Origin of the sequence: Pseudomonas putida W15Oct28 (assembly GCF_000708715.2) — a bacterium.
Classification (GTDB): Bacteria; Pseudomonadota; Gammaproteobacteria; order Pseudomonadales; family Pseudomonadaceae; genus Aquipseudomonas; species Aquipseudomonas putida_R.
The window spans coordinates 1-57,134 of the sequence record NZ_JENB01000029.1; the positions used below are offsets into that span (position 1 = coordinate 1).

The 57,134-nt window shown below is 60.9% G+C and carries 51 protein-coding genes and 1 pseudogene (1 of these 52 running past the window's edge); 29 read left to right on the top strand and 23 right to left on the bottom strand.

The features are described 5' to 3' along the window. The 3 genes and pseudogenes from AK81_RS19270 to AK81_RS19280 all read left to right on the top strand — a co-directional run. Positions 1–2,410, top strand: a 2,410-nt coding sequence (locus AK81_RS19270) for a GH36-type glycosyl hydrolase domain-containing protein (RefSeq protein ID WP_043201481.1), incomplete at its 5' end; no start/stop codon positions are given. 64 nt (positions 2,411–2,474) lie between these two features. Next, positions 2,475–3,200, top strand: coding sequence for a Crp/Fnr family transcriptional regulator (locus AK81_RS19275; RefSeq protein ID WP_043201482.1), 726 nt, complete (start codon positions 2,475–2,477; stop codon positions 3,198–3,200). Next, a pseudogene (locus tag AK81_RS19280) lies at positions 3,193–3,468 on the top strand (hypothetical protein); the annotation flags it as partial. The gene AK81_RS19275 and the pseudogene AK81_RS19280, both read left to right, overlap by 8 nt. A 21-nt stretch (positions 3,469–3,489) precedes the next feature. Here AK81_RS19280 and AK81_RS19285 read toward each other — a convergent pair. The 7 genes from AK81_RS19285 to AK81_RS19310 form a co-directional block, all read right to left on the bottom strand. Beyond that, positions 3,490–4,026 (bottom strand): DUF3833 domain-containing protein, encoded by a 537-nt coding sequence (locus AK81_RS19285; protein ID WP_043201488.1) that lies wholly within the window; start codon positions 4,024–4,026, stop codon positions 3,490–3,492. Positions 4,027–4,028: 2 nt separating this feature from the next. Continuing rightward, positions 4,029–4,565, bottom strand: coding sequence for a chalcone isomerase family protein (locus AK81_RS19290; protein WP_043201595.1), 537 nt, complete (start codon positions 4,563–4,565; stop codon positions 4,029–4,031). 406 nt (positions 4,566–4,971) lie between these two features. Further along, on the bottom strand, positions 4,972–5,490 hold the full coding sequence (locus tag AK81_RS28545; protein WP_081042108.1) for a GNAT family N-acetyltransferase: 519 nt from the start codon (positions 5,488–5,490) through the stop codon (positions 4,972–4,974). A gap of 191 nt (positions 5,491–5,681) precedes the next feature. Next, complete coding sequence (locus AK81_RS19295; protein WP_069375856.1) at positions 5,682–6,482, bottom strand: aminoglycoside phosphotransferase family protein; 801 nt, start codon at positions 6,480–6,482, stop codon at positions 5,682–5,684. 220 nt (positions 6,483–6,702) lie between these two features. Beyond that, positions 6,703–7,257: a GNAT family N-acetyltransferase gene (locus AK81_RS19300; RefSeq protein ID WP_225874378.1), complete on the bottom strand. Its 555-nt coding sequence runs from the start codon at positions 7,255–7,257 to the stop codon at positions 6,703–6,705. A gap of 75 nt (positions 7,258–7,332) precedes the next feature. Beyond that, positions 7,333–8,907, bottom strand: coding sequence for an EAL domain-containing protein (locus AK81_RS19305; RefSeq protein ID WP_043201493.1), 1,575 nt, complete (start codon positions 8,905–8,907; stop codon positions 7,333–7,335). 124 nt (positions 8,908–9,031) lie between these two features. After that, positions 9,032–9,889 (bottom strand): LysR substrate-binding domain-containing protein, encoded by an 858-nt coding sequence (locus tag AK81_RS19310; RefSeq protein WP_043201495.1) that lies wholly within the window; start codon positions 9,887–9,889, stop codon positions 9,032–9,034. A gap of 111 nt (positions 9,890–10,000) precedes the next feature. On the opposite strand from AK81_RS19310, the gene phnD reads away from it, so the two are divergent. The 8 genes from phnD to AK81_RS19350 all read left to right on the top strand — a co-directional run bounded on the left by phnD (position 10,001) and on the right by AK81_RS19350 (position 18,803). Continuing rightward, positions 10,001–10,870: a phosphonate ABC transporter substrate-binding protein gene (gene phnD, locus AK81_RS19315; protein ID WP_043201498.1), complete on the top strand. Its 870-nt coding sequence runs from the start codon at positions 10,001–10,003 to the stop codon at positions 10,868–10,870. Then, the gene (gene phnC / locus AK81_RS19320) at positions 10,867–11,661 is read left to right on the top strand and encodes a phosphonate ABC transporter ATP-binding protein (RefSeq protein ID WP_043201500.1); all 795 of its coding nucleotides are present in this window, start codon (positions 10,867–10,869) and stop codon (positions 11,659–11,661) included. Before phnD ends, phnC begins: the two co-directional genes overlap by 4 nt. A 2-nt stretch (positions 11,662–11,663) precedes the next feature. Next, positions 11,664–12,482, top strand: a complete 819-nt coding sequence (phnE, locus tag AK81_RS19325; protein WP_043201503.1) for a phosphonate ABC transporter, permease protein PhnE — start codon at positions 11,664–11,666, stop codon at positions 12,480–12,482. 192 nt (positions 12,483–12,674) lie between these two features. Next, positions 12,675–13,763 carry an iron-containing alcohol dehydrogenase PsrA gene (psrA, locus tag AK81_RS19330; RefSeq protein ID WP_043201505.1) on the top strand — a complete coding sequence of 363 codons (1,089 nt, stop codon included), beginning with the start codon at positions 12,675–12,677 and terminating at the stop codon, positions 13,761–13,763. 87 nt (positions 13,764–13,850) lie between these two features. Then, the gene (locus AK81_RS19335; protein ID WP_043201507.1) at positions 13,851–15,146 is read left to right on the top strand and encodes an MFS transporter; all 1,296 of its coding nucleotides are present in this window, start codon (positions 13,851–13,853) and stop codon (positions 15,144–15,146) included. Between the two features lie 51 nt (positions 15,147–15,197). Then, positions 15,198–16,064: a LysR substrate-binding domain-containing protein gene (locus tag AK81_RS19340; RefSeq protein ID WP_043201509.1), complete on the top strand. Its 867-nt coding sequence runs from the start codon at positions 15,198–15,200 to the stop codon at positions 16,062–16,064. Between the two features lie 77 nt (positions 16,065–16,141). Further along, positions 16,142–16,969, top strand: coding sequence for a phosphonoacetaldehyde hydrolase (gene phnX / locus AK81_RS19345; protein ID WP_043201510.1), 828 nt, complete (start codon positions 16,142–16,144; stop codon positions 16,967–16,969). Positions 16,970–17,180: 211 nt separating this feature from the next. After that, a complete protein-coding gene (locus AK81_RS19350) occupies positions 17,181–18,803 on the top strand; it encodes a sensor domain-containing diguanylate cyclase (RefSeq protein WP_043201513.1) in 1,623 nt (540 codons plus the stop codon). 337 nt (positions 18,804–19,140) lie between these two features. Here AK81_RS19350 and AK81_RS19355 read toward each other — a convergent pair whose 3' ends face one another. The 3 genes from AK81_RS19355 to AK81_RS19365 all read right to left on the bottom strand — a co-directional run bounded on the left by AK81_RS19355 (position 19,141) and on the right by AK81_RS19365 (position 22,115). After that, positions 19,141–19,920, bottom strand: coding sequence for a MetQ/NlpA family ABC transporter substrate-binding protein (locus AK81_RS19355; protein ID WP_043201515.1), 780 nt, complete (start codon positions 19,918–19,920; stop codon positions 19,141–19,143). Next, a complete protein-coding gene (solA, locus tag AK81_RS19360; RefSeq protein WP_043201516.1) occupies positions 19,917–21,092 on the bottom strand; it encodes an N-methyl-L-tryptophan oxidase in 1,176 nt (391 codons plus the stop codon). The genes AK81_RS19355 and solA overlap by 4 nt, the downstream gene beginning before the upstream one ends. Before the next feature lie 147 nt (positions 21,093–21,239). Beyond that, positions 21,240–22,115, bottom strand: coding sequence for a LysR family transcriptional regulator (locus AK81_RS19365; RefSeq protein ID WP_043201518.1), 876 nt, complete (start codon positions 22,113–22,115; stop codon positions 21,240–21,242). A gap of 121 nt (positions 22,116–22,236) precedes the next feature. Here AK81_RS19365 and AK81_RS19370 point away from each other — a divergent pair, with 121 nt between their 5' ends. From AK81_RS19370 to AK81_RS19380, 3 genes are all read left to right on the top strand, one after another. Beyond that, entirely contained in the window at positions 22,237–23,343 is a 1,107-nt protein-coding gene (locus tag AK81_RS19370; protein ID WP_043201520.1) for a tRNA-dihydrouridine synthase, read from the top strand. A gap of 230 nt (positions 23,344–23,573) precedes the next feature. Then, the gene (locus AK81_RS19375) at positions 23,574–24,167 is read left to right on the top strand and encodes a GNAT family N-acetyltransferase (protein ID WP_043201522.1); all 594 of its coding nucleotides are present in this window, start codon (positions 23,574–23,576) and stop codon (positions 24,165–24,167) included. Then, positions 24,164–24,523, top strand: a complete 360-nt coding sequence (locus AK81_RS19380) for a cupin domain-containing protein (protein ID WP_043201523.1) — start codon at positions 24,164–24,166, stop codon at positions 24,521–24,523. The genes AK81_RS19375 and AK81_RS19380 overlap by 4 nt, the downstream gene beginning before the upstream one ends. 321 nt (positions 24,524–24,844) lie before the next feature. Here the strand turns inward: AK81_RS19380 and AK81_RS19385 are convergent, their stop codons facing one another. After that, complete coding sequence (locus AK81_RS19385) at positions 24,845–25,978, bottom strand: aminotransferase class V-fold PLP-dependent enzyme (protein ID WP_043201524.1); 1,134 nt, start codon at positions 25,976–25,978, stop codon at positions 24,845–24,847. Positions 25,979–26,200: 222 nt separating this feature from the next. Here AK81_RS19385 and AK81_RS19390 point away from each other — a divergent pair, with 222 nt between their 5' ends. After that, positions 26,201–26,971, top strand: coding sequence for a response regulator transcription factor (locus AK81_RS19390; RefSeq protein ID WP_043201525.1), 771 nt, complete (start codon positions 26,201–26,203; stop codon positions 26,969–26,971). Here AK81_RS19390 and AK81_RS19395 read toward each other — a convergent pair. Then, positions 26,899–28,857: an ATP-binding response regulator gene (locus AK81_RS19395; protein WP_043201526.1), complete on the bottom strand. Its 1,959-nt coding sequence runs from the start codon at positions 28,855–28,857 to the stop codon at positions 26,899–26,901. The two genes, AK81_RS19390 and AK81_RS19395, sit on opposite strands and share 73 nt — an antisense overlap. Positions 28,858–29,208: 351 nt before the next feature. Between AK81_RS19395 and AK81_RS19400 the strand changes: the two genes are divergently transcribed. Further along, a complete protein-coding gene (locus AK81_RS19400; protein ID WP_043201527.1) occupies positions 29,209–29,442 on the top strand; it encodes a hypothetical protein in 234 nt (77 codons plus the stop codon). A gap of 278 nt (positions 29,443–29,720) precedes the next feature. Here the strand turns inward: AK81_RS19400 and dapA are convergent, their stop codons facing one another. Further along, complete coding sequence (gene dapA, locus AK81_RS19405) at positions 29,721–30,590, bottom strand: 4-hydroxy-tetrahydrodipicolinate synthase (protein ID WP_043201528.1); 870 nt, start codon at positions 30,588–30,590, stop codon at positions 29,721–29,723. Between dapA and AK81_RS30165 the strand changes: the two genes are divergently transcribed. Then, positions 30,589–30,834, top strand: coding sequence for a hypothetical protein (locus AK81_RS30165; RefSeq protein ID WP_162491981.1), 246 nt, complete (start codon positions 30,589–30,591; stop codon positions 30,832–30,834). The genes dapA and AK81_RS30165 overlap by 2 nt on opposite strands. 210 nt (positions 30,835–31,044) lie before the next feature. Further along, complete coding sequence (locus AK81_RS19415; protein WP_043201530.1) at positions 31,045–32,901, top strand: ABC transporter ATP-binding protein; 1,857 nt, start codon at positions 31,045–31,047, stop codon at positions 32,899–32,901. 339 nt (positions 32,902–33,240) lie between these two features. Here AK81_RS19415 and AK81_RS19420 read toward each other — a convergent pair whose 3' ends face one another. After that, the gene (locus tag AK81_RS19420; RefSeq protein WP_043201531.1) at positions 33,241–34,068 is read right to left on the bottom strand and encodes an IclR family transcriptional regulator; all 828 of its coding nucleotides are present in this window, start codon (positions 34,066–34,068) and stop codon (positions 33,241–33,243) included. 249 nt (positions 34,069–34,317) lie between these two features. Here AK81_RS19420 and AK81_RS19425 point away from each other — a divergent pair, with 249 nt between their 5' ends. Genes AK81_RS19425 through AK81_RS19455 form a run of 7 tightly spaced genes read left to right on the top strand, consistent with a single transcriptional unit; the run spans position 34,318 to position 40,835 of the window. Beyond that, positions 34,318–35,337 carry an ABC transporter ATP-binding protein gene (locus tag AK81_RS19425; protein WP_043201532.1) on the top strand — a complete coding sequence of 340 codons (1,020 nt, stop codon included), beginning with the start codon at positions 34,318–34,320 and terminating at the stop codon, positions 35,335–35,337. Next, positions 35,334–36,203, top strand: a complete 870-nt coding sequence (locus tag AK81_RS19430) for an ABC transporter permease (protein ID WP_043201535.1) — start codon at positions 35,334–35,336, stop codon at positions 36,201–36,203. Before AK81_RS19425 ends, AK81_RS19430 begins: the two co-directional genes overlap by 4 nt. A gap of 4 nt (positions 36,204–36,207) precedes the next feature. Then, on the top strand, positions 36,208–37,002 hold the full coding sequence (locus AK81_RS19435) for an ABC transporter permease (protein WP_043201537.1): 795 nt from the start codon (positions 36,208–36,210) through the stop codon (positions 37,000–37,002). Positions 37,003–37,016: 14 nt separating this feature from the next. Beyond that, complete coding sequence (locus AK81_RS19440) at positions 37,017–37,307, top strand: (2Fe-2S)-binding protein (RefSeq protein WP_043201539.1); 291 nt, start codon at positions 37,017–37,019, stop codon at positions 37,305–37,307. Continuing rightward, the gene (locus AK81_RS19445; protein ID WP_043201540.1) at positions 37,304–38,662 is read left to right on the top strand and encodes an NAD(P)/FAD-dependent oxidoreductase; all 1,359 of its coding nucleotides are present in this window, start codon (positions 37,304–37,306) and stop codon (positions 38,660–38,662) included. The genes AK81_RS19440 and AK81_RS19445 overlap by 4 nt, the downstream gene beginning before the upstream one ends. Next, positions 38,659–39,795: an NAD(P)/FAD-dependent oxidoreductase gene (locus AK81_RS19450; protein ID WP_043201542.1), complete on the top strand. Its 1,137-nt coding sequence runs from the start codon at positions 38,659–38,661 to the stop codon at positions 39,793–39,795. Before AK81_RS19445 ends, AK81_RS19450 begins: the two co-directional genes overlap by 4 nt. Beyond that, complete coding sequence (locus tag AK81_RS19455) at positions 39,792–40,835, top strand: polyamine ABC transporter substrate-binding protein (protein ID WP_043201544.1); 1,044 nt, start codon at positions 39,792–39,794, stop codon at positions 40,833–40,835. The genes AK81_RS19450 and AK81_RS19455 overlap by 4 nt, the downstream gene beginning before the upstream one ends. 89 nt (positions 40,836–40,924) lie before the next feature. Here the strand turns inward: AK81_RS19455 and AK81_RS19460 are convergent, their stop codons facing one another. Next, complete coding sequence (locus AK81_RS19460) at positions 40,925–41,695, bottom strand: IclR family transcriptional regulator (RefSeq protein WP_043201547.1); 771 nt, start codon at positions 41,693–41,695, stop codon at positions 40,925–40,927. 152 nt (positions 41,696–41,847) lie between these two features. On the opposite strand from AK81_RS19460, the gene AK81_RS19465 reads away from it, so the two are divergent. The 4 genes from AK81_RS19465 to AK81_RS19480 are packed head-to-tail and all read left to right on the top strand — an operon-like array spanning position 41,848 to position 46,416. Then, entirely contained in the window at positions 41,848–42,657 is an 810-nt protein-coding gene (locus AK81_RS19465; RefSeq protein WP_043201548.1) for a shikimate dehydrogenase family protein, read from the top strand. Positions 42,658–42,661: 4 nt separating this feature from the next. After that, a complete protein-coding gene (locus AK81_RS19470) occupies positions 42,662–44,395 on the top strand; it encodes an FAD-dependent oxidoreductase (RefSeq protein ID WP_043201550.1) in 1,734 nt (577 codons plus the stop codon). Continuing rightward, positions 44,380–44,700 (top strand): NIPSNAP family protein, encoded by a 321-nt coding sequence (locus tag AK81_RS19475; protein WP_016500295.1) that lies wholly within the window; start codon positions 44,380–44,382, stop codon positions 44,698–44,700. The genes AK81_RS19470 and AK81_RS19475 overlap by 16 nt, the downstream gene beginning before the upstream one ends. Before the next feature lie 42 nt (positions 44,701–44,742). Continuing rightward, positions 44,743–46,416: an FAD-dependent oxidoreductase gene (locus AK81_RS19480; protein WP_043201553.1), complete on the top strand. Its 1,674-nt coding sequence runs from the start codon at positions 44,743–44,745 to the stop codon at positions 46,414–46,416. A 68-nt stretch (positions 46,417–46,484) separates the two neighbouring features. Here AK81_RS19480 and AK81_RS19485 read toward each other — a convergent pair whose 3' ends face one another. From AK81_RS19485 to AK81_RS19520, 8 genes are all read right to left on the bottom strand, one after another. Beyond that, positions 46,485–47,651 carry an OmpA family protein gene (locus AK81_RS19485; RefSeq protein WP_043201555.1) on the bottom strand — a complete coding sequence of 389 codons (1,167 nt, stop codon included), beginning with the start codon at positions 47,649–47,651 and terminating at the stop codon, positions 46,485–46,487. A gap of 21 nt (positions 47,652–47,672) precedes the next feature. After that, positions 47,673–48,113, bottom strand: coding sequence for a type VI secretion system baseplate subunit TssE (tssE, locus tag AK81_RS19490; protein WP_043201558.1), 441 nt, complete (start codon positions 48,111–48,113; stop codon positions 47,673–47,675). 4 nt (positions 48,114–48,117) lie between these two features. Further along, positions 48,118–48,654 (bottom strand): type VI secretion system lipoprotein TssJ, encoded by a 537-nt coding sequence (tssJ, locus tag AK81_RS28560; protein WP_081042110.1) that lies wholly within the window; start codon positions 48,652–48,654, stop codon positions 48,118–48,120. Beyond that, positions 48,635–49,732 carry a type VI secretion system baseplate subunit TssG gene (gene tssG / locus AK81_RS19500; RefSeq protein ID WP_043201564.1) on the bottom strand — a complete coding sequence of 366 codons (1,098 nt, stop codon included), beginning with the start codon at positions 49,730–49,732 and terminating at the stop codon, positions 48,635–48,637. Before tssG ends, tssJ begins: the two co-directional genes overlap by 20 nt. Beyond that, on the bottom strand, positions 49,696–51,465 hold the full coding sequence (gene tssF, locus AK81_RS19505; protein ID WP_043201567.1) for a type VI secretion system baseplate subunit TssF: 1,770 nt from the start codon (positions 51,463–51,465) through the stop codon (positions 49,696–49,698). The genes tssG and tssF overlap by 37 nt, the downstream gene beginning before the upstream one ends. A gap of 23 nt (positions 51,466–51,488) precedes the next feature. Next, positions 51,489–53,075, bottom strand: coding sequence for a type VI secretion system protein TssA (gene tssA / locus AK81_RS19510; RefSeq protein WP_043201570.1), 1,587 nt, complete (start codon positions 53,073–53,075; stop codon positions 51,489–51,491). Then, positions 53,072–56,257, bottom strand: a complete 3,186-nt coding sequence (locus tag AK81_RS19515) for an ImcF-related family protein (RefSeq protein ID WP_081042111.1) — start codon at positions 56,255–56,257, stop codon at positions 53,072–53,074. Before AK81_RS19515 ends, tssA begins: the two co-directional genes overlap by 4 nt. A 124-nt stretch (positions 56,258–56,381) precedes the next feature. Next, on the bottom strand, positions 56,382–57,134 hold the 3' portion of the coding sequence (locus tag AK81_RS19520) for a hypothetical protein (protein WP_043201573.1). 381 nt of this gene lie beyond the right edge of the window; 753 of the gene's 1,134 nt are visible here — the last part of the coding sequence; its start codon lies off the right edge, out of view; the stop codon is at positions 56,382–56,384.

The window sequence follows — 57,134 nt, forward strand, 5'->3', positions numbered from 1 at the left end:
GTTCAGCGCCGATGGCCGCGAATATGTCATTTCGCTGATACCCGGCACACCGCCACCGGCGCCGTGGGTCAACATCCTGGCCAACCCACGTTTCGGCTGCGTGGTTTCCGAGGCCGGCAGCGCTTACACCTGGTACGAGAACGCCCACGAGTACCGCTTGACGCCCTGGCACAACGACCCGGTCTGCGACCCCAGCGGCGAAGCCTTCTACCTGCGCGACGAGGACAGCGGCGAGTACTGGTCACCGACCCCGCAGCCCTCCCCAGGCCCTGGCCGTTACCGCACCCGCCACGGTTTTGGCTACAGCGTGTTCGAATATGCCGATGACGACCTGCGCAGCGAGCTGTGGGTGCATGTGGCGCTGGATGCCCCGGTCAAGTTCAGCCGCCTCATACTGCACAACACCTCGGCACGGGTACGCCGGTTGTCGGTGACCTGCTTCGTCGAGTGGGTGCTGGGCGACCTGCCCAGCAAAACCGCCATGCATGTGGTCAGTGACAGCGACCCGGTGAGCGGCGCGCTGTTTGCCCGCAACAGCTACGCCGTGGAATTTTCCACGCAAGTGGCGTTTCTCGATTGCGACCTGCCGTTGCAGGGCCAGACCTGCGATCGCGGCGAATTCCTCGGGCGCAACGGCGATTGCCAGGCGCCCCTGGGCATGCGCCAGGCACGGCTGTCGGGGCGCACCGGCGCAGGCCTGGACCCGTGCGCGGCGCTGCAAGTGGCGCTGCAACTGGAGCCCGGTGAAAGCCGCGAAGTGGTGTTTCGCCTGGGCGCCGCCCAGGACGCCACCGCCGCCACCCGCTGCGTCCTGCAATACCGGGGCCTGCAGGCCGCCATGGACGAGCTCGACAAGGTCAACAGCTACTGGCGCCGCACGCTCGACACCGTGCAGATCGAAACGCCAGAACCTGCACTGGACGTGCTGGCCAACGGCTGGTTGATGTACCAGGTGATCGCCTGCCGGTTCTGGGCGCGCAGTGGTTTCTACCAGTCCGGCGGTGCCATCGGTTTTCGCGACCAGCTGCAGGACAGCATGGCCATGCTCCATGCTGCCCCCGGTGCGGCGCGCCAACACCTGCTGGCCTGTGCTGCGCATCAGTATGCCGAAGGTGACGTGCAGCACTGGTGGCACCCACCGCTGCAACGCGGGGTGCGTACCCGCTGCTCGGACGACCTGTTGTGGCTGCCGCTGGCCGCCAGCCGCTACGTAGAGGTTACCGGGGACTACGCCGTGCTTGACGAGCCGGCCGGCTATCTGGAAGGCCGTGCACTCAATGCCGGTGAAGAGTCCTACTACGATTTGCCCGCTCAATCGCCCCTGACCGAGAGCCTGTACCAGCATTGTCAGCGTGCCCTCGGCCACGCCCTGCAGTGCGGCGCCCATGGCCTGCCGTTGATGGGCAGCGGCGACTGGAACGACGGCATGAACAGGGTTGGCGAACAAGGGCAAGGCGAAAGCGTGTGGCTTGGCTTCTTTGGCCACGAGGTGCTGCGGGCATTCAGCTGCGTCGCCTTGCGCCAGGGCGACAGCGCCTTTGCGCTGCGTTGCACCACCCAGGCCGCCGCACTCGCCGAAAAACTGGAAGCGCACGCCTGGGACGGCGGCTGGTATCGCCGCGCCTGGTTCGACGATGGCCAGGTACTGGGGTCGGCCAGCAACCAGGAATGCCGGATCGACTCGCTGGCGCAAAGCTGGGCGGTGCTGTCGGGTGTTGCTTCGCCCGAACGCGCCCGCGTGGCCATGGCGGCGCTGGACAGCCACCTGGTACGCCGTGACATCGGCATCGTCAAACTGCTCGACCCACCCTTCGACCAGGGCCAGCTGGACCCCGGCTACATCAAGGGCTACCTGCCGGGCGTGCGTGAAAACGGCGGGCAGTACACCCATGCGGCCATCTGGGCGAGCATGGCCTACGCGCACCTGGGCGACGCCGACAAGGCCTGGGAGCTGCTGCGCCTGATCAACCCGGTGCGCCAGGGCTGCGACGCGCTGATCGATACCTACAAGGTCGAACCCTATGTGATGGCTGCCGATGTCTATGCAGTTGCGCCCCACGCCGGGCGGGGTGGCTGGAGCTGGTACACCGGCTCTGCCGGCTGGATGTACCGCTTGATCGTCGAAAGCCTGCTGGGCCTGCAACGCAATGGCGATACCCTGCGCCTGCAGCCGCTGTTGCCGGCAGGCTGGCCGGGTTATGTCCTGCATTACCGCTTTGGTAGCGCCCGTTACCGCATCGAGGTCCACAACAGCGACCGCAACGAGCTGACCCTGAGCCTGGACGGCGAACGGCTTGCCGAAGCCAAGCTTCAGCTGAAGGATGACGGGCGCGAGCACTACGTCATCGCCCAGTGCGGGGATGCTCCCTGCCGACCCGCTGAACCGTTGGGCGCGTCAGGGCTGCGCTGACGGAAGCCCAAGCCCTGCTAGGCTAATCTTGTTACGACAGCCGCTTCCGTCGATGGTCCCCCCCATGCAACACACGTTAAAGCCCCAAAATAACCACTTGCTGGCTGCATTGTCGCCAGAGGCGTTCAGCCGCTTGGAACCGGACCTGGAGCACGTAAACCTGCCCCTGGGCAAGGCGCTGTACGAGTCCGGCGACACCCTGCGCCACGTCCACTTCCCGGTCGATGCCATCGTTTCGCTGCTGTATGTGATGGAAAACGGCGCCTCGGCCGAAATTTCGGTGGTGGGTAACGAAGGGCTGGTGGGCATCGCCGTGTTCATGGGCGGTGAAAGCACACCCAGCCGGGCCATCGTGCAGAGCGCCGGGCATGCCTACCGCTTGCCCGTGCAAAGGATCAAGGACGAGTTCAACCGCCATGGCGAGTTGATGACCTTGATGCTGCGCTACACCCAGGCACTGATCACCCAGATGGCACAAACAGCGGTGTGCAATCGCCATCACTCCATCGACCAGCAATTGTGCCGCTGGCTGCTGTTGTCGCTCGACCGCCTGCCGGGCGACCGCCTGTGCATGACCCAGGAACTGATCGCCAACATGCTGGGCGTACGCCGCGAGGGTGTGACCGACGCCGCCGGCAAGTTGCAGCGCCTGGGGGTGATCGAGTACAACCGCGGGCAGATCAGGGTGCTGGACAGGGCACGCCTGGAACTGCTGAGCTGCGAATGCTACGCCGTCGTGAAGAAAGAAACCGAGCGACTGCTGCCCTACATGCCGGCACCCCATGGTTGAAGCCCTGCCGGCACACCACCGGGCCCTCGACTGGCTGAATTTCTTCCTGGCCGACGTGCGCGACGGCCTGGGGCCGTATCTGGCCATCTACCTGCTTGCGGTGCACCACTGGCAGCCAGCGAGCATCGGCCTGGTGATGAGCCTGGCAGGCATCGCGGCGCTGCTGGCGCAGACACCCGACGGGACCCTGATCGACCGTACGCCGGCCAAGCGCGCAGTGGTGGTAATCGCCGCAGTTCAAGTTCCTTTACCTCGCCTGTCGAAACCCGCTGTGTGAGCGTGACCAAGTTCATGGTGTGTCCTCTGGCAGGCGGCTGAAGAACAAGGTGATCTGGCCAATCTCAACGCCCAGCTTGCTCATGCTCGAGCGGTTGATCAGGGTGTCGTCATCCATGAGGTACATCCAGTCATCCAAGTCTACCTGCCAGTGCCGCCCTTCAATCGGCAGGTCTAGCTTGTACCGCCATCGCAGCGCATTACCCGCCACTTCGCCTCGCGCCTCACCGATCACGTCCCCCGCAGTTCCGCGCCAGCGGCCAGGGCCGTCGGGTACCAGAGTCCAGGTGCGCTGCTGGCGTGTGCCGTCGCTATAGAGAAAATGCTCGTCGAGGATCAGGCGGTCACCTTCGCGGCGGCTATTGATGCGCACGTGGAAGCGCTTGACCACTTCCCCGGAACGCTTCTGGAAAATTCCCCAGGCCTGCACCGGCCGCGAGAAGAACGCAGCCAGGTCCAGTTTCGGTTGCTCCTGGTCATAGTGCTCGACACCGACATTGCCACAGCTGCCCAAAAGCAGGCAGCAAGCCAGCAACACTGCTTTGTACATAATCATGTTCCTCCGTCCTTGCCGACCAGCCCCAGCAGGCGCTGACGCAGTTCTGTATCCCTGGCGCGGGGGTCGAGCCAGATGGCGAAGAACGCCCGGGCAAAGACCGGGTCGGCGATTTCTCGGCTGAGTTTGCCGTCAACGTAGAAACGGCAGCCCTGCCCTGGCAGGTACAAGCCGGTTATGCGCATACCGGGGTGCACGTCCACGAAGGCCTGTTCAAGCACATTGGCCCACGCCGCGCGTTGCTGCGCCGTTATGCTGGCAGCGTTGAGGCGCACCATTTCCGCGAGGCTGGCCTCTGCCAATGTTTCTCTGGAAAGCGACCGGTGATACAGAAGCTCGAGTGCGAATGGCTGGTTCCAGTCATGCTCTGTACCTGCTGTGAATAACTGGGCCTTGTAGAGCCGCATGCCAAACCAAGTGAACTCACCGCTGCCCAACCGTTGCGCCGCAGGTAGCGCCGCCCGCCAATCCCCCGCCGCCGACAACGCAGTCAGTAGAAGGCAAAGGCAAATCCAGCGGGCACTGTGCGGCATAGTGACCTCGAACACGCGTAGGTACTGTACAAAAATAGCATCATGTACAGGTATTTTGCTGCCAGGCCGGCCAGGCCAACCTGGAGAGTGCGGCACCCGCTTGGCTGCCAGCGCGTAGTTACCGACTACGAGCGCCGCGATACGTTGGGCCATAGCGCGTCATGGAGGCTTCGTATGGGTCGGGTGTGAGCTTTCCAGAGTGGTGTATTTTGACCGCAATTTGTCCACTATTCAGGGGACATGCTGCACAGTCGCTCGACATTTAGAGGTCGAGGAGGGCCGCTATCGACCCACAGCTGCCCTTCGCGACGGGCAGAAATCGGCCAAAAGTGGACGTTTTGGACAGCTCTTAGGGAGAATTCCGCCGCCGCAAGATGTAGAGTGCGCGCCCTTAAGAGGTGCGACTTCAGAGCCCATTTCTCAGGACAACCATTTGTGAATGCTCAACTTTGACTTTCCGAGAAAAATTCTTTATTCCTATTTCTGTAAATCCCCACTTGAGATAGGCGCTCCTTGCATTTGTTGCAGAGGCCATTACATCCAACCACACATGTGTCAGTCCTAGTTCATTCGCATGCGCCATTGCTGCATTGAGAAGTCGCAAGCCTAGCCCACTTTTTTGGCTGCCAGGAAGTAGGTAAATCCTTGATATTTCCGCTCCGCCGTCTTCGTGTGTAACCGGGTTGCTGGAGTCTACTATCATCGTTAGAAATCCAACCACGACCCCATCGACTTCCGCAACCCAAAGCCTTGAGTCCGCTCGCTGTAGCAATATCAAAAATGCTGAGGAGCTAAAGGTATCGAGCTGCTTGGCTAGAGCTACGCAGTCGCTCCAGAGGTAATGGTATGCTGCCGCATAAGCAGCAGGACCAATCACACCCAACGCCTCAGCATCGTCTACAGTTGCTCTGCGAACTTCTATCAATCCATTCTCTCCTGTGCCATCTCACCAATTCCAATAAGTCGCCCGAGAGCACTTATGTATACTTCTGTTTTGGGGCGACAATGAACGCCTAATAGCCGCAACCTATATCTATGTACTCATCTCTCGCCCTCCTGTGCCGGGGTTAATGAGGCAAGATCTACAGTTGTTGGCCGATAACTCATTTCTGCAACCTAAAAGCTGATATTGAGTGCCGAAGCTGCTAACTTTGCCAACTCAAGCCTGCTTCTTGGATCGGCACCGTCTTCGAGCATCCAGGTTGCCGACAATCCTGTCCATGCGAGCACCCATTGCAACAACCTTCGGCGATCAATACCGGAAGCATCTGCGATGAGTGCAATACGTCGTGCGAAGTATTCCGGTGCGAGCGCGCTTGCTTCGTCAGGATTGCAGAGGATATTGGCATAATCAAAGCCGCGCTCGCCGTATAATCCCTTGGGATCAATGGCAAGCCATCCAGCTTGGCCGAAATCGAGCACATTACCGTGATGGATATCGCCGTGAAGTACTGCGACATCGAGTGGAGCAGCCAAAAGCTCGCGTGCCGCTCCCGCACAGTGTTCAAGAATACCGTAGTGAGTAGCTGCCGCACTCAATAGCGATTCGAACCATTGCCCTAGCGGAACCAATTCAGGGATGGGCTTGGAGCGCGGTGTGTGAAGACGGGCTACTACCGCACAGAGGATGCGAATGGCTTCGTCATCCCGGCCACTATTGACCATCTGAATGAGCGTGGCCGGGCCTTGCGCGCGCTTCATCAGTAAAGCTTCACCCTGGTGGGCCAGCACGGGCGCCGCACCGTCGCCGTCCCACCAAGCCATGAGCTGGCTGCCTGCTTGTTCCTCCGGCTCTTGTGAGACTTTAAGCATGGCGGGTACATTGCCTTGGCGAACGGGTAGTAGATTGCCGTTCAGCGAGACGAAAGCATCACCGTCGATTGTCAGTCCCCATCGTTTCAGATACTGATCAAACATAGGTTCTTCAAATTTAACACTGTCCATAATTATTTTTCATTCAAACTCTATAAGCGCAGGATAAGTCCCTAAGGATCATCCGTCAGAAGTACATTGCCAGTAATAATTATGCATTGATCCGAGCTTCGCTAAGCTTCTGGAATAATAATTCTTGCCGGTTGTTTCCTGTCGCAAAGGTCTGAGCGGGCGAATGCAGTTGCTCGCGTTTGATCTGGGGCATTCATGCGCTGCATTTCAGGTTTTTCTGCATAAACGCATTCTGAAGCGTTACGCCCCGGCGGATCGGAAATCCGCGCCGCACGACATGAAAGCCGTGCAGTTCAAAGAACGTTTCTGCCGTCGTGCTGACGTCTGAAGTAAGTTCATCGATGCCAAGTAACCTGGCTTCTTCATGGATACGATTCATGAGTAAAGTGCCTATTCCTTGCCGAGGATGAGTACCCGACACAAAGAAATGGTCGATGTAACCGTTCGGTTGAATGTCGGCATAGCCCACAATTTTCCCGTCTACCTCAGCAACGAACGGGCGGAGGTTTCGAAGGTGCTCCGCCCATAGCGTTTGATCAAGATCGGCAGGAGCCCAGGCATCGACTTGATCTCGAGTGTAATCGTGTGACGCGATGTCATGAATGGCAGAGTAAAAGACCCCGAACAGCGCAATCTCTTCCCCGATTCGGAATCGTCGAATTACCATGTGTTCCTCGCAAGGCTTCCTCAAAAAGAGAGAGTTTGCCACACCATCTGCATGGCTGACGCGAAAACCGAAATCAAGCATGCCTGAAAGGCCGTCCTTGCCAGCCGGCTGCTATGGGTCGATAGCGGTCACTCACACCGGCCGAATTTTCTTCGATTAGGTCGGGACTTGTGTATCAGTGCTCAGCATTGCACCCTGCTGACGATAGAACTGGACAAACTGATGACAGTCCATCGCTTTGGCGAACAACCAGCCCTGTGCGTAGCGGACCTGGTTTTCGCTTAGGAAAGCCAGCTGCGCGTTGGTTTCCACGCCTTCAGCCACCAGCGCCAAGCGCAATGCCAGGCCCATCTCAATAACATGAGAAACCAGGCTGTCCCTACCGTCTGGCTTGCCGATGTTATCGATGAATGAGCGGTCGATCTTCAACACATCGAGTGAAAGCTGCTGCAAATACTGCAAGCTGGAGTAGCCGGTGCCGAAATCATCCAGCGCCACGATGAAGCCAGCCTGGCGTGCCTGCTCGATGGTCTTGCGGGCCGCCTCGGCGTTGATGAAACTGCGTTCCGTGACTTCTAGCCAGATCTGCTGCGGCTGGACATCGGCTTTCGCAATCTCGCGCTGCAGAATCGGCAAGAAACGACCCGAGCAAACATCTGCCGCGGCAAGATTTATGGCGATATGCAGTGATCGGTCGGCCACCAGCATTTCTCCTAGGTCATGCAGGCTGGTTGCGATCACCTGATCTGTAATGGGCATGATCAGCCCGCTTTCCTCCGCAAGCGGAATGAAATGGTCCGGAGGCACCATCTCGCCATTGGGTTTACGCCATCTGACGAGCGCTTCGGCACCGACGCAGCGCTTGCTCTCGATCTCGATGAGGGGCTGGTAATGCACCTGGAACTCCTGCCTGCGTACTGCCCGTTCCAGCGCAGCAAGCGGAGATAGCTTGCGGCGCCATGAGCGCAATACTGCACTGAGCAGCCATGCAGCAATGATGAGGGTCACCGGTAGCAGATAGAGTTGGTGCTGCCACAGACTGCTCAATAGTTGCTGGCGAGGGATAGCAGCGACGACAGTGAAATTTCGCTGTGGGACAAGCGTATAGAGAAAGCCGTCTTTCAACCCATGGGTGGGCCCAGCATGCACTAGTGCCAGAAAATGAGCGGTATTGGGTGTGGTCGGGCCCAATGCCCGGCCTTGCCGGGTGCCTACCGCCACCCTGATACCTTCGTCCAGCGCCACTTCGCGGAACTGCTCAGGATCAATCAGCACGTTGAAAGCTGCATACTGCAAGGCAAGCATCGGCTTTAGCCGCTCACTGTCGGACTGCACACCGATCGAAACTTTTACCCCGTCGTCGGTCACGAAGTCTTCTGGCCAGGTGTCGCGCCGGGGCTCCGTTGGGCCCCAGGAGGTACAGGCAAAGACGTCTTCCTCGTAGCCCACTGATTCGACCGAGAAGGTATTCATGGCCACGATGCGCATCTGATCAATGCCTTCGGGCGAGCAGGGAGGAAGGTCGGTGAGCGCGATGCTCTTGAGCGCCTGTGAGGCCTGTTCAAAGGTGCTCCCGGCGCGATCGGACGCAATCTGGGCAAGGGTTGTGAGACGGGCCTTTGTGGATTGAATGGTCAACATCCAACCCAGGACAGCGGTGAATACCACAGGAACCGCGACCGCCAGGAAGCTAAGAACAAGCCCCCGCCGCATGATAGTGGACCGCTTCATGTCACCTGCCTTGGAAAACCGATTGGGTTCGATGCCCGGAACGTCTGGCACTCGCCTTGGGCATTAAGACGTCATGCTAATGGCACTGTGGTACTGAAGTCGATGGAGCGCCAACTTTCCACTTTCACCGCAGCGCAATCGACAGGAAGGAGTCGATGACTCGACTGCTGCGACGCTCGGCCAGGTAGTACAAATAGGTTTCAGTGAATACTGCGTCGCCAGCGATGCGAATGACTTTCAGGCTCGGGTCGGCAATGTATTCCGCTTCCGACACTGCGCCGATGCCGAGTTTACGAATGACCGCTTCGCGTAGTGCCTCGCGGCTGCCGATTTCCATAGCAATTCGTGGGCTGACATTAGCCTCGGTCAGAGCCTGTTCCAGTGCCAGTCGGGTGGTCGATCCCTGCTCGCGACGTAGAAGAGGCTGCCCCTGCAGGGCTTGCAGCGGCACCTCGTCATGCCGGGCAAATGGGTGGTCGACATGGGCGAAGAGGATGACCGGATGACGCGCGTAGCGCTGGGCAACGAATGCAGGATCGTCCTGCAGCCCCGCCAGCACACCGATGTCGCTCACGTAGTTTTCCAGATCGGCCAGTACTGAGGCTGAGTTGCCGACACGAATAGAGACATCGATCTGCGGATACTGGGGCTGGTAACGGTCAACCATTTCGATCACATGGAACGGGCCGACCGCGCCGATGCGCAATTGCCCGCGGTTGAGCTTGCCAGCATCGCGCAGCAGGTTGGCAGCTTCGGCTTCGAGCAGCGCCAGTTGGCCGGCGATGGGCAGCAATGCACGGCCCACTGTGGTCAGTTCGATACGGCGTCCGCGCCGATGGAACAGCTCGACGTTGAATTCGCGTTCCAGGGCCTGAACCTGATTGGTGGCTGTCGGCTGGCTTAGGCCGATGGCTCTGGCTCCGGCACTAAAGCTGGCATGGCGGGCAACGGCAAGAAACGTACGCAGTCGGGCAGATGACATCTATAGATCCTTTGAATGGAAAGCGCTCGAAAACCATATTGAACTGATGCGTTGACTGTCACATGACAGCCCTAGCTTTGGCCTCACCAAAAACAATCCTGCGGTGAGTTCATGATCTCGTTTGCCAGCCTGTGCCGTTCTGCCCGCTTTATCCTGCTGCCTCTGTTGTTCACTTCGGCCGTACAGGCCCAGGAGATCCTTACCGTCGGCCTGATACCTTCCGAAGACTCTCAAGCGATGATCAAAAGCAGCCAGTTGGTGCTTGACCAGCTTGAGCAGCGCTTGGGCATGCCAGTTAAACCCTTCGTTGCCACAGACTACAACGGCGTGATCGAAGCCCTGCGTGCAGGCAAATTGGATGTTGCCTACCTGGGGCCGTTCTCTTATGTGCTGGCTAAGCAGATGGCCGATGCCGAGGCGTTTGCCGTGGCCGTGACCCGTAAAACCGGCAGCAGCGCCTATCACAGCCTGATCATCGCCCGTAACGACAGTGGCATCCGCAGCCTGCAAGACCTGCAGGGCAAGACATTCGCCTTCGTCGACCCCAGCTCGGCTTCGGGGCATCTATTTCCCGAGGCGGGCTTGGAGCAGGCTGGCCATGACCCTAAAACGCTTTTCTCACGCGTGATCTTCTCTGGATCCCACGACGCGAGCATCCTCGCGGTGGAAAACCGCAAAGTGGACGCCGCAGCGGTGGCCGATCGCATCCTCGCGAGCGCGGTGCACAACGGACAGGTCAAGCAGCAAGACTTCCACGTGGTGTGGACCTCGCCGGACATTCCCGAGTCGCCGATGGTCTGGCGCAAAGGCCTCGACCCTGAGTTGCAGGCCAAGTTGCGCAATGCATTCGCCGCGATCAAGGATGTCCCATGGGGCGACCAGGGCATGCTCGATGGATTTCAGCCAACCAGCGACGTGGCCTATGACGTGGTTCGCGATACCGCCAAGGTGCTCGACCTCGACTTGCGGAGGCTGAAATGATCCGCATCCAGCAATTGGTCAAGGGCTATGCCGAAAATCCGGTATTGCGCGGTATCGACCTGCAGGTCGCGGCAGGCGAGTTCGTGGTGATCCTCGGTCAATCCGGTGCCGGCAAGTCCACCTTGTTGCGCTGCATCAACCGCCTGGCTCACGCTGACAGTGGCGTGCTGGAAGTCGGCGGGGTGGACGCCATGCAACCATCACAGCAGCGCGAACTGCGCCGGCGCGTAGCGATGATCTTCCAGCACCACAACGTGGTGCCGCGCCTTTCAGTGTTGAAGAACGTGCTTACCGGGCGCCTGGCCCACTGCAGCACCCTGGCCTCGCTGCTGCAGCTGTTTCGTCGAGAGGACATAGACCTGGCCCGTGATTGCCTGGGCCGCGTCGGGCTGAGCGACAAGGCCGGTGCGCGCGCAGATTCGCTATCAGGCGGGCAACTGCAGCGTGTCGGTATCGCCCGGGCGCTGGCCCAGCGTCCGGAGGTGATCCTGGCTGACGAACCGGTGGCCAGCCTAGATCCAAACACGGCACACCTGGTCATGCGTTATCTGCGCGAGGCAACCCGCACACTTGGCATCACGGTAGTGTGCAATTTGCACCAAGTGGACCTGGCACGGGCATTCGGCGACCGCATCGTCGGCCTGGCCAGTGGCCGCCTGGTATTCGACGGTCCGGCGCAGACTTTGGATGACGCCGCACTGCAGCGCATCTACCACAGCGGCGCGCCTCGCCAGGCGGGCGATTCTCCAGTGGCTGAACATCCTGTCATCGCGGCTGGCACGAGGGCCTGAAAATGAATCCACGAACTTACCAATGGCTGGTGCGCACGCCGACGACGTCACGTGGGTGGCTGGGCGGCGCTGTATTGCTGGCAGTGGTCCTTTGCGTGCTGCATTGGAGCGCCAAGGGTGCGCAATTGAGCTGGGGCGAGCTGGTCAGCGGCCTGCCGCAGATTGGCGACTTTCTCGGCCGCTCGCTGCCGCCGGACCTGAATATCCTTCCAAACCTTTGGCGTCCAGCACTGGAAACCCTGCAGATCGCGCTCTGGGGCACCCTGCTGGGGATTATGGGTGCCATCCCGCTGGGCTTGCTTGCCGCGCGCAACCTTCACGACAAGCGTTGGCTGTATCAGGGCACCCGGCAACTGCTCAACGTGATTCGTAGCATTAACGAACTGATCCTGGCGCTTGTATTCGTTTCCGCAGTAGGCCTAGGCCCGTTCCCTGGCGTGCTGGCCCTAGCCCTGCACGGCGTGGGCATGCTCGGTAAATTCTTCGCGGAAAGTATCGAGGAAATCGACCAGGGCCCGATCGAGGCTTTGCAGGCAACGGGCGCTCGACCGCTGCAGGTGATTGTCTTCGGTGTACTACCGCAGGTGATTACCGCCTGGATTGCGGTGGTGCTGTACCGCTTCGAGGTCAACTTACGCTCAGCGACGGTGCTGGGAATGGTCGGTGCGGGCGGCCTCGGCTTTGAGCTGGTAAGCAGCCTGAAGCTCTTCAAGTACCAGGAAACCGCCACTTGTATTCTGCTGATTACTTTGATGGTGGTGCTCGCCGACCTGCTTTCCAGCCGCCTGCGCCAAGCCATCCAGGGCTCGGCCCGTCACTGACCCTTCCTGTTCCCGGCTTCGCTCACTGCGCCCTTCACCTGCGCAGGGGGTGAGGCTTTGCCCGGAATACACAAAATGCCAAGTGCCCCTGTTATCGGCTCGGCCGATGCCTACCTGCGATCAAACGATTGGAACGAAAGCTGCCAGCCGTTGAGCATGGCCGCACCCTCTAACAACAATAAGGAACTGCCCATGCCTGCCTGTTTTCATAATCCTGTCTCGACCGTCTTCGGCGCTGGCAGTTTGGCGCGCATCGCCGAGCTGTGCCCAGGCAAAGTCGCCTTGGTGACGTTTCCGGAAGCCGCCCAGCTAGGGCTGGTGGAGCGTGTACGCGGCCTGCTTGGTGAGCGCCTGGTGTGCGTCATAGACAATGTGCAACCAAACCCAGATGTGGCGTGGCTGCGCGATGTACACGAGCGGTTTTGGGCCGAAAACGGTGACTGTGACAGCGTTTTCGCCCTCGGTGGTGGCAGTGCCATCGACACCGCCAAAGCGCTTATCGTCGGTACAGAATCCGGCAGTTTCAATGAACTTCTGGAGCTTCTGGCTAGTGGCAAACCATTCACTCCGGCGCGGCACAAGCCGCTGATTGCCGCGCCGACCACGGCAGGTACCGGCAGCGAGGTAACGCCCTGGGCCACGCTGTGGGACACCGCCCGGCAGAAGAAGTACTCCCTGCACCTGGCATGCACTTGGCCGCAGGTGGCGCTGATCGACCCAGAGCTGATGCTCAGCGTGCCAGGTGGGGTCACGGTATCCACCGGGCTGGATGCGTTGTCACACGCCTTGGAAGCGATCTGGAATCACAACGCCAATCCCATCTCGGACACGTTTGCAGTCTCGGCCATCGAGGACATCCTCGACTGCCTCCCCCAGTTACAACAAGACCTGGGCAACCCCGAGCTGCGCGCGCGCATGGCCTTGGCTGCTCTCAAGGCCGGCATGGCGTTCTCTAACACCAAGACGGCACTGGCCCATTCCATCTCCTACGAAATGACCCTGCGCCATGGGCTGCCCCACGGCATCGCCTGCTCGTTCACCTTGCCGATGGTCCTTGGCTTGGCCTGGGGCCGTGACAGCGACCGGGACCGGACCTTGCAGAAAGTCTTTGGCCCTGATCTTGATGCCGCCCAGCAGCGCCTTCGGGGCTTCTTGCATCGCTTGGGCGTTCGCACTGAGTTTGAAGACTACGGCGTGACAGCCGCTGAAGCCGAAGCCATGATCGATGAAGCCATGCAGGGCGCGCGCGGACGCAATTTCATCGGCTCGCAGGCCGCCTGACGCACCACGCTTTTCCTCCCGCACCGAACAAGAGTGCCGATTCGTCGCGCCTCGTGGCCGACGGCAGCGAACAAAAAGGAAACCGTCATGAACCGTGCTGAATCCCTGTCTGGCTCAATCCCGACTGCAATGCCGTTTCGCCTGGCCCAGTGGCGCATGCTATTGGCTGCCATGTTCTGCTACTTGTTCTTCTACACCGGCCGCCAAACCTTCGGCTTTGCCATCCCTGGCATCCAGGCCGAGTTTGGTTTCAGCAAGGAAACGCTGGGCTGGGCCTCCAGCGCCATGTTGTGGATGTACGCTATCGGGCAGGCCATCAACGGCAACTTAGCCGACAAATTCGGCGGCCGACGCATCATGAGCCTAGGTGCGGTGTTGTCCTGCGGTGCCAACTGGGTCACTAGCTTCGCTGGGGGAATGGTGAGCCTGGTGTTGCCGTGGGGCATCAACGGCTATTTCCAGTCCTTGGGTTGGGCACCGGGCAGCCGTCTGCTGTCGAACTGGTGGGGCGCAGCCGAACGCGGCAAGGTCTACGGCTTCTATGTGTTCGCCGCCGGTTGTGCTTCGGTGCTGTCGTACGTTACATCGGTAGTGGTGATCGACGTACTTCACCTGGAGTGGCGATGGATCTTCCGCCTGCCGGTGCTGCTGATGTTGGCCGGTGGCATTGTCTTCTACCTGGTAGCTCGGGAACGGCCGCAAGACATGGGCTACCCAGCATTGGAAGATACTGGCGTTGCCAGTGCCCAGGACCGTGACAGTGAAGCGGCACAGGGCGAAGTCGAAACCTCGCGGCAACGCTACTTTGCCGTGCTCAAGAACCCACGCCTGTTGGTGGCGGCTCTGTCCCTCGGATTCCAGAACGCCGCCCGCTACGGCCTGATTGTCTGGGTGCCGGTGCACTTCCTCGGTGCCAATTGGCAGAAGGGTGACAGCTTCATCGATCCCAAGTGGATCACCATTGCACTGCCGGTGGGTATGGCGGTTGGGGCACTGAGCAATGGCTGGGTCTCTGACAAGCTATTCGGCAGCAAGCGCTACCTGGCGATCATGCTGTACATGGTCCTGGGCGCAGCCACTAGCATGTGGATGTGGAGCCTGCCGGCGCACAGCGCAGTAGGCCTGATTGCGTTGTTCTTGTGCGGTTTCTTCGTCTATGGCCCGGCATCGAGCTTCTGGGCGCTGTGTCCCGATCTTGTCGGCTCGCGTCGCGCCGGGACGGCCACTGGCATCATGAATTTCTCATCGTATCTGTTCGCCGGACTGGCCGAGCCGCTGATCGGACGTATGCTCGATACTACCGGCAACACGTCGCTGATCTTCATAGTGGTCACCACGGCATGTACTTGCAGCGCTTTGGTCGCGCTGTTTATACGCCGTTGAGGACCGCTGCCATGATGACAGCTTGCTGCTGTACCCAGATCGAGAGATGCCATGTACCAGTACCACAAATGGTTGCGGTCCTTTCATGCCGTTGCCAGCACCGGCAGCTTTACTCAAGCGGCACAGTTGCTGAGCATCGGCCAACCGACAATCAGCGAGCAGGTGAGCGCACTGGAGAAGCGTTTTTCCGTGGAATTGTTCCATCGCCGCGGGCGCTTCATCGAGCTGAGCAAGGCCGGTCGCCAGCTGTACGACATCACTCAGGGTCTGTTCGGCCAGGAGGACGAGGCATTGCAACTGCTACAGAGCTTTCAGCAGCGCAAGCAAGGCCTGCTTCGCATCGGTGCGGTGTCGCCACCCATTGCCATGAGCCTGACCTACGAGCTGATGCAGCATTACCCGCAGATCGAGCTGGAAACCTCGTTCAGCAGCGAAGCTGGGACATTGGAGCGGCTGTACAGCTTCGACATCGATCTGGCGATACTTGCCTTGTCGGAGTTCGACCATCGACTCAGCACGCGGCTCTATCGCACCTGTCCGATTCTGGCGGTGGTGCGCGACGACCACCCCTGGGCTCAACAGGCCAGTGTGAGTGTCAAGGAAATTGCCAATCAGCCGGTGGTGCTGCGAGAACCGGCTTCGCGTACGCGGCAACTGGTGGAGGAAGGCTGTCGCCAGTACGGCGTGTCGCTGGACTGCGCCATGCAATTGAACAGCCGCGAAGCCATTGTCCATGCCGTGGTGCATGGCATTGGGGTGGGGTTCGTCTCGGCAGTGGAGCATGCAGACCGCCCCGGAACGCGTTCGATCGCCTTCGCCGAGGATCCGTTCCATATCAGCTACTTCCTGTGCTGCCTGGCTATCCGTCGTAAGCGGCCAATCATCGCCGAACTGTTCGATTCGTTGACCAGCAACTGATTCAAGCGCTCATCGCCAGCTCGCGATTGCGCCGAGCGGGCCTCGCTCACCTGTTTTTTACTCAATGGAGCAATCTCATGAACTATCAGCAACCCAAGCAACTGCAGGCAGTAATTCTCGATTGGGCCGGCACCGTCGTGGATTTTGGGTCGTTCGCACCCACCCAGATCTTCGTCGAAGCCTTTGCCGAGTTCGGCGTGCAAGTTAGCCTGGCAGAAGCCCGCGGGCCAATGGGCATGGGTAAGTGGGACCATATCCGCACGCTGTGCGACCTGCCGGAGATCGCCGAGCGGTATCGACTGGCGTTCGGCCGCACGCCTACTGACAACGACGTGACCGCCATCTATGAACGCTTCATGCCGTTGCAGATCGAGAAAATTGCCGAGCACTCGGCGTTGATCCCAGGGGCTCTCGAGGTCATCGAGCAATTACGCCGCAAACACCTCAAAATCGGCTCATGTTCCGGTTATCCGGCAGTGGTAATGGAAAAAGTGGTAGCGCTGGCCAAGTCCAAGGGCTACGTCGCAGATCATGTCGTCGCTACCGATGAAGTGCCTAACGGGCGCCCGTATCCTGCGCAATCCTTGGCCAACGTCATTGCCCTGGGGATTAGTGACGTAGCCGCATGTGTCAAGGTCGATGACACCTGGCCCGGTATCCTCGAGGGGCGCAGTGCTGGCATGTGGACGGTTGCATTGACTTGCTCAGGCAATGCGCTTGGCCTGACCTACGAACAGTACAAAGCACTGCCGGAGGAAGAGCTGGAGCAGGCGCGTAAACGCACTGGCCAAATGTTCGAAGGTGCACGACCGCACTACCTGATTGACACCATCGCCGAGTTGCCAGGAGTGATCGCCGATATCGAGGTGCGACTGGAACGAGGCGAGATGCCCCAGAGCGTCTGACGTTTAACTTACTTGACAGCCGGTTTTCGGCACGGACGCCGAAGGCCCTTCTCTGGCACGGTATCAGCTAGCTGTGCATGATGGCGGATCGCTCCAGATTGGCTATGGTTAGCGCAGGCCAGCGAGGCTTCTGTTTGGCAATCAAGGGAGAGGGCATGAGCCTGGCAATTGCAGTATCAGGGTGGTGGCTGAAATCCAAGGGTTGCCAGCCATGATGGACCCGGCTGGCGAACAGCAATCACAGACCGAAGAGCAGGTTGTCAGCCCTCGCTTGAAGGTGCTCGACTTGCGTCTGCTGATTCTGGGCTTGGTTCTGCTGGCTGTACTGGCCACCTTGGCCAATGCCTTGGCCACCGCCTATCGGGTGCAGCGGGAAGCTCTGATTGAGCATGCCTTGCAATCGAACAGTGCCTACGCCGCCAAGCTTGCGTCAAGCATCGATGAGTTCATCCGCGCGGCACATAGCCATCTGCAATTCAGTGCCGAGCAACTGGGCCGCCACTGGGGCAACAGTGAAGTTTTCCATGCCGAGGTCCGACGCCTTCAGCAGCAGGATGCTGATTTCAACTCCATCGCCATCGTCGATACCACCTTAAAAGTGTTGGATGCATACCCGGACGCCCTACAGATCAACGGCTCCACCTTGCACTCCGAAGCGGTCAACCAGGCACTGGCAGCGCGCCAACCCTACGTCAGTTCGGCGTATGTATCGGCTGCGGGCAACTTGGTGGTATTCGTATCCGTACCGATATTCGATGCCAGCCATCGTTACGTCGGCATTATTGGCGGCTCCATTTATCTGAAGCAGGAAGGTGCGCTGCATACCCTGATCAGTCAGCACTTTTATCATGAAGGCACTTTCGCATTCGTCGCCGACCGCGATCGACAGCTGCTTTATCACCCGGAGAAGACGCGCATTGGCGAAAAACTCGGATGGAGCAAGACTGTCGACGCCGCATTGCTGGGCCAAAGCGGCGCCATGGCAGTACGCAACTACAAGGGCATCCCGATGTTGGCGGGTTATGCGCAAGTGCCAGGCTCCGGGTGGGCAGTCGTTGCCCAGCAGCCGCAAGAGGCCAGCTTGGCGCCACTGAGCACGTTGATGCGGAACATGATTCTGGGCATGGTGCCGGCTGCGATCATAGGCATCATATTGATCGGCGGTGGAGCGCTGATGATCTCTCGCCCGTTACGTGAGCTTTCTAGGATTGCAGGGCAACTCGCTGCGCCGCAAACCACCGATAACCTGCAACGGCTCAACGCCTGGTATCGCGAGGCAGCAGCCATTCGCCAGGCGATGCTCACGGGCGTACAGTTGCTGCAGGCGAAGATGGGCCGACTGAACCGCCAGGCACTTACCGACCCGCTAACCGGATTAGCCAACCGCAGGGCAATGGATGAAGAATTGCGGGGGCTACAGCACGCTGGACGGGCCTACTCGGTTTTGTCGGTGGACATCGATTACTTCAAGCGGGTAAATGACACCTTTGGTCATGACAAAGGCGATTTAGCGATCAAGCAGGTGGCGCAGACGCTGATGGAGCAGTCCCGAACTGCAGACCTGGCCTGCAGGGCCGGGGGCGAGGAATTTCTGCTGATATTGCCCGACACAGGCCAAGATGCCGCAACCGTGATTGCGGAGAGGGTTCGTCAGGCTGTCGCGAACAGCGAGATTCCTGTCGTGGGCCATATTACTGTTTCGATCGGCGTAGCAAGTTGTGCTGGTGAGGCCATCGAATGCGAAGCAGTTCTGAAACAGGCGGACGAATGCCTTTACCGGGCAAAAGAAATGGGGCGAAACCGGGTGGAGTCCTTCATGGGTGTAACTGCCTGAAAAGCTCAGATGTCCACATGCGCAGATATTCATCGCTTGGGCGGACGTCAGCTATGGGTCGATAGCGGCCAGTCGTGGACCATCGCTTTCGCCCCAAAGTGCACTGCAAAGCTAAACGGCGGGTAGCCCTGAGAATGGCTACCCAGGATTGAAACTCGCCCAGTCCTTCCCCTCTTCACTTGCCAAGTAAACTCATCCGTCAAGCTGTGACGCAAACAGGATGGGGATCGCGTCGAGGAAATGAAATGTCTCAGGCACCTTCGTGTTCAGGCTTCGCCCACCATCATCTTCTTCTCTGATCGCGAAATTGCCACTTTCGAGTTGGTCGACCAAGCAATCAGAACGCCGGCACCACATCGCCGTGATAACGCTCAAGGATGAACTGCTTGACCTGAGGCGAGTTCAACAATGCCCCAAGCTTCTGCACCGCCGGGTCGCTGGCTTTGTCCCTGCGCACGTACAGGTAGTTGGCGTACGGCGATTCCGAGCTTTCGATGAACAGCGCATCCTTGTGCGGCACCAGCTTGGCTTCCAGCGCGTAGTTGGCATTGATCAGCGCCATGTCCACCTGGCCCAGCACGCGCGGCAGCATGGCCGCTTCAAGCTCCTTGAACTTCAGGTGCTTCGGGTTGCTGGTGATGTCGGCGGCGGTTGCCATGATGTTGCCGGGGTCTTTCAGCGTGATCAGGCCCTGCTTGGCGATCAGCAGCAGTGCGCGCCCGGAGTTGGTGGGGTCGTTGGGAATGGCAACGGTGGCGCCATCTTTCAGCTCGGCGACCGATTTGACCTTGCTCGAGTAAGCACCGAACGGCTCGATGTGAACGGCTACAACCGGTACCTGGTCGCTGCTCGGGCGGTCTTTCTTGTAGGCCTCGTAATACGGCTTGCTCTGGAAGTAGTTGGCATCCAGCCGCCCCTCGTCCACCTGGCGATCCGGCTGGATGTAGTCGGTGAATACCTTCACCTCCAGCTCAACGCCTTGCTTGGCCAACTCCGGTTTGAGAAACTCCAGAATCTCGGCGTGAGGCACAGGCACCACGGCAATCTTGAGCGTTTCGGCCTGTGCAGCACCGAGGGAGGCAGCCAGCAGGGCAAGGGAAAGTGCAATACGCTTCACAGGGTTTTTCCTTCGAATCGTTCAAGGGTGAAAGAGGACAGATCAAGGTCGGTAGTGCCGCGTGTGCACCACTGCGCGAAGGCCTCGCCCAAGGCCGCCGAGTGTTTGAAACCGTGGCCAGAGCAGGCGGACACCACCAGGGTGTGCTTGAGCGTGGGGTGTTGGTCGATGATGAAATGCCGGTCCGGGGTGACGGTGTAGGCGCAAACGGCCGACTTGAGGACCTTGTGTGTGACGCCGGCAATACGGCCCTGCACCTGCTGCTGGTACATCTCGAGTTCTTCCACGGCAGAAACCGTGCGGTCCAGCAGGTCGGGGTGCGAGGCCGTGTGGTACTGGGCCGTGGCGATTTTCAGGCTGCCCTCGCCGGGCTGCGCGGGGAAGCCGTAATTGATTTTGTCGTCCCCCCGCCCATGGGTGAGGATGAACGTGGGCGACGCGCCCTCAAGGCCCGCGCCGTTTTCGAGCTCAAACCAGAACAGCCTTTGCCGGTAGACACTCAGCAACCGGTCGAAGGGCTCACCCAACAACCCGCCGGCCCAGTTGCCGGCGCTGAACACCAACTTGCGGGCCTTCACCGTGCGCAGGTCGGTCGTGACCGTTACGCCCTGTTCATCCGAGCTGATCTGGGTAACCGTTTCGCCTGTGTGCAAGGTCGCGCCGTGCTGCACCGCCAAACGCAACTGCACCTCGATGCAGCGTTCAGGGCGCACGAAACCACCGCCCGGTTCGAAGTAACCGATCGCGTCGTCGCGTACGTTGGCAAATTGCGGGAAGCGCTGGCGGATCTGCTCGGCGCCGAGCACTTCGTGTTCGATCCCGTAGGTCTGGGCCAACCCTATGGTGCGCAGGGTGAAGTCGGTTTTATCGTCGGGGTCGAAGTCGGGGCTGGAAGTGAGTGCGAGCAAGCCGGACTGTTCGAACAACGACTCGCCAGACTGCGCTTCCAGATCGCGCCAGATCTGCTGGGCCCGCTTCACGATAGGCACGTACTGCGCACCCTCCCCCACGGACAGCCGGGTAATGCGCGTATCGCCGTGGCTTGAGCCAAAGGTATGCGGGGGCTGGAAGCGGTCGATGCCCACCACATCGACCCCCGCCTTGGCCAACTGATACGTGGTGGCGGCGCCCATGGCGCCCAGACCGATGACGACTACTTCACAGTGCTCCACGGACAGCGCTCGCTCAAAAAGGCGCTAGTTGAAAACACAGAGTCTGAGGTGACAAAGAATTAAAGGGTATATGGTTATGCCTTAGTGAATTGGACATGCCCGGTTGGCGCGTAACCAATACGTAAACCTTGCCATTGATGTCCGCTCTCAGGCATTCAGCACTGCCTCCAGCTGCAGGAGGAAAACGCTCACTCTGTGTGGTACATGCTGGCGAGTAGGCAATATCGCGGTGATGAAGAGTTGCTCCGGGCTCACATCCTCCAATTCGACCAGACGAAGGGTTCCAGCCGCCAAATCATCAAGGACGTCCCAGTACGTAAGCATCGCCACCCCCAAACCCTGCCTACATGCCGTGCGCACCGCGTCGACACTGTTTGCAGAAAAAACGCCCTCCGCCCGCAAGACAACCGCTTCACCATCACGAATGAACGGCCAGTGAGGCATCCCATGCAAAGCGATGCGGCGGTGGCTCAAGAGTGACTCCATCGTAGTTGGCACCCCATGACGCTCCAGATACATCGGGCTGGCACACAGCACCCTGGGATTCGGTGCGAGAGTGCGTGCAATCAAGGCGGAGTCTGGAAGGGTTGCAATGCGAATCGCGACATCGATTCCGAGCCCGACAATATCTACGATGCTGTCCGACAGCGTCAGATCAACGCGCAGCGCCGGGTGTTCTCCCAGGAGCGCGGGAATCAGCGGCATGATCACGGACTGTCCGAATACGGTGGGCGCAGTGACTTTCAAAACACCGCTGGCAGTACCCGCATAGGATTTCAAGCTGACCCTCGCTCCCTCGCTGGCTTCCAGCAGCGTCGTTGCAAAGGGGAGAAATGTTTCGCCTTCGGCTGTCAACGACACTGCGCGGGTTGTGCGATGAAACAGCCGAACCCCTAGCTCTCCTTCGAGGGCTGCCAGTCTGCGCGACACGGTCATGGGTGCCAGACCGAGACGTCGGGCGGCGGCTGACAGGCTGCCACTCTCAACGATGGCGCTAAATACTTCCACGTCCGGGATCTGCATCATTGCATCCATTTCTGATAAAGCGGCTTATCGTTTTTGCAGGCTTCTAAACACTTCTGGCCAAGTTTACTGTCCTCCACACCGATTATTGAAGCCTTTCGGAAAAGTGAGGACTGACCCCATGATTGACTACAACCAACAGATTTTAACGCCTTATGATATTGGTAATCGCAGTTTGAGGAACCGTCTTGCCGTCGCGCCCATGACGCGTGTCAGTGCTACCGAGGCGGGTCTGGCGACCGCTGAGATTGCGCGTTACTACGAGCGGTTTGCCAAAGGGGGATTTGGTCTGATCATTACAGAAGGGCTGTACACCGATCAGAAGTATGCTCAGGGCTACCCCTTCCAGCCAGGGCTCAGTGATGTCGAACAGGCCAAGGCGTGGCGCGGCGTGACAGATCTGATTCGTGCCCAGAATGGCTCAGTATTCGCTCAGCTCATGCATGCTGGGGCACTGAATCAGGGCAACCGTTTTGAAACTGCTACCGCTGCACCCTCGGTTGTACGGCCGAAAGGAACGCAGATGAAGTTTTATTACGGTGAGGGGCAGTACCCGCTCCCCCAGGCGATGAGTGACGAGGACATCGCTGATGCCATTGCGGGATTTGCACAAGCCGCCGTGCTGGCCACGCATACCGCTGGATTCGACGGTATTGAAATCCACGGAGCAAACGGCTATCTGCTAGACCAGTTTCTAACTGACTACACCAATCAACGAGATGATCGCTGGGGCGGCAATGTAAAGGCACGGCTCGGGCTGACATTGGAAGTCATCAAGGCAGTCAAGGCTGCTGTGGGCACGCTCGCGCCTGTGGGCGTGCGCACCTCGCAAAGCAAGGTGAACGACTATGAACATAAGTGGGCAGAAGGCGAAGCTGCCGCCGAGGTCATCTTCGGCTCGCTGACGGATGCGGGTGTGGATTTTATCCATGTGACGGAGTTTGAGGCATGGAAACCAGCATTCATCGAAGGCAATGCAAGTCTGGTTGAGCTGGCGCGCCGATATGCGCCCCAGATTCCGATCATCGCCAATGGAGGGCTGGATGTACCGCACCACGCGGAGCAAGTCTTACGCGACGGCGCCGATATGATCGCGTTGGGCAAAGCAGCGCTTGCCAACCCGGATCTTCCCCGTCGCCTGGCAACTCACACAGCCCTTACCGAGTTTGACTCCGCGATTCTGGGGCCGATTGCGAACATAAAGGACAGTGAGTTGGCGTTGGCGTGACAGCAGGTCGCCCCGCTTCTCGCCTCACCACCTCCGGCAACTGCACGCTCGATTCCCCAGGCCTGTGCCATTGGACGGCCACGTGCCTTTGAGCATGGGCCAGCGTCGCACACCGTGCTGATGGTGTTCGCCCAGAGCATGATGGGAACCGTTCAACCCGCCTACCCTGCCACCCTGTGAAGCGCGTAATCCTGGAAAAACAACCACCCTATCCCATGTGAGCACTGTTCATGCCTATCGACTTCAGGCCCGCCCAAGCCTCGGACGCGCACGATATTGCGCGCTTCTTTCAACTGACATCGGAGGGCATGGCCGATTACATATGGAGCAAGCTTGCCGCACCTGGAGAAGCGTTGCTGAGTGTCGGTGCGTCTCGCTATGCCAGGGAACAGGGCGACTTTTCCTACAAGAACTGCCTGATGGCCACTTTCGAAGGGCGCGTCATCGGCATGATGCATAGCTATGCCTTGCGCGAAGCCCCTGACAGGCCTGTCGAGACAGACCCGGTGCTCGCGCCTTATTCGGACATGGAAGTACCTGACACCTTGTACATATCCAGCCTGGCCCTGGATGAGGCCTGGCGCAGCCAGGGGCTGGGCGTGCAGTTTCTTCGCCACGCCCAGCAGCGCGCCGAGGACGCTGGCCTGGCTGGGCTATGCCTGATCGATTATGCAGAAAACCACGGTGCACGCCGCTTCTACGAACGTCACGGTTTTCACATTGTTAAAACCTGCCAGATCGTTGCGCACCCGATGCTGGGCGTAACCGGTGAAGCCTATTTGATGTATCGCCCTACCCACAACGTGCTCGAGAAAAAACCATGAACAACAAACTGACCGTGTTCCGCGAGCTGGATATCCAACCGGTGCGCGACCTTCCCTTTTTTGAAGAGGTCCTGGAAGGCACCCCTCATACGCTGACGTCCAAGTACTATCACGATGAACAGCAAGGCCGCATTTCCGGAGAATGGGAAGCCAGCACCGGAGCGTGGCGCATCGACTACAAAGTGTGGGAGTTCTGCCATGTCCTGAGTGGACGCTGCGTAATCGAACTTGAGGGCAGCGCCCCCGTCACACTGGCCGCTGGCGACACGTTCATTATCGAACCGGGCGCCAAGGGCAAATGGACCGTGCTGGAGGACATGAGAAAGAACTTCGTGATCCTCTTGCCCGCGAACTAGGTACGGGCCGCATTTCATCGAGCGCAGCTCAGATCACTGTGGGAGCAACTGTCTTGATCAAAATCTAAAAGTTTGCGCGATCACTGTGGGAGCGGGCTTGCCCGCGAACACGGGCGAAGCCCGTGCCATCCAACGCGTCGCCAGCTTCGCGGGCAAGCCCGCTCCCACAATGACCATTGTTCACTGCGTGACAGCGCGGCCCAAGGGACCGGGTAATCTCCTACCTATATGATTGCCTGGCTGGGTCATTAGCAGCCGCTCACGATCGGCCATCAACGCCCCATAGCAGACAGCCATAGCCGTGCTGCAAAAAAGCAGGGCTCAGCTCACCATCACTTCGTCCAGTGCCTGTTCAAGGGTGCTGACCGTGCGCTCGATATTGTGCAGTTTCTCAAGCCCGAACAGGCCGATACGGAAGGTCTGGAAGTCGGCCGGTTCGTCACATTGCAACGGCACTCCGGCCGCTATCTGCAGGCCGTGTGCTGCAAATTTCTTACCGTTCTTGATGTCGGCATCATCGGTATAGCTCACCACTACGCCCGGGGCCTGAAAGCCGGCTGCGGCCACGCTTTTGATGCCTTTGCCGGTCAACAGGGCGCGTACCCGATCGCCTAGCGCCTGCTGTTCACCGCGGACCTTGTCGAAACCGTAGGCTTGCATCTCATTCATCACGTCGTTGAACCGCGCGAGCGAATCGCTGGGCATGGTCGCATGGTAGGCATGCCCGCCCTGTTCGTATGCCTGCATGATCTGCAGCCACTTTTTCAGGTCGCAGGCAAAGCTGCTGCTCTGCGTCTGCTCGATGCGCTCGAGGGCCAAGGCACTGAGCATCACCAGTGCGCAGCACGGGGAGGCGCTCCAACCTTTTTGCGGTGCGCTGATCAGCAGGTCGACTGCGCACTTGTGCATATCAACCCACAGCGTGCCGGAGGCGATGCAGTCCAGCACGAACAGGCCCCCCACTGCATGCACGGCGTCGCCAATGGCCCGCAAGTAAGCGTCGGGCAGGATGATCCCGGATGAGGTTTCAACGTGGGGGGCGAAGACAATCTGCGGCTTGTGCGCCTCAATGGCCGCCAGCACTTCGTCCAGAGGCGGGGGCGCGTAGGCTGCCTGGCGCCCCGTGTCGACCGGCCGGGCTTTCAGCACCGTGGTAGCCGCGGGGATGTTGCCCATCTCAAGGATCTGGCTCCAGCGATAACTGAACCAACCGTTGCGGATCACCAGGCACTGCTGGCCGGTGGCGAACTGCCGCGCTACCGATTCCATGCCGAATGTGCCGCTGCCCGGCACGACTGCAACCGCCTGGGCGTTATAGACCTGTTTCAGGGTGCTGGAAATGTTCTTCATCACCCCTTGAAACGTCTTCGACATGTGATTGAGCGAGCGGTCGGTGTAGACCACCGAGTACTCGACCAGCCCCTCAGGATCAATACTTGGATATAGCTTTGACATGCGGTGATTCCTTTGGCAGAGATGTCATTGGTATGGACCCTCTCCTGTGCCTTGGCAAATGAGAAGATTGATCGGGACTGTTTGCAGGTAGCGTAGAGCCTCTACGCCGCAGCCCTCCAGCCGCTAATACCCCGACACACTGTACCCACTACAGCCGTAGTAGGTACACCCGCCCCTTTCTCGGCAATACTGCAAGCACATCCCCCCGCCAGGAGCCGGCTGATGCGTATTCTGCTGATAGACGACCATGGCATCCTCAGGGCCGGGGTCAAGAGCCTTATCCAGGCCGTGCATCACGACGCCCAGGTGCTGGAAGCTTCCTGTACCGCAGAGGCCCTGGAACTGGTGCGTAGCCAGGCCTTCGACGTGATCTTCCTGGACCTGTGCATCCCCACCTCGGCCACCAGCAACGACCTTACGCCCGACAACGGCCTGAGCCTGCTGTCGCTGTTCAAGTCCGGCCGCGAGGCGCCGGCCGACCCCGACCCTGCCAAATGCGTGACGGCGCCTGTGATCGTGATGTCGGCGGAGTCGGAGCGTCGCTTCGTCGACGAGGTGATGCGCCGCGGTGCTTCTTCCTTCGTGCCCAAGGCCAGTGCCCACGAAGTGATGCTTGAGGCCATCAAGCGAGCGCTCAGCGGCGGGGTCTACCTGCCCAGCGAGGCGATTGGCAAAGGTGGCCAAGCACCCTCCTCTTCCTTCCACGAGCAACCCGCGACACCGCTCGGCCCCAAGGACCTGGGCGTGACACCGCGCGAGTTCGACATTCTGCGCCTGGCGCTGCAAGGCAATGCGCCGTGGAAGATCGCGGCGATTCTGGAGATCAACCCGGTCAACGTGCGCCAGTACCTGAGCAAGCTCTACGGCAAGTTCGGGGTCATCGACCTGTACGGCCTGCAAGGCCTGTTCGCCAAGACCGGTCAGGTGCTGGGGGTGCTGTCTTCACCGGCCTCGCCAGCGTTGGCCAGCCGACCGCGGGACAAGAGCTGCTGAATGGCAGCCATCAAGGTGGCCGCGCTTTCACCTTTACCGACGGCCCGTGACAGGCTGTCGTCATGCAGCGGTTGGCGCAACAGCTCGGCGGTGTAGAGGATCGCTGGCACGTGGGCCCAGTCGTAGAACGCCCGCACCTGCTCGATCAGCGCCACGCCGACCAGGCCGTCACCCAGTTTGTAGTCGCAGATGAGCAGGTCCGGGTAGCGATCCGGCGCCCGCGCCAACGCTTCCTGCAAGGTATCCCGGTCCTCGGCCGTGGCGACGATGGCGCCCTGCAGGCTCAGCGACTTCGACAAACTGTCGAGGATGCGCTTGTCGTCATCGACCAGCAGGACATAGGCGCCGGCGATGTCCAGGCATGTGTCATTGACCTGCGGCGCCGGCACACTGGCGCCCGTAGTCAGTGCTTCCCCTTGGAACAAAGGGCAGTCGACCGAAAAGCGGCTGCCGTACCCAGGGCGGCTGCTGAAGCTCAGCCGATGGCCCGGCAAGCGATCGATGAAGTTCTTCACGATCGACAGCCCCAACCCCAAGCCGCGCCGGGTGTCATGGCTGGGGTTGTCGACCTGGAAGAACTCCTCAAAGACCTTGCCCTTGAACGCGTCTGGTATGCCGATGCCGGTATCGACCACATCGATGCGCACGGTGGTCCTGCCCGCCACGCTGCCGACCACGACGCCGCCCCGCTCGGTGTACTTGACGGCATTCGAGATCAGGTTGCCCAGCACACGCTTGAAAATCGCCCGGTCTGAATTGAGCACGGCATCCTGCCGGCGCTGCAGTAACTTCAGGCGCAGGCCTTTGGCTTGCGCCAACGGCTGGTGCAGCGATTCGAGCTCGGTCATCAGCGCGTTCAGGGAGAACGGCTCGATGGCCGGTTGCGACTCGCCACTGGTAAACACTTCGCGCAGGCCGGTGAACAGGGCGCTGATTTCCCGCCCGGATACTTCGATATCGTGGAAGACCTCCTGCAGGCGTTCATGCTGGCCCTGCTCAACCATGCGCTCGCCAACGTACGCCAGGGAGGCAATCGAGGCCAAGGGTTGCATGGTGTCGTGGTAAGCCGCGCGGACGAAGCGTGTGCTGGCTTCGGCCTTTTCGCGGATTTCCACGGCTTTTTTCGCCTCTTGGTCAAACAACGCCTTCAGCGCATCGTCCGCTTTCAGTTTCTCGCGGCGGACGCGGAAGTTGGCCTGCTCCAGGCTTTCGTTCTTTCTGTTCAACGCAAGGGATTTAAGGTAGCCCTCCCGCGCAACTTTCTCGGCGCGCACGCTGATGGTCCAGCCCACCAGGGCAAATGCCAGCAAATAAAACATGGCGGGAAAAAAGTTAGTATCCAAAACACCCGTCGTTATTTCCTGCACACAGAGCAGCAGCACGCAATAGCCGGTACTGAACAACGAATAGCGCGCCAGCAGCGCCAAGGTGCCGTGCTGAAAGAAGATAACCAGAACAATGCCGACAAAATAGTAATTGTAATTCAACGGCGCCGGGACAATCTGCATCATTGCCACCAGGCAGGTCTGGGCGAAGCACACCGCAATCATCACGGTTCTGTTCACCCAACGTTCGTTGTCAAAGCGCGAGGTGAATGACACCCAGGCGGCTGCGGCTACTGCCAGGGTGCCCGCCAGCCGCCACACCAGGATCCAGTAGAAGTCCAGGCGCGAAAGCGCCTGTTCATGACGCATGTAGTGATAATAATCCCAATAGCCAAAACCGGCCCATACGGCGATGGCCACAAACATGAACAAGCGTCGCCTGCGAAGGTTTTCTGCAGCCTGGGTTTCGAGAAAACCCTGTTCGTCCTGCGCATTGGCGAAGGGTTGCGGCAGGCCGAAAAGTTCAACGGCGGCCTCTTTGATTTCCTGCCATCTGGTCATGTTGGCCACTCACGCTGTTGATACTACAGCTGTTGCACCACAACTGTTGCACCACCCAAGTTGCACTACCGCCGTTGTATTTTCCGAACATTGCTTCGGTGAGAAGCTGAACCCATCGAAACACTTCAACTTCGAAACAACGGGAGCAGGCATCATGAACACCAACGCTGAAAGTAAAGCACCTGCTGGCAAACCCGCCATCGAAGCCGGCATTCGCGCAACCTGGTGTGCTGCGCGCTGCCGCTGAAACCGAACTGGCATGGCCCACTGCGCCCAAGTGGCCAGACCGTTGCCCAGGCAAGCGGGCGATAAACCTACGCAGGCACGCCTGCAAGGAAACCGAGGTGCATCATGAAACTGATAAAAACCATCGCGATTGGCAGTGTGCTGTTTGGCCTGGCCGGCGCCGTGCATGCGGAAGACGGCTCCCAGCGGGCTGAACAGTTCAAGCAGAACTTCCTGGCCGAGCAGGCGCGCCTGTGGGGCAATGACGCAGCCGAGCAGAAACAGCAGATCGCCCAGGTGCAAGCTAAACAACAGCAGCAAGAGGGCCACGCACAAACGGCGGTAAGCAAGGACTTCTAATAGTAAAAACCACCCACGAAAAAGCCAGGCTGATGCCTGGCTTTTTCGTGCTGTCGGGCCGGGGGGGCGACTCGGAGGTTGCTCTATAGAACAACACATAGCTATCTGACCAAGCAGCGCCCCTGTGGGAGCGGGCGCGCCCGCGAACACCGGCGCAGCCGGTGCCATGCAGCGCGTCGTATTCTTCGCGGGCACGCCCGCTCCCACAGGGTAACGCGACGCTTGCCGAAACCTTGCTCTCTGCGGGACATCGCAGCCCCATCGTGCTGGATGATCTCCTACAGGGCACCGGGTAGCGCCAGCACCGCCAGCAGTTTGTCTCTGGTGGGTTGAGTGCAAGCCTGCATCGGCTCGCGCAGCTCGTCGCTCATCAACCCCTGCAACTGCAATGCGGCCTTGACCACGGCCGGGTTGGGCTCGGCGAAGGCCATTTTGATCCACGGCAGCAACTGGTAGAACGTGGTACGCGCAGCCGCCCAGTCGCCGCTATCGACCTGCCGCAGCATGCGCACGTAACGCTCGGCATGCACATGCGCCGAAGCCGAAATGGCCCCTGCACCGCCCAGGCACAGGTTGTTGAATATCTGCAGGTCTTCACCGGCCAGCACCTGGGCGTGGCCGTCCTGGATCAGGGCCATGGTGGTTTCGCTGTCGCCACCGCAGTCCTTGACTGCCGCGATGCGCGGGTGGCGCACAATCCGGCGCAAGGTTTCGCGCTCGATGCGCACGCCGGTGCGGTATGGGATGTCGTACACGATCACTGGCACGCTGGCGGCATCGGCTACGGTGTTGAAAAAGGCTTCGATGCCGGCCTGCGATGGGCGGATGTAGCAAGGCGCCGGCACCAGAAGCCCACCAATGTCCCGCTTCTGGATTTCAGCCTGGAACGCCAACAGTTCGCGCAGGTTGTAACCCGACAGGCCCATCACCACCTGGCCTGGCGCCACCCAGGCCAGCACGGCATCCAGCACGGCCAGTTGCTCGGCCTTGGACAGTGCTGCCGCCTCACCCGTGGTACCGCACACCACAAAACCGGCCACGCCGTCTTCGAGCAGCTTCTTCACCAGCTTTTCCAGGGCGGCGAAGTCGACTTCATTGGCGCGCATGGGTGTGACGAGGGCGATCCAGATACCACGGAAATTCGACATGCAAAAACTCCTGATGTTGACCGAAAGTCAGCGTCAGCGGGTGAAGAGTCGAAGTGGTCTGGCAGGGATACCTGGCGCCTTCTGTCTCGTCAGCCCATCTGACGAGACAGCGCGCCTCGGTCAGATGAGCGGCTGTTTCTTGGATTTCTTGGCAACGGCAACGCACGCGCCTGCCTGGGCAATGAAGCCCGAAGCGGTAATGGCGTGGTTGGATGTGGACATCATGAAAAAGCCCGTTGCGTAGGTATGGCTGGATAATGGTGCGGCGGCGTGCCCAGTGTCAACCTTCTGTAGCGCAGGGGGCGTGTAACCACGGCGATTGCTATCAACGCCACTCGCTGTAGGGTTCGAGCGGCGTAAGCGCCGCTGCCCAAAGGGTGCGTTCTTACAGGCGAATGTCTCGATGTGCGGTAAGGTTACCTGTCAGGCCGATGCTGATTTTCCGGAGACACGCATGCTTCGCATTTTTGAACGCTGGTTAGACCCCTTCCCCCCTGACGAAGTACCGCCGCCACCGGTTGGCCTGCTGCGCTTCATGTGGGCCTGCACCCGGGGTGCTCGCGGCTACATTCTTGCCCTGGCACTGCTCAGTGCCGGGGTGTCGATTTACGAAGCCTGGCTGTTTGCCTTCCTCGGCCAGGTGGTCGACCTGCTCTCGGCCTGGCAGGCCGGTGGCGCCGCTGCCAGCACACAGGAAAGCCACGTACTGTGGGGGATAGGCATCGTCCTGGTTACCAGCATCGGGCTGGTGGCGCTGCGCACCCTGGTGCAGCACCAGGTGCTGGCCATCAACTTGCCGCTGCGTCTGCGCTGGGACTTCCATCGCCTGATGCTGCGCCAGAGCCTGTCGTTCTTCTCCGACGAGTTCTCTGGCCGGGTTACGACCAAGGTCATGCAGACAGCGCTGGCAGTGCGCGAGGTCTTGTTCACGCTCATCGAAATCCTGCCTGGCATCGGCGTGTACTTCATTGCAATCATCGCCCTGGCCGGTGGCTTTGCCCTGAAACTGATGCTGCCGTTCATTGCGTGGCTCGTGCTGTTCGGGCTGGCCATGCTGTATTTCGTGCCGCGCCTGGGCAAGGTCGGGCAAGAACAGGCCAACGCACGCTCGTCGATGACCGGGCGGATTTCCGACGCCTACACCAACATCACCACGGTGAAGCTGTTCTCGCACTCAAAACGCGAAGCGCATTTCGCCCGTGCGGCCATGGAGGATTTCAAGCAGACCGGCTTTCGCCAGATGCGCCTGGTCAGCCAGTTCGAGATCGTCAACCAGGCGCTGGTGGTGGGTTTGATCTTTGGCGCCGGCGGCTACGCGCTTTGGCTGTGGCACCAGGGCCAGGTCGGCACCGGGGCGGTCGCGGCCATTACCGCCATGGCCCTGCGCATCAACGGTATGTCGCACTGGATCATGTGGCAAATGACTTCGCTGTTCGAGAACATCGGCACCGTGCAGGACGGCATGGCCACCCTCACCCGCGGCCCCAAGGTACAGGATGCGCCGGGTGCCACTGAGCTGGTAACCCGTGGCGGCGCGGTAAGCTTCGACAAGGTCAGCTTCAACTACAACGGCGAGCGCCAGGTGCTCAACGACCTGAGCCTGCATATTCGCCCAGGCGAAAAGGTCGGGCTGGTTGGTCGTTCCGGCGCCGGCAAGTCCACCTTGATTAACCTGCTACTGCGCTTCTACGACGTGGACAGCGGCGAAATCCGCATCGATGGGCAGAACGTCGCCAAGGTCACGCAAGACAGCCTGCGCAGCGCCATCGGCATGGTCACCCAGGATACCTCGCTGTTGCACCGCTCGATTCGTGACAACATCGCCTATGGGCGCCCAGACGCAACCGACGCACAAATCCGCGCCGCTGCTGCCAATGCCCAGGCCGATGGTTTCATCAGCCAGCTCAGCGACCGCCAGGGCCACAACGGTTACGACACTTTGGTGGGCGAGCGCGGTATCAAGCTGTCCGGTGGCCAGCGCCAGCGCATCGCCATTGCCCGGGTAATGCTGAAGAACGCACCGATCCTGCTGCTGGACGAAGCCACCAGTGCGCTGGACTCGGAAGTGGAAGTGGCGATACAGGAAAGCCTGGACGAAATGATGCAGGGCAAGACCGTCATCGCCATCGCCCACCGGCTGTCGACGATTGCCGCCATGGACCGGCTGATCGTGATGGATGAAGGGCGCATCATCGAGCAAGGTACCCACGCCGAGCTGCTGGCGAAGAACGGTACCTATGCCCGGCTGTGGCAGCACCAGAGTGGTGGGTTTCTGGGTGAAGACCAGGGCGTGGCCGAGGCGGTTGAATAAGCTCACCTGAAGCTGACGCGGACATTGTGCAAGCAGGCGACGCGGTGGATGGCACCGGCTTCGCCCGTGTTCGCGGCGGTTCGACGCCTCGACACGCCCGCTCCCACAGTGATCGCGTGAACTTTCAAAGTGTGAGCAAAGACAGTTGGTCCCACAGGTACTGCATAAGCCTGAAGCCTGCGCGGTCCCTGTGGGAGCGGGCATGCCCGCGAAGAACCCAGCGTGGTGGATGGCACCGGCTTCGCCGGTGTTCGCGGCGGTTCGACGCCTCGACACGCCCGCTCCCACAGTGGTCGCGCCAGCACCCACAGAAAATCGCGCACACCTGAACCTGATACTTCAACCAAACACGTGCGAAGGCCGGCGCAGCACCGGGTCGAACGGGTTGACCCGTTCGCCGATCGCCGCCGCCTCGCGCTTGAGCAATGCCACCACGGTCGGCATGCGGTTGGGGCCCAGGCGGTCGCTGATGGTCGCCACGCTCAACGCTGCCACCGCATGGCCGTTGCGGTCGAGAATCGGCACTGCCAGGCCGGCCATGCCGTCGAGCACTCCGGTGTTGCGCCCGGCGTAGCCGAGGCTGCGCACGTTGTCGATTTCGGCGCGCAGCAACACTTCGTCATAATGGTGAAAGTCCTTCAACCGCGGCAGGTTGTAGCGGATCACCTCGTCACGCTCCTCCTCGGGCAAAAAGGCCAGGATCGCCAGGCTGCCCTGCCCCACGCCCAACGCCACGCGGCCGCCGATGTCGCCGGTAAAGGTACGGATCGGGTACGGCCCTTCGCTGCGGTCCAGGCACACGGCATCAAACCCCGAGCGCGCCAGCAAAAACAGCGAATCGCCCAGCGAAGCCGACAACCGCAGCAGGCTGGGGCGCACCACATCGCGCAGGTTGCCAGCCTGCCCGGCCTTGGCCGCCAGGGCAAAGAAATCCAGGCTCAGGCGATAACGCTTGGTGGTGGCGCACTGGTCGACCATGCCCTCCTCGATCAGGCTACGCAACAGCCGATGGGTGGTGGGCTGCGCCAAGCCAACCCGCAGCGCCAGCTGGCTGACCTTCTCGCCCTCGCCCCCGCAATCACCCAGCGCGCGCAGCACGGCGAACAGCCGCGAAACTGCGCTTACGCCAACTTCCTTGGCTTGTTCATTTCGTTTATCGGAATCCATTTTTCGTTAAACCCATAGAAATTTCATTGAGTGGAATAATTTCAAAATAGCTATCACTCAGTGAAATTACTCTTTGTCGCCATCCTAATCATTGCCCTACTCTCCGGTCCATAGGGCGATATCACAACATCGGCCGCCGCCATAGAAGCGAGCGCCAACGTCCGTAAAAGCATTGCTTTTCGCCGCTGGCGCTCTGCCCACCCTGAAACTGCCGGGTTACCCCGGTTCCGTTTGCGATGGAGCACAGCCATGACCTTTCTGTTGATCGACAAGCTTTGCAAGCGCTATGGCGCTACGGAGGCAGTGGCCAGTTCGTCACTGGCCATCGAAAAAGGCGAGTTTGTCTCCCTGCTCGGCCCTTCTGGCTGTGGCAAGACCACCACCCTGCAGATGATTGCCGGCTTCGTCGAGGTCACCAGTGGCCGCATCGTCCTCGACGGCCGCGACATCACCCACGCCAAGCCGGCCAGCCGGGGCCTGGGCGTGGTGTTCCAGAGCTACGCGCTGTTCCCGCACATGACCGTGCGCGACAACGTTGCCTTCGGCCTGCGCATGCGCAAAGTGGCGAGTGCCGAGATCGCTCGGCGCGTCGACCAGGCGTTGGCGTTGGTACGCCTGGACAAGCACGCCGAACGCTACCCGCGTGAACTGTCCGGCGGCCAACGCCAGCGTGTAGCCTTGGCCCGCGCACTGGTGATCGAACCACCGGTGCTGCTGCTGGACGAGCCGCTGTCCAACCTGGACGCACACCTGCGCGAAGAGATGCAGTTCGAGATCTGCCGTATCCAGAACGAAGTCGGCATCACCACCCTGATGGTCACCCACGACCAGGCCGAAGCCCTGTCGATCAGCGACCGGGTGGTGGTGATGGAAGCCGGGCGCATCACACAGATCGATGACCCTTACCGCCTCTACGAACACCCGGGCACGCCGTTCATTTCCGACTTTGTCGGCAAGGCCAACCGCCTGCATGGCGTCACCGGCCCCGGCGGGTTACCGCAGGCAGCCGCCCAAGGCCCGCTGACCCTAAGCCTGCGCCCGGAAAAAATCAGCCTTGGGGCAGCCGGCAGCGGCAAGCTGGCAGGCCGCGTCAGCTGCCGCTACTTCCTTGGCAGCCAGTGGCTGTACCGCGTTGATACTGCCTTGGGCAACCTGGCGGTGGTCCGCGCCAACGATGGCAGCGCGCCGCTGGACGAAGGCGCCCAGGTCGGCCTGGACTGGAACGATGCCCTGCTACGGGTGCTGAACACAGCCGAGGTGGCGGCATGAGTACGGCAAGACTGCGCAGCAACACCTGGGGCTACGGCCTTAGCAGCCCGGCCCTGCTGTTGTTCCTGGCCTTGCTGGTGATGCCGCTGGGGCTGACCGTATTGCTGTCGTTCAACGCATTCGACTACACCAGTGGTATCCAGGCCGGCCAGTACACCTTCAGCCATTACCTGAGCCTGGTGACCGACACGTATTACTACGAGATCTTCTTCCGCACCTTCTGGATCAGTGCGCTGGTCACCTTGTTGTGTGTGCTGATCGGCATCCCCGAAGCCATGGTCCTCAGCCGCATGAGCGCACCATGGCGCTCGATCTTCCTGATCCTGGTGCTGACCCCGCTGCTGATTTCGGTGGTGGTACGCGCCTTCGGCTGGAGCCTGCTGCTGGGTTCCGACGGCCTCATCAACCAAGGCATCAGCGCCCTCGGCGGGCAGCCGGTGAAGCTGCTGTACACCCCGTTTGCGGTGATTATCGGCCTGGTTCACGTGATGCTGCCGTTCATGATCATCCCCGTGTGGACCTCGCTGCAAAAGCTCGACCCGGCCGCCGAGCAGGCCGCGCTGTCGTTGGGTGCCAGCCAGTGGACGGTGTTCCGCCGCATCGTGCTGCCACAGATCATGCCCGGTGTGCTGTCGGGCACGCTGATCGTGTTCGGCCTGGCCGCCAGTTCGTTCGCCATCCCGGGCCTGCTGGGCGGGCGGCGGCTGAAGATGGTCGCCACCATGATCTACGACCAGTACCTGGCCGAACTGAACTGGCCGATGGGCGCCACCGTCGCCGTCGCCCTGTTGCTGATCAACCTGCTGGTGATGCTCAGCTGGAACCGGCTGGTCGAACGCCGCTACAAACGCGCACTGGGAGTGTGAACCGATGACCCGTAACGGCCCGCTGGCCCTGTCCTTTCATGCCCTGGTGATGCTGTTCATGCTCGCCCCACTGGTGGTGGTTTGCCTGGTGGCATTCACTCCGGAAAACACCCTGAGCCTGCCCACTGCCGGCTTCTCACTGCGCTGGTTCAGCGCTGTGTTCGAGCGTGCCGACTTCCTGGACGCGTTTTACAACAGCCTGAAACTCGCTGCCCTGGCGGCCTCGCTGGCCACCCTGATCGCCGTACCGGCGGGCCTGGCGCTGACGCGCTACAGCTTCCCTGGCCAGGGCTTTGTCAACGGCCTGCTGCTGTCGCCGATCATCATCCCGCACCTGGTGCTGGGTGTGGCCCTGCTGAGGTTGTTTGCCCTGCTTGGGGTCAATGGCAGCTTCACCTGGCTGGTGTTCGCCCACGTGGTGGTCATTACTCCGTACGTACTGCGCCTGGTACTGGCTGCCGCCATCGGCATCGACCGCAGCGCCGAACAGGCCGCGCAAAGCCTGGGCGCCGGGCGCATCACGCTGTTCTGCAAGGTCACCCTGCCAATGATTCTGCCCGGCGTGGCCGGTGGCTGGCTGCTGGCGTTCATCAACAGCTTCGACGAAGTGACCCTGTCGATCTTCGTCACCTCGCCTGCCACCCAGACCCTGCCGGTGCGCATGTACGTGTACGCCACCGAGTCCATCGACCCGATGATGGCCGCCGTCTCGGCGCTGGTGATTGCCGTCACTGCCCTGACCATGATCGCCCTGGACCGTGTGTATGGCCTGGACCGTGTACTGGTGGGCAAGCAATGACAAGGAATGCCCCTATGCCGCTGTTCAAGCGCGTGGCCGAACACGACCGCGAACCGCTGCCCTTCCTGCTCGACGGCCAACCGGCTCAGGGCATGAACGGCGACACCCTGCTGACCGCCATCCTGACCAACGCCACCCACCTGCGAGGCAGCGACTTCAGCGCCGAACCGCGCGCCGGTTTCTGCCTGATGGGCGCCTGCCAGGACTGCTGGGTACGCCTGCAGGACGGCCGCCGGGTGCGCGCCTGCTCGACCTTTCTGGAACCGGGCCAATGTGTCACCCGCGAACCGGGGCGCCAGCCATGAGTGCAACCGTCATCATCGGTGCAGGCCCCGCCGGCATCCGCGCTGCACAAACCCTGGTGGCCCATGGCGTGCGCCCGGTGCTGCTGGACGAAGCCAGCCGTGGCGGCGGGCAGATCTACCGCCAGCAACCGGCCAACTTTCGCCGCCCGGCCAAAGCGTTGTACGGCTTCGAGGCGGGCAAGGCGCAGGCCCTGCACAACACCCTTGAGCAACTGCGTGAGCAGATCGACTACCGCCCGGAAACCTTGGTGTGGAACGCCGAACAGCAAGTGCTGGACACCTTGCAGCAGGGCCAGCTGGCCGGTCGCCTGGCATTCGACCGGGTGATCGTCGCCACGGGCGCCACCGACCGCGTGTTGCCGATCCCCGGCTGGACCTTGCCCGGGGTGTATACCTTGGGCGCGGCACAGATCGCCCTGAAGTTCCAGGGCTGCGCCATCGGCGAGCGGGTGGTGCTGGCTGGCAGCGGGCCGCTGTTGTACCTGGTGGCCTATCAGTACGCCAAGGCTGGCACCACGGTCAGCGCAGTGCTCGACACCTCGCCGTTCAGCGCCCAGGTACGCGCCCTGCCACGCCTGTTGCTACAACCAGGCACCTTTGCCAAAGGCCTGTACTACCGCGCCTGGCTCACCCGCAAGGGCGTACCGGTGCACCAGGGGGTGACGCTGCTGGGCATCGAAGGTGAGCAACGCGCCAGCGCCGTACGCTGGTCGCACAATGGCCAGCAACACACCTTGCCGTGCGACGCCGTGGCCTTCGCCCACGCCCTGCGCAGCGAAACCCAGCTGGCAGACCTGCTGGGCTGCGAGTTTGCCTGGAGCGCCCTCAACCGCGCCTGGCTACCGCTACGTGACGCCCAAGGCCGCGCCAGCAGCCCGGGTGTGTACCTGGCCGGCGACGGCGCCGGCATCCTCGGTGCCGACGGCGCCGAAATGACCGGTGAGCTGGCCGCCCTGACGCTGCTGGCCGACCTCGGCAAGCCTGGCAACCCGCAACGCCAGCAGCAGCTGGAAAAAAAACTGGCCACCCTGCAGCGTTTTCGCCACGGCCTGGAACAAGCCTTTCCGTTCCCCGAGCAGTGGGCCCGGCAAGCCCCGGACCCGTTGACCGTGTGCCGCTGCGAGCAGGTCAGCGCGGGCGAAATTCGCGCCACCGTGCGCGCCGGGCACTGCGAAATCAACCGGGTCAAAGCCATGTGCCGGGTCGGCATGGGCCGTTGCCAGGGCCGCGTGTGCGGCGCCGCTGCCGCCGAACTGATTGCCTGCGAAAGCGGTCGGCCCATTGACCAGGTCGGGCGCCTGCGTGGCCAGGCACCGGTCAAGCCCCTGCCCTTCGGCCTGGAGATCAAACCATGAAACTGATCGAGGTGGACGCCATTGTTGTCGGCGGCGGCATCGTCGGCAGCAGCGCTGCATTAACCCTGGCCCGCGGTGCCAAACAGGTGGCGCTGCTTGAACGCGACTTCTGTGGCTCGCACTCCAGCGGGGTGAACTATGGCGGGGTCCGTCGCCAGGGCCGCTCGCTGGCACAGCTGCCGTTGTCGATGCGTGCCCATGCCATCTGGGGGCAGTTGCGCGAGTGGATCGGCATCGACGGCGAGTACGCCCGCACCGGCCACCTGAAGCTGGCACGCAGCGAAACCGACTTCGACGCCTTGAAGGCTTATGCCCGTCGGACCCAGGCCTTTGACCTGCGCCTGCAACTGCTGGAGCACCGCGAACTGCGCCAGCGCTTCCCTTGGGTGGGCGATATCGCCGTCGGCGCGTCGTATTGCCCCGAGGACGGCCATGCCAACCCGCGCCTGGTGTCACCCGCCTTCGCCCAGGCGGCCCGGCACAGCGGCGCCCAGTTGCACGAGCAATGCAAAGTGCTGGAGGTAGACCACGACGGCCAGCGCTTCACCGTGCGCACCAGCACAGGCCAATGCTTCAAGGCGCCCTGGCTGCTGAACTGCGCCGGTGCCTGGTCAGCGCAACTGGCCGAGCACTTCGGCGAACCGGTGCCGCTGACGGCGGCCCACCCGGCCATGCTGGTCACCGAGCCATTGCCGCTGTTCATGACCGCCAGCACAGGGGTCGAAGGCGGCGGTATCTACGCCCGCCAGGTGGCGCGTGGCAACTGCGTACTGGGCGGCGGGCGTGGCTTTGCCCTGACCCCGACCACCGCACGCCCGGGGCAAGCCGCCGTGCTCGACATCCTGCGCAACGCCACTGAGCTGTACCCGGCATTGGCCGGCGCCCAGGCGATTCGCACCTGGAGCGGCACCGAAGGCTACCTGCCCGATGACGAACCCGTGATTGGCCCCAGCCTGCGCCAGCCCGGCCTGCTGCATGGCTTCGGCTTTGCCGGCGCTGGCTTTCAGATTGGCCCGGCAGCCGGTGAAGCCCTGGCGCAGTTCGTCCTTCATGGCGCGCCGGCCATCAGCCTGGCGGCCTTTTCCATCAACCGTTTTCAGCCCAACCACCACTACAAGGAAAACCTGTCATGACGCACAAGCAACGTTTGCTCGCCCTGTTCTGCACCGTACCTGGCCTGTTCGCCTGCCTGCCCGCCATGGCGCAACCCACGCTGTACCTGGGCATGAACGGCGGCACCATGGAGCGGCTGTTCAGCGACAACATCCTGCCCCCGTTCGAGAAGGCCAACGGGGTGAAAGTGGTGATCGTCCCCGGCACTTCGGCCGACATCCTGGCCAAAGTCCAGGCCACGCCGAAAAAGCCGTCGATCCACGTGATGGTGCTGGATGACGGCATCATGTACCGCGCCATCGGCATGGGCCTGTGCAGCACGCTCAAGCCCAACCCGACGCTGGCCCAGCTGCCGGAAAAGGCCCTGATCAAGGACAAGGCCGCCGCCGTCAGCCTGGGGGTGACCGGGCTTGCCTACAACAGCCGCCTGTTCAAGGAAAAAGGCTGGGCAGCACCCACCTCGTGGAACGACCTGGCCGACCCGCGCTTCAAGGACAAGGTGGTGTTCCAGTCGATGGCATCGTCCACCTTCGGCCTGCACGGTTTCCTGATGTACAACCGCCTGCACGGCGGCAGCGATACCGACGTCAACCCGGGCTTCACTGCCTGGCAGAAGAACGTTGGCCCGAACGTGCTGGAGTACATCCCCAACTCGGCCAAGCTTTCGGAAATGGTACAAACCGACGAAGCCGCGTTGTTCCCGCTCACCCCTACCCAGGTGACGGCGCTGAAGCTCAAGGGCATCCCGGTGGAATACGCCGCGCCCAAGGAAGGCGCTGTGGTGCTCAACCAAGCCGAATGCGTCACCGCCAACAACGACCAGCCGGAGCTGGCGCAAAAGCTTGCCGAGTTCCTGCTCAGCCCTGAGGCGCAGGCGCCGGCACTGGAGCTGGGTGACCAGATCCCGTCCAACCCCAACACCCCGACCAGCGACAAGACCCGTGGCCAGGTCGAAGCCATGCAGACCTACCTGCAAACTGCCGTGACCATCGACTGGGACCAGGTCAACACTCAGCGCCCGGAATGGAACGCCCGCTGGAATCGCCAGGTCGAGCGATAGGCCGAGGCGCCCTGGCCCGCTGCCGCCCCCCCAAAGCTCGCGGCATGGCACCGCAAAGCAGGCAACGCGGTGCCAGCTGCATTAAAGTTTCAGTCCAGCACCGGCCGTAACAGCGCCTGCGCCTCATACAGTGGCGGCAGATAGCGCATGCGGATTTCATCAACACTCAACCGCGAAGCATGGGTCGTGATGGTCAGCGTCGCTTTCAGCTGACCGGCACGGTCCAGCAACGGCACACCCAGTACCCGCATACCGATTTCATACTCCTGCTCAACGATACAAAAGCCCTGCCCCTTCACCTGTTGCAATTCCGCCTCCAGTTGTGCCCGGTCTATCTGCGTATAAGGCGTCAACGCCCGTAGCGGGTTGCGTGCAAAGTACTCATCCCGCTCCCCCTCACCCAGCCAGGCCAGCCAGATCCGCCCGCTGGCCGTGCAATACATCGGCACCCGCGAGCCGGGCCTGATCGATAACGAAGCCACATGGCTGTAGCGGCTGCGCACCAGGTGGATGATCTCGTCACCATCGCGGGTACCCACCGACACATGCTCCTGGGTCTGGCGCGCGACCTGCTCGACGACCGGCCGCAGCATGCGCGGCAGTTGCGCCGAATCCACGTACGCCTGGCCGATACGCAAAGCCTTTGGCGTCAGCCAGTACTCGCGGCTGTCGGTTTCGGCAAAACCCTCGTGCACCAATGTCAGCAAAAAACGCCGTGCGGCGCTTGGCGTAAGGCCCGACAACCTGGCCGCCTGCGGCACACTCATGCGCGGTTGCTCGGCGCTGAACAATTGCATCAGGGCCAGGCCTTTCTGCAAACCGGCAATCAGGTCGCGGGGGTGGATGGCGGGCGTGTTCATCTTTACGACTCGCAAGAGGAGAAAAACAGCCGATTACTGCGATAACCGGATCATGATTGCGATTATCGCATTAAAAGCCCGATCAACGCATTGTTGCTCTCCCGCCCCTGCATCACGCTTGCCTCCACAACAACATCAATAAGGAGGTCAGTATGATTCGTGGTTTCACTGAACTGGTTGCCATCGTCGGTTCGCCCATTGCCCAGGTGAAGTCCCCCGAAAACTTCAACACCTGGTTCGCCAACAACAACTGCAACGTCGCCATGCTGCCCATCGACCTGCACGAAGCCGCGCTGAGCAGCTTTGCCGACAGCCTGCGCGGCTGGCAGAACCTGCGCGGGTGCGTGGTCACCGTGCCGTACAAGCAGGCCTTGGCCAAACGCCTGGACGGCCTGAGCGAACGCGCAGCAGCCCTGGGTTCGGTCAATGTGATACGCCGCGAACGCGACGGGCGCCTGCTGGGTGACAACGTGGACGGCGCCGGCTTCCTCGGTGCTGCGCGCAAGCATGGCTTTAACCCTGCGAGCAAACGGGCGCTGGTGATCGGTTGCGGCGGTGTTGGCAGTGCCATCAGCTATGCGCTGGGCGAAGCCGGGATTGCCAGCATCACCCTCCAGGACCCCAGTTCTGAACGCTTGGGCGCAGTATGCGAACTGCTTGGCAATGCCTTCCCCGGGCTCAGCATCTGTACGCAGTTCAATGGACTGGAGGACTTCGACCTGGTGGCCAATGCCTCTCCTGTCGGTATGGGGGAAAACCCAGAGCTACCACTGTCTGCCGCGCTGCTGGCAACCCTGCAGCCCGACACCCTGGTCGCCGACGTGGTCACTTCGCCCGAAATCACCCCGCTGCTGAACCGCGCGCGGCAAGTAGGCTGCGCGACCCAGACCGGCCCGGAAATGGCCTTCGCCCAACTCGGCCACCTTGGCGCCTTCATGGGCGTGACGCCGCTGGAGATCTGAGGCCATGGCGACTCTTGAACACATTCAACACAGCTTTGACCTGGTGGTATTGGGCAGCGGCGCCGGTGGTTTTGCCGCTGCCGCCACGGCGGCTCGCCGCGGGCTGAAGGTGCTGGTGGTGGAAAAGGCCGAACGCTTTGGCGGTACCTCTGCGATATCCGGCGGTGCGGTGTGGCTGTACGGCACCGATCAGGCCCGCGGCGCGGGGGCCAAGGATTCCCCCGAGGCCATGCGCACCTACCTCAAGCATGTGATCGGCGACGGCTACGACCCTGCCCTGGCGGACGCCTTCATCGAGCATGGCCACCAGGCGCTGCGCTGGCTGGAACAGCACACCGAGCTGCGCTACGCCCTGCGGCCGCACTCACCGGACTACTACCCCGATGCCCCCGGCGCCACCCAGTTTGGTCGGGCGCTGGAAATGGTCGAGTACGACGGCAAGCACCTCGGCCCACGTTTCAAGGACCTGCAAATGCCACCGCCCGGCATGCTGTTGTTCGGTGGCATGATGGTCAACCGCGTGGATATCCAGCATTTCCTCAGCATTCGCCGCTCGCCCAGGTCGCTGTGGCATTGCCTGAAATTGATGGCACGTTTTGCACGGGACCGCCTGCAGCACCCGCGTGGCACCCGGCTGACGACCGGCAATGCACTGATCGCCCGCCTGGCCACCAGCGCCTTTGCCCATGGCGCGCAGCTGTGGTTGCGCAGCGAGGCCCTGGAACTGATCGTTGAACAGGGCGTGGTCACGGGCGTGGTGGTACAGCACGAGGGGCGCCGCGAGCGGGTACTGGCCCGTGGCGGTGTGGTGTGCGCCATGGGCGGGTTCGCGGCAGGCGCGCTCGCCGCCGGCTACCGGCCAGCTCAGCAGGCACCGCACCTGACCATGTCACCCGCGGCCAACGACGGTGCTGCCCTGCGCCTTGGCCAGGCCGTGTCGGCAGCCCAGGGCGAGGGCCTGGCGGCCAACTTCTTCTGGGCGCCGGTTTCCGAACTGCGCCATGCCAGTGGCGAGCGTGAGCGCTTCCCGCACCTGGTCACCGACCGCGCCAAACCCGGTGTGATCGCGGTGAACCCGGCCGGGCGGCGCTTCGTCAACGAATCCGACTCCTACCACCACTTTGTGCAAACCATGTTCGCCAACGGCATTGCCAACTGCTGGCTGGTCTGCGATGCCGAGGCCATGAACCGCTATGGCCTGGGCCTGGCGCGGCCAAAGCCGGTGAACAACCAGGCGCTGATCGACGCCGGTTACCTGTATCAGGCTGCAACACCGCACGCCCTGGCCCAGGCCATCGGGGTCGACCCGCAGGTATTCGTACACACCCTCGAGCAATTCAACGCCGACGCCTGCAACGGCATCGACCGCGCGTTCGGCAAAGGCGGCAACAGCTACAACCGCTACATGGGCGACCCGCAACACACGCCCAACCCGTGCCTGGCGCCGCTTGCCTGCGGGCCGTACTACGCCATCCGTATCCACACCGGCGACCTCGGTTCGGCCTGCGGCCTGGTGACCGACGCCCAGGCCAACGTGCTGAACCGCGACGGCCAGCCAATTGCCGGCCTGTATGCAGTCGGCAACGACATGAACTCACTGATGAAGGGCACCTACCCCGGCCCCGGCATCACCCTGGGCCCTGCCCTCACCTTCGGCTGGCTCGCTGCCAACCACATCACCGCGCGCCTGCAGGCGCCGGCCACCCAAACGGAGACCCCGACATGTACTACGAACTGAGAACCTACACCCTCGATCCACTGAAAATGGCCGACTGGCTGGCGCTGTACCAAAGCCATGCGCTGGAAGTGCAAAGCGAACACCTGGGTAACCTGGTGGGCTTTTTCACCAGCGAGTTCGGCGACGTCAACCAGGTGGTGCACATCTGGGGCTATGCCAGCCTCGATGAGCGCATCGCCCGCCGCGCCGCAATGGCAGCCGACCCACGCTGGGCGGAATTCTCGCGGCGCAACCGCGAACTGGCGGCAGTCGTACGCCTGCAATCGCGGCTGATGCGGCCCACCGGCTTTTCGCCGCTGCAGTAAACCGTAAGCCACTTTCTATCAACGCCTGAGCGGACCCCTTGCATGCAACCCCTCGAATGCGACGTACTCGTCATCGGTTCCGGTGCCTCTGGCCTGGCGGCCGCCGTTACCGCCGCGCATCACGGCCTGCACGTGATCGTTGCGGAAAAAGCCAGCCAGCTGGGCGGTACCAGCGCCTGGTCGGGGGGCTGGCTGTGGGTACCGCGCAACCCGCTGGCCATTGCCGAAGGGACCGTCGAAACCGACGATGCCCCAGAACGCTACCTGCGTGCGCAAACCCACACCAACGAGCTGGACCCACGCCAGCGTGCATTCCTGCGCCACGGCCCGGAGATGGTGGCGTTTTTCCAACAGCACACCGCTGTACAGTTTCAATCCGGTAGCCGCATGCCCGACATGCGCGAAGGTGACGGCAGCGCAAACGGCGGCCGTTCGCTGTGCGCCCTGCCCTACGACGGCCGCCTGCTCGGGCCTTGGCTGCACAGGCTGCGCCCACCGCTGGACATCGTCAGCCTGGCCGGCATGGGCATTGCCGGCGGCGCCGACATAGCCGCCTTTTTCAATGCCACCCGCTCGCCCAAGGCAGCGCTGCATGTGGGTAAGCGCCTGCTGCGTCACGGGCGTGACTTATTGCTGTACCGACGCGGCCAGCAACTGGTCAATGGCAACGCACTGGTCGCACGGCTGCTGCGCAGCGCCCTCGACTTGGGTGTGACGTTGCTGACAGACAAGCCGGCCAGTGGCCTGTTGGGTGAAGGGCGGGTCGGCGGCGCGCAGTTTGCCGATGGCCAGGCGATCCACGCACGCCGTGGTGTGGTGCTGGCCTGTGGCGGCTTCCCGCACGATCCCCAGCGCATTGCTCAATTGATGGCGCATGCGCCGGATGGCACGCGGCATTACTCTGCCGCGCCCAAAGAAAACAGCGGCGACGGCCTGCGCCTGGGTGAACAGGCCGGTGGCCTGGTAAGCACCGCGCTGGCCCAATCCGGCGCCTGGGCACCTGTCTCACAGGTACCCCGCAGTGATGGCACCTTCGGCCATTTCCCCCACCTGATCGACCGCGCCAAACCCGGCTTCATCGCCGTGCGCCGCAATGGCCTACGCTTCGTCAACGAAGCCGATTGCTACCATGACTTCATGAACGCCCTGTTCGCTGCCACGCCGCAAGGCGAACCCCATGAAGCCTGGCTGATCTGTGACCACGCTGCGCAACGCCGCTACGGCATCGGTTGGGCCAAGCCGTTTCCCTTCCCCACCCGCTTTTACCAACGCTGTGGCTACCTGCACTGCGGCACTACGCTGGTACAGCTGGCGCAACAATGCGGGATCGATGCCGAGCAGTTGCAGCGCACGGTAGAAAGCTTCAACCGCCCTGCGGCAGATGGTGAAGACCCGACCTTCCAGCGTGGCGCGTCGGCCTACAACCGGGCCCAGGGCGAACCGCAACAGGCCCCCAACCCGTCGCTTCGGCCATTGTTGAAAGGGCCGTTTTATGCGGTGAAACTGCTGCCTGGCAGCCTTGGTACTTTCGCCGGCCTGGGCACAGACGCCTCGGCCCGTGTGCTGGACCACGCTGGGCAGCCGATACCCGGGCTGTTTGCGGTGGGTAACGACATGCACAGCGTGATGGGCGGGCACTACCCGAGCGGAGGCATTACCCTTGGGCCAGGGATGACCTTTGGATATCTGGCCGGAAGGATGTTGAGCGGCTTTTAGGGAAGTGCAGGTATGTTGTTACCGAGAATAGTTGATCTTCGCCTGTTAGTGAACGGCCCCCTTGTTCCTTACACGCTCTCGCCGCTCCCAACCAAACGCCCTGCAGCCTCCAGTTCCCCACATGCACTAGGCTCCGGCACTAAACGGATGTCCACCCGCCGATTTGCTGCTCGACCAGACTGAGTATGGTTGCTGCTAATCGGCTGACCGGCCGCGACCCCCTGAACTGCAAAACAACTGTCCGGGATATCTCCCATACGCTGCATCCAGTCCCGGACAGCAGAGGCGCGGGCACGAGAGAGATCAAGGTTTTTGGTCGCCTCACCCTGCGCATCCGCATGACCGGAAATAACGATCAACCACCCAGGTTGGGCTTTGATACCAACCAGTGCAGTGATCAATAGTTTGGTTGAGCCGGCATTGAGCTCGGCACTGCCAGGGTCGAACAGGGTCAAGCTGTCGAGCTGGATTGGCTTGGGCGCGGAGGACTCTCGGATTTGTCTGGACACCCATTCCTGCCAGCCTAGCCAACCCACAAATGCGCACGTGACCGTCAAAGTCAGCAGCCACGGCAGTACAGCGCGCTTCTGCGCCGGATGCTCGACTACAAATGCGTAGGTCGAGGGCGCAGGCACAACAGAGGCGATCTGTGGTCTGACCGATGGTTCAGCGAACGATACCCATGGTTGTGACAGAGGCAGCATCGGCGCCACCATGCTTCCAGATACGCGCTGCAGGAGGCTGAGTATCTGGTTTCGGAAAACCTGTAGCGAAACCAATGGCACATGACCAAGACGCTCCAAGCGGCGCTCCAGCCGATTCAATTCAACAATCAGCTCGCTCAACGCCGCCGAACTTGCCCTGCCCCATTCCACCATGCGAACCAAGGGATGCAACTGAGTAAACAGCCATGCTATGAGATCAATGCGAGCTGACGCCTGGACCGGCCACAAGCGCGACCATTCATCAGTCAGCGTAGAGAGCAGTGCTAGCCCTTCCGTCAAGCCCGCCAGCCCCGTGCGGTAGCTACGCGCCAGCACGAATGCCACTGCCGTTTGCAGCTCAACCCCGTTCAGCTCGAAAAGCCGCAAGGTCAACGCCTCAACTTTTGCCCAATCCACGTCTGGGCAGGCAGGGTGATTGAGCTTCGCCAACTCACCGTGTAACAGCTTGAACTCATCAAGATTGCCCGGATCCCCACCCAGGCGAACACGCATTTCAAAAAGCGCCGTCATCCGACCCCCTCAGTTGTCTGTCTAATACATGGGCAGGTAGCCTTCCTGCTTAAGGTGACGCACCACAGCCCGGCCATCAGCCCCAAGTGTGGTTCCAAAGGTCATCCGGCCGCCGCCCTTGATGAGTACCTCAAGGGCGTATTCAAGGTGCCCAGGGCGAGACTGAGGTAGCAGCGTGATGCTCACCTCGGCCAAGCGTGGTTCATAACGACGCAATGTTCGTACGATGTCATTCATCAAGCCATGGGCGGAGGCAGGTAACCCTTGCAGTACCGTGCCCATGTCCGGCAAGCCATAATCCGGCAGATGCGAGAGCGAACCAGCACGGCTGTTGAGAATGCGCTGAACATTGTCCAGCACCGAGAGAGTCAACTGGTCATCCTCACTTACCTGGTCCAGCTCCAACTCACCGCCGAAGTTCTGCAACAGGATCTCGTAGAGAGAAGCACTGGTCGGAAACATGCTTTCAGCCCTCCGCACGTGGTCGAAGCGTCAATCGGTTATCGCCCAACTCAATCACGCGAGCCTGATCTGGGTCGAGGTCGTCACGGTCCAGGACAAGGCGCCACGTATCTTGAACAACGTCTGGGCTTCTAAACAAAGCAACCACCCCGACATGCTGTGCTTCGCCTTGCAGTGGTGTACTCAACTGCGCCGCTTCACCGGGCTTGATCACCACGACGTGCTCATCAAGCACATCATCGCGAAGCACTCGCTCACCTTGGCTCACGAGATCGTCATAGGTGGCGCTCTGCATTGCCTGACTGCCCCTCAACTGGTAAACCCGCACCAGCACTGGCACCGACAATCCGCTCATCTCTTCGGCATGGGTGTTCATCGCTGACCGGCCATTCAAATCCAGATGCAGTGTTCTGACTTGCTTGTAGAAAATCGCATGAGCAGTAGATGCCGTGCCATCCGCCACCTTCTGTGCAAGGCCACACCCACCCAATACACCGATCAGGGTGGATGCTGTGAATGCCTTAAAACCGGTATGCCACATGCTGTATCTCTCTCAGGCAAGGGTTCAGTTGCAGGCCTTGGTATCGGCCCAGATTGATGGTGACCGTGTCTTCTTGCGCCGATGCGTGAGCGCCCGTTGCCCGCTTTAATACAGCGGTCATTCCCAGCATCGACTGGGTATGCCCCAATACAGGAGCCGGCACCATTTCGCGCGCAATGGTGAGCTGCAGCAGCGCTGTACATCGCCACCCCAGGTACACTTCCAGCAACACGCGCAGATCGGCGATCAGCCGACCACCGGGAAGCCACTCACGCGCCTCGTCCTGGTCCTCGGTACACAGCCGCAGGCGCAGCTGGCTGTTCGCATCGTGCCCGACAGCGCCAAACGGCACACCTTGGCCCAGCGTCACCGGACGCTCTGGTGCAAGGCTGGCGGGCTGCGCAAGCACTACTCTCTGCGGCCAATGCCCAGTCACCTTCGCTTCTGTCTGCGGCGCCAGCAATTTCACCAGTGCTCCAATCCCCTCCGCGTTGCGCGTGGGTAGACGCATCACACTGAGCAGGGCCAGAAAACGTGACATGGGCGTGGCGATGCGCTCGGACGTGCCGGGAATTCCCAGCCCGATCAAACCCAACAAGCACTGTGACGTAACATCGCGCCCGCCCGGTTCGAACGTTGCCGGGTAGGAGTACTTGCGCCAGATTCGGTAGAACTGGGTGAATATCCGATGGTTGAAGATATCGAGGAAGTGCTCTAACGCCTCATGGCCTTCACGCCGCTGGGTGATATCGTCCAGATAAGCCGTTGGCAAAGGCGAGTCGACCCCATACAAACCCAACAGCCGGGTACGCACCGTCAATGGTCGGTCAGGAGACGCCTCATCAATTTCAAGGCCCTTCAATTCACCCGCCGGAAATCCCATTCCAGGGTCCGGCCGGAACCGAACCCGGTCATCACCGGGGTGTGCAGTGCTGCCCAACGGTGGCTGTTCTACCAGCACCTGTTCCAGCACTTGGCAAAAGCGATAGACGTTCGCCGTTGAGGCCAGCTCCGCCAGCACGTGGAGAATGCCCTCCGCCTTCAACCGGGAATACGCTGACTGTGATGTTCGTTCCATCGCAGGCACCTCCCCGTCGGTTGCAGAATCATGGTCAGTTGCGTGCACAAGTGAATATCCGCATACAGGGCGAAGAACCGGCTGAGCATTTCACCGAACAGGCAGATGTCCCCCTCCCCTGAAAAACCATTGCTATCGACTGTCACCTCGATATCCACGCCTCGTAGCAAAAAGCCCTTTTCGAATCGCTGAATCAGGTGATGCTTAACATCAACAATGGCCTCCAAGCGCCGCCGATTCGTTTCGCTACCTGTCCACTCGTACAAAGCCAGCGTGCCGCGCAGTACTTCGGCACTGTTGAGCATCGGCAGAAAATTCGATCCCAGGTGGCTGAGCACACGCCAGTGGAAACGATCACGGTTCGGCGGGTAACACGGCAGGGTCGGCGCAGTCAGATTACGTACTCGCAAGCCTGCCTGTGTGGACTGCGCCGCTGAATCGAGCAATGTACTGCGCAATGCTTTGCGCGGCAGCTGACCATTGGTACCGGTCAGGCGCAGCGACAGGCTTTTGCGCTTGAGCAATACATCTTTGTCAAAGCCCTCCCCGCCAAGAATCAGCCAAGTGTCATGAAGACCGTTGGCTCCGCGCCTGAGGCGTGTATGAAAGTAGCGCTCGGGGGCCTCGTCGCGAAGCATTCCCCCTTTGTGGCGAAAGCTGCTGAAAGGCACGTAGTCCTGACGCACGCTATCTTTCGCCCCTGAAACTCTGTCTACCGAATAGATCTCGGTATGACCGTCCTGTAGCCGCATTGGCCTGAGCAAGTACTCATTCTGCAGGGGATCCAAGGTGAGAGGATCAGCCTCCAGTGCAAACAGGTTGATCACCGGGACCGCATGCAAACGAATGTGCTCTGCTGTGGGCGTAGCAGCATGTGACCAGGCCTCGCCAAGCACCACCTCAACTTCGAACCACTGCGCGCCTGCAGGCAACGTTACCGATTCCAGGCCGCAGAATGTCACGAACATGAATTTTTCGCGGAATGTGAAGTACTCAAGCAGCAATTGATAACCACTGAACGCACTCTCGCCCTTAGGCCAAAGCCGATCATCGTCAGCAAAGCCCTTTGGCTTGAAATGCCCCGCAAATCGTTGGCGGTCCGCGCTGCCCGGGACGCGTATATAGAGCGACTGCACGTTCAATGTCAGTGCCTGGTGCAACACACTGGCAAGCGCTGCATCAGCGTTCAGATACAACGGTATTTGGGTAAGGTCGAGCTGATTCCCATCGACCAACGCCCCACACGCAAATCGTAGGCGTAGCACTGCACGCCCGTCAGGCTCATGATCAAGCCGCACGGTATCGAGCTGGAGTGGCCGAAGGATCATGTCCTGCGTGGTGGCGTAGCGGCAACGGGTGCGATGCTGCCCCACTGGCTGTGAAAGCACCTGAAAGCCACTTGCGACTATTTCACTGCCTTTCATCTGGCTGACATCAGGCATCAGCTCAACGATGGCCAGCGAGGGTATGGTACGCAAGTAATGCGGCCACAACAGGCTTACCAACCCCTCTGTCAGCTCAGGCAAATCGTCGTCCAGCTTTTCGCGCAAACGCCCCATCAAGAATGCGAAGCCCTCGAACAAGCGCTCCACATAAGGGTCTTCAGCGCCGGGTTTGTCCAAATTGAGTTGCGCCGCACGGTCTGGAAAAGCCTGGGCAAACTCTTTGCCCGCTTCTCGCAAATAGCGCATTTCAGCGTCGAAGTAACGCAGGGTTGGGTTGTCCGTACTCAAAACAGATTCCTGATCAATGTGGGTCAGTTGCACAGCACCGCAGCACGTACTGGATCGATCGAAACCAGCGCGGCGAGCTGGTGTTCCATTTGCTGCGCCAAGGCGGGCCTGTCGGCGGCGTTGCGCTGGGCTTTCAAACGCAATAGTTTGAGTAAACGCGCCTTAACTTCGAAGAGCAGATCCGGCTCCCAGTCGGCCAACGTGTGGCGTTGCGCGGCAGTATCCAGCTCCGTGAACAGATGGATGGCCAGCTCAGCCTTGCCGAACTGCTCGGCCACTCGCGCCATCAGCAAACGCAGGAGCCAACGCTGCCGCCCGGTCTGTGCATCAGGCCGGCTCGCCAACCAGGCGAGCGCCTGCTCCACACCGGCAGCATCCGCTTGTGCCAGTGCTTCGGGTTCCAAGGCGAGTATTTCGCATGCACCCGCCGATGTTGCAGGTAAAGCTGCGGGCAGCCACTGTTCTGGACGATTACCACTGACCTGCTGGTTGATCCATTCGCGCGTGGCTTCTTCTGCAAACGCCGAGCCGTCATTCCAACGGAGCATTTCCAACCCCGGCAGGCGCTGAAGAAGCATGCCCAAATCCTGTTTGACGACAGCCGCCCATCTGCTCTGGGGCTCTGCTGACTTGCTCAAGGCCTGATGGAGATACCATTGCAGATCCAGCCAGAAGTGGTTTACGCCTTCGGCGTACATCACCTCGACCTGATCAATCAGCTCGTTCCAGCTTTGCTGCAGGTGCAGGCGCTTGAGTAGCGCGCGATACTCGCCGCGAGGTGGTGCCAGACGGGTAATTCCTTGTGCATCTTGCGGTGGTGGCTGATGCACGGTGTCCCAACGCAAACTCTTCATCAGTCGATGCGCAGCCAGCCACCCCTCTGGTTGTTCACGCAGGTAGTTTGCCAGCGCCCGGCCACTGTCCAGCAAATCTCGTCCGGACTTGATGGGTGATGAGCCCGGGCCTGTGGCCTTACCGCTCAGGGGTGCATCAGTACTGAACTGCGGAACAATTGCATCAACACCTCCCGACGCAGCGAGGCGAGCGATGAGGGCACCGTACAAGGCGTCCAGTCGCGGGCGCTGGTCTTCAGGCCAGTTGCTGAAACCGTGCTCCAGCCATACCAGCGCAGCTACCGTCCGCTCGGTTTCAGCCTTGACCACCTGAGGGTAAAGCGACAAGCTTGCCAACACTCTGCTGCCGGCAAGCCACTCCAAAGCCATTTTGCGGCTATGGGTACGCACCGGCAGGATGTCGCAGGCATAACGTTCCATCAGCGCAGCCAGCAAGTTCAAACCATCTGCCAAGCCTGGCTCCCCGTCCCTGTGCAAACGTGCCCAGAGGTAGTAGGTGGCAACACGAAGGTCTTTGCAGGCCTGTTGAAGCAGCTTCTGCGCCAGTTGCGCCACCAGGTCCACATCCGCCCCGGAGAGCTTGTTGACCTCTTCGCGCATGCGCTGGAAATCATCGTCATAGCCCGGGTCCTCGCCTACTGGCGCGTCATCGCGGATGGGTATTAACCAGGAGTTCCAACCATCACCGTGCTTGCGCGCCAAGGCCAGTGGTTCGATACCGGGCAAACAGCTTTCGAGCAGGCTTTTCAGGCTCATTCGAAGCCCCCATTCTGGGTGTAGCGCTGCGACTCACGGTCATCCACTAGAAAGATCTCCCGAGGCAAGCTGAAACCTCGCAACTTGAGCAGTGCAAGCGGGCCTTCACCTAACTCCGTGCGTAAGTGCCATGTCAGGCCTAGGCCATCGGGTGCGCTCAGCACTACCCGAAAGCGGCTATCGCCATCGTCCAAAGCGGTGACCTTTGCCTGCTCAAGCAGTCGAATCAGCCCCCAGGTTCCCTGATAGTCCGCAAACAGGCGCTCTCCGGTATAGGCACTGCTCCAGGTCAGGCTGATACCCGGATAGTCGCCCTGCCCTGGCCATCGAAACCGTTGCCAGCTCTCTCGTTGGTTGAAGTAGTGATGCTTCTCACCGTTGAGCACAAAGGTGGTCTGCACCACATCCTGCACAGGCTTGCCTTGCAGGTCGAAGCTCAAACCCATGCCGCCATCGGTGTACAGCACATCAGCCAGGTGACTGAGCTGATTGATCGCCGTCAGGAAATCCGGGTTGAAACGTAGCCCCTGCCCTTGTCGCGAGTCTGCCACCCAGCGACTGCCCTCCTTGCGCAAAAGCCCTGCAAGCTGCTGCCCAAGGAACCGTTCGATCCGTCCGGAGTCGGCCCGGATCATCTGCCCCAACATTGGCAAAGAGGCGTCACTGCGGGTGGCGGCGAAGGGATAGCGGCCACTGAACGCGGCTTGCCATTCATCTACAATCGCTCGCTGCCACGCTCGGTTCAGACCTGCAGACGACGGCTGCAGAATCTGTTGCCATGCCTGGTCCAGGGGCTGCACGAACAGTGTGTTGGCAGCTGCACTCCAGTCTGCCCCCAGGCTGGCGGCAATCAGGTTGCCGTAGGCCTGGGTATCCGTCAGATCAGCCCCCTTGCCTTGGAATACCGCCTGCGCCAACGCCTGGGTCATTGCCTCAGGATCTGGCGCATTGACCACCTGCTGCAGCTTCAAACGCACACTGGTGACTCGGGTGAGGAAGGTTTGCAGGCTCAGATGGGCATCGCTGAACCGGCCCTCAGTACTGTTGCCAAGCAAGGACATCAACGGGCCAAACGTACGGTCGAGAGGGCCGCCGGAATCTTGGGGGATTTGATCGACCAAGTGCGGTGCCTTTTGGCCTACCAACTTTTGCGCTGACTCGATCAAGGAGTCAGCCAGGGCCTGCCCACGGACGCCTGCCTGCCCTTGGTAACTCACCGTGTTCATCAAGGCGATCAAAGGTGACTGGCGGGCATCACTCATCAGCGCCAACTGCGCAATCACATCGTTCAGGCCATGGCCTTGCCGCCAGCGCAGGCTGTTGAGGAACCGCAGCCATGCACTGCTGTAGTCCTGGAAATAGCGTGTGGTCAACCGCTCTTTGAGCTCGTCGGGGCCCAGCTCACTGCCGATGTCGTTGAGGTTGTCACTGAGCACCCAGTCGATCTCTTCACGCCGCGCCTTCGTGGCTTCTTCAATGGCTGCCCGAACCTGCCCTTCCCACGCTTGGCGGGTGAACACACCGGGGACCTGTTCAGCACTGGCGAACAAGGTGCTTGCATCAGTGTCGCCGACCATTTGCTGCAAGCCCAGCGCCGGGTAGTGGTTCGCCGCGGTGTCGAGCACCTGCTGATACAAGCTGCTTTCCGCGTTACGTTGCCCCAGTTCCCGCAGCAGCAGTTGGCGTGCTTGGGCGATCAACCTGAGGTCGGGCTTGATCGCCCAATCAGGATGATCGGGCAGATGCTGGCCGTAGAACGTCCACAGTGCCGGTTCGGTAGCGCCCAAGGTCTCGGCCAAGAAAGCGGCATCGGCTTTTTCGGGACGCGCCAGCATCAAATAGGCTTTGAGGTAGTCGTAAGCCTGCTGTGCCCGCTTGGCGCGCTGAGGGCTCGCCGGCGCTAAGTTGACCAACGCGTGGAGCCGTGTTTCCAGTTCAGTGACGGCGGGGTCACGGAGCAGTTGGTTATTGGCCCTTGTATAGAGCGGCCACACCGCCTCACGCAGGTCATTGGACCGGTTCAGACCAAAGCGCTGGTACCACGGTGCCCCGTGTTCTGACCGGTAGTCCAGCCGGGAGAGTTCACGTACAAGCTCGCCCAATAACTGTTTAGTGTCGGTGCCTGCTACAGGCTGCTGCAACGTCCTGTAAGCCGCAGCTATCTGACCGACCTCGGCACGGTTGCTGGCAAAGGACAACAACAAGCCGATGCCCCAGATGGCAGCTAGACCCAGTGCCGAAATGTAGGCGATTCTGCCTGGGTGCCAACCCAGTCGTCGGGTTCGGGCGGATCGATCGCTGAGGATCCCAGACCACGCAGGGTCTTCAGGCCAGTGGTGTTCAATTATCGTCGCCGAATTTGGCCTCTGAACGGGCAAGCTGAACCACACTCCACGGACCTGGATGCCACGTGTGGCCCTTCCTGAGAGGGACTCAATCAGGCGATACCATCGTGCGGCACCGTCAACCTGCAGGTCACGCACAAGCCGCAGAAGAAAGTCGTGCGCTATCTGGGCCTGCATCTGCGCCAAACCCTGTTCGCGCAGCGGCTGTTGCAAGTTACGCAGACGCTCAGCCAATTGGTCTAGAGAAAGTCGCGATGGTAATAGGCAACCTACCGCCCGCACGTCGCGGGCTGGCTGTGACCATTCGCTCTGGCAGATCTGCCATACATGGACGGCTACCTTCCAACCTGAGAGACGGGCAAGTCCCTGCAACCGATTGAAAGCAATGCGCGAAGACTCGCTATCGCTACATTGAGCTTTGTTCACCACCCAGAGAGTGCCATGCAGCCCTCCTCTGTGGCCTAGCGTGCACCATTGTTCTATCAACGTTTGATCAAGAGCGGTCTGTACACTGCCACCCCAGAGTAGAACCGTATCTTTTCCCATCAGCCACAGCTGATGCGTAAGACCGGGCGCGACCGCTTCGACTTCTGCCAGCTCACCTACGACTACATACAACCTGACCCGACGCCGCCAGAAATGACCATGATGCTCACGCAAGTGCTGCTGGATTTGCGCACTCACATCTGGGGGCCCAGTTTCGACCTCCAGATCAGACGGTTGCGCCCGGGGACGATGCACAAGGCCTCGGATACCGTGCAGCACTGCCTGCCATACGAGCACCGCGGTCCCGAAAAGCAGTCCCCAAAAGATCAAACCTTTGAAAATAAGGTCCATGAGTGAAGCCCGACTGCTTGGATGCCCAGCCCAGAACCACCAGGCCGCCCCGCAGGCGATGACTATTACAGCCATCGTTACAGCGAGTAAAATAACCGTTCGCCAAGCAGATACTTTTTGTGATTCAGCTACCTGATTCATGGGGCCGCACAATTCCAAGGGTCAAGGTGAAATGAGGGTCTGAAGCCAGCCATGCGCAGGGCACGCCTTGCTGCTGGACGTACCAAGCGGCGAGGGTCTGCACGACCATAGCTTCCAGTTGTTCCAACGCGCCAATGTTGGCGTCCTGAACGTTGGTTTTGGCATCCCAGCCGATTGCGGCTAGATCAGGCACATGAGGCTGAGAAAACGCTATACAGATCTGCGCCGGTGCCTCTAGCAGGCTTTGCTCGACAGCCCGCTCGGCAACGGTCGTCAGATCCTCGTCTGCCTGCGAGAACCACTCGCCACGAAAAAAGGCCACGTCTCCTTCAGCGCCAAGTAGCCATAGCACTGCGGCCTCACCTGCCGGCAAAGAACTTGCACGATCAGGTGGGGAACTCTGACAACCGGCACAGAGCACACGCGCATCATCAGGAGCCCCTTGCAACTGATCGATGATCGCGTCAAGGCTAAGAATCCCATCCCATGTCTGAGGATGTTCAGGCAGGTGCACGTCAGGACAGCAGTGCGCCATCTGCTCGACGAATGCACGCCAGGCTGCCTGCGAGCCATGCCAATAACAGCTTGATGGGGTCAAGCTCTGATCGGTGCTACGCTGTGCTCCCCACTTCAGGGCGAGCAGCGTTGCCAGCTCTTGCTCGCGCTGCTTCGCGTCGCGTCCAAATACCTGGAGCAAACGAAGCGCCAAGCCTTCGCCCGTCTCCCGTGCCACGGG

Excerpts from the sequence above, each read along its gene's own strand:
- AK81_RS19275 (WP_043201482.1), top strand. The coding sequence starts at position 2,475 with ATGCAACACACGTTAAAGCCCCAAAATAACCACTTGCTGGCTGCATTG.
- AK81_RS19285 (WP_043201488.1), bottom strand. The coding sequence starts at position 4,026 with ATGTACAAAGCAGTGTTGCTGGCTTGCTGCCTGCTTTTGGGCAGCTGT.
- AK81_RS19290 (WP_043201595.1), bottom strand. The coding sequence starts at position 4,565 with ATGCCGCACAGTGCCCGCTGGATTTGCCTTTGCCTTCTACTGACTGCG.
- AK81_RS19295 (WP_069375856.1), bottom strand. The coding sequence starts at position 6,482 with ATGTTTGATCAGTATCTGAAACGATGGGGACTGACAATCGACGGTGAT.
- AK81_RS19300 (WP_225874378.1), bottom strand. The coding sequence starts at position 7,257 with ATGCTTGATTTCGGTTTTCGCGTCAGCCATGCAGATGGTGTGGCAAAC.
- AK81_RS19305 (WP_043201493.1), bottom strand. The coding sequence starts at position 8,907 with ATGAAGCGGTCCACTATCATGCGGCGGGGGCTTGTTCTTAGCTTCCTG.
- AK81_RS19310 (WP_043201495.1), bottom strand. The coding sequence starts at position 9,889 with ATGTCATCTGCCCGACTGCGTACGTTTCTTGCCGTTGCCCGCCATGCC.
- phnD (WP_043201498.1), top strand. The coding sequence starts at position 10,001 with ATGATCTCGTTTGCCAGCCTGTGCCGTTCTGCCCGCTTTATCCTGCTG.
- phnC (WP_043201500.1), top strand. The coding sequence starts at position 10,867 with ATGATCCGCATCCAGCAATTGGTCAAGGGCTATGCCGAAAATCCGGTA.
- phnE (WP_043201503.1), top strand. The coding sequence starts at position 11,664 with ATGAATCCACGAACTTACCAATGGCTGGTGCGCACGCCGACGACGTCA.
- psrA (WP_043201505.1), top strand. The coding sequence starts at position 12,675 with ATGCCTGCCTGTTTTCATAATCCTGTCTCGACCGTCTTCGGCGCTGGC.
- AK81_RS19335 (WP_043201507.1), top strand. The coding sequence starts at position 13,851 with ATGAACCGTGCTGAATCCCTGTCTGGCTCAATCCCGACTGCAATGCCG.
- AK81_RS19340 (WP_043201509.1), top strand. The coding sequence starts at position 15,198 with ATGTACCAGTACCACAAATGGTTGCGGTCCTTTCATGCCGTTGCCAGC.
- phnX (WP_043201510.1), top strand. The coding sequence starts at position 16,142 with ATGAACTATCAGCAACCCAAGCAACTGCAGGCAGTAATTCTCGATTGG.
- AK81_RS19350 (WP_043201513.1), top strand. The coding sequence starts at position 17,181 with ATGATGGACCCGGCTGGCGAACAGCAATCACAGACCGAAGAGCAGGTT.
- AK81_RS19365 (WP_043201518.1), bottom strand. The coding sequence starts at position 22,115 with ATGCAGATCCCGGACGTGGAAGTATTTAGCGCCATCGTTGAGAGTGGC.
- AK81_RS19370 (WP_043201520.1), top strand. The coding sequence starts at position 22,237 with ATGATTGACTACAACCAACAGATTTTAACGCCTTATGATATTGGTAAT.
- AK81_RS19375 (WP_043201522.1), top strand. The coding sequence starts at position 23,574 with ATGCCTATCGACTTCAGGCCCGCCCAAGCCTCGGACGCGCACGATATT.
- AK81_RS19380 (WP_043201523.1), top strand. The coding sequence starts at position 24,164 with ATGAACAACAAACTGACCGTGTTCCGCGAGCTGGATATCCAACCGGTG.
- AK81_RS19385 (WP_043201524.1), bottom strand. The coding sequence starts at position 25,978 with ATGTCAAAGCTATATCCAAGTATTGATCCTGAGGGGCTGGTCGAGTAC.
- AK81_RS19390 (WP_043201525.1), top strand. The coding sequence starts at position 26,201 with ATGCGTATTCTGCTGATAGACGACCATGGCATCCTCAGGGCCGGGGTC.
- AK81_RS19395 (WP_043201526.1), bottom strand. The coding sequence starts at position 28,857 with ATGACCAGATGGCAGGAAATCAAAGAGGCCGCCGTTGAACTTTTCGGC.
- AK81_RS19400 (WP_043201527.1), top strand. The coding sequence starts at position 29,209 with ATGAAACTGATAAAAACCATCGCGATTGGCAGTGTGCTGTTTGGCCTG.
- AK81_RS30165 (WP_162491981.1), top strand. The coding sequence starts at position 30,589 with ATGCAAAAACTCCTGATGTTGACCGAAAGTCAGCGTCAGCGGGTGAAG.
- dapA (WP_043201528.1), bottom strand. The coding sequence starts at position 30,590 with ATGTCGAATTTCCGTGGTATCTGGATCGCCCTCGTCACACCCATGCGC.
- AK81_RS19415 (WP_043201530.1), top strand. The coding sequence starts at position 31,045 with ATGCTTCGCATTTTTGAACGCTGGTTAGACCCCTTCCCCCCTGACGAA.
- AK81_RS19420 (WP_043201531.1), bottom strand. The coding sequence starts at position 34,068 with ATGGATTCCGATAAACGAAATGAACAAGCCAAGGAAGTTGGCGTAAGC.
- AK81_RS19425 (WP_043201532.1), top strand. The coding sequence starts at position 34,318 with ATGACCTTTCTGTTGATCGACAAGCTTTGCAAGCGCTATGGCGCTACG.
- AK81_RS19430 (WP_043201535.1), top strand. The coding sequence starts at position 35,334 with ATGAGTACGGCAAGACTGCGCAGCAACACCTGGGGCTACGGCCTTAGC.
- AK81_RS19435 (WP_043201537.1), top strand. The coding sequence starts at position 36,208 with ATGACCCGTAACGGCCCGCTGGCCCTGTCCTTTCATGCCCTGGTGATG.
- AK81_RS19440 (WP_043201539.1), top strand. The coding sequence starts at position 37,017 with ATGCCGCTGTTCAAGCGCGTGGCCGAACACGACCGCGAACCGCTGCCC.
- AK81_RS19445 (WP_043201540.1), top strand. The coding sequence starts at position 37,304 with ATGAGTGCAACCGTCATCATCGGTGCAGGCCCCGCCGGCATCCGCGCT.
- AK81_RS19450 (WP_043201542.1), top strand. The coding sequence starts at position 38,659 with ATGAAACTGATCGAGGTGGACGCCATTGTTGTCGGCGGCGGCATCGTC.
- AK81_RS19455 (WP_043201544.1), top strand. The coding sequence starts at position 39,792 with ATGACGCACAAGCAACGTTTGCTCGCCCTGTTCTGCACCGTACCTGGC.
- AK81_RS19460 (WP_043201547.1), bottom strand. The coding sequence starts at position 41,695 with ATGAACACGCCCGCCATCCACCCCCGCGACCTGATTGCCGGTTTGCAG.
- AK81_RS19465 (WP_043201548.1), top strand. The coding sequence starts at position 41,848 with ATGATTCGTGGTTTCACTGAACTGGTTGCCATCGTCGGTTCGCCCATT.
- AK81_RS19470 (WP_043201550.1), top strand. The coding sequence starts at position 42,662 with ATGGCGACTCTTGAACACATTCAACACAGCTTTGACCTGGTGGTATTG.
- AK81_RS19475 (WP_016500295.1), top strand. The coding sequence starts at position 44,380 with ATGTACTACGAACTGAGAACCTACACCCTCGATCCACTGAAAATGGCC.
- AK81_RS19480 (WP_043201553.1), top strand. The coding sequence starts at position 44,743 with ATGCAACCCCTCGAATGCGACGTACTCGTCATCGGTTCCGGTGCCTCT.
- AK81_RS19485 (WP_043201555.1), bottom strand. The coding sequence starts at position 47,651 with ATGACGGCGCTTTTTGAAATGCGTGTTCGCCTGGGTGGGGATCCGGGC.
- tssE (WP_043201558.1), bottom strand. The coding sequence starts at position 48,113 with ATGTTTCCGACCAGTGCTTCTCTCTACGAGATCCTGTTGCAGAACTTC.
- tssJ (WP_081042110.1), bottom strand. The coding sequence starts at position 48,654 with ATGTGGCATACCGGTTTTAAGGCATTCACAGCATCCACCCTGATCGGT.
- tssG (WP_043201564.1), bottom strand. The coding sequence starts at position 49,732 with ATGGAACGAACATCACAGTCAGCGTATTCCCGGTTGAAGGCGGAGGGC.
- tssA (WP_043201570.1), bottom strand. The coding sequence starts at position 53,075 with ATGAGCCTGAAAAGCCTGCTCGAAAGCTGTTTGCCCGGTATCGAACCA.
- AK81_RS19515 (WP_081042111.1), bottom strand. The coding sequence starts at position 56,257 with ATGGACCTTATTTTCAAAGGTTTGATCTTTTGGGGACTGCTTTTCGGG.